The organism is Marinomonas sp. BSi20584 (assembly GCF_002792415.1).
Lineage (GTDB): Bacteria > Pseudomonadota > Gammaproteobacteria > Pseudomonadales > Marinomonadaceae > Marinomonas > Marinomonas polaris.
Genome location: NZ_KZ454879.1, coordinates 57672 through 115342, shown reverse-complemented (window position 1 = coordinate 115342; position 57671 = coordinate 57672). Strand labels below are relative to the sequence as shown.

The window sequence follows — 57671 nt, the reverse complement described above, 5'->3', positions numbered from 1 at the left end:
TACTTATGTTTATGCAAAAGGCACATTTTGACTCAGTCTGATTCCGATGTTTTCAGCCTACCTACCGAAGCGGACGCCCACGATCATGATTACCATCAACTGGTGGTTGTGCTAGATGGCAATACCGATTTCGATATAGAAGGCAAAGGCAAGCAACTGCATACTGGCGAAGGCTGTATTCTTCCGTCTGAAAATAGCCATGCGTTTGCGGGTCTGGGAGAAAATCGCATCATGGTGGTCAATCTGCCTATTCCGCCGCAAAAAGGTATTACCGACGAAGAATACGAAGTCGTATCGCGTTTGTTTGACCAAGCGGCGTATTTTCAGCTTAATCCGCGTTTACAGATATTGGCCTCGGCATTGTCTGGTGAATTACAGCAATATCCGAATGATATGATTCTGGCTCGTGCTTGCGGCAATACTTTGTTGAGCGCCATTCGTCATCAAATCAACAATAAAGATGTTCGTTCTCGTGGCAACCATCTTGATATCGATAAACTAGACCAGTTTATCGAGCTGAATTTATCTCGTCGTGTTCATATCGATCAGTTGGCAAACTTCTGCTTTTTGAGTGTCAGCCAGTTTCACGAACGTTTTAAAGACCGCACCGGCATGACACCGCATCAATATCTAATGCGTAAACGTTTAGAGCGTGCTCAAAGCTTGCTCGCTGAAGGCTTCCCACCAATACAAGTAGCCGAAATGTGTGGTTTCTCTAGCCAAAGTGCCATGACCAATGTGTTTTCTCAAACCCTTGGCATTACGCCATTAAAATACCAAAAGCAATTTGGTAATCGCTAATTCTCTTTCTTCCTAAAACACCATAAAACGCCCTATTTATAAGCATTTCGATAATTTCCTCAAATCTTCTGCACAAGAATGAATATATGTCCCATTTATTCTTATCCAGTCGGACTTTCTTATAAAAAAAAACGATTTTTTCGAAAGACAATTTATCCCTTCTGTCACTAAAGTGTCAGCATTATCCAGACATGCATTTTTTTGATTATGCAGAGTGAAAAGTAGTCAAAAAAGCGCTTAATGCTCTATAACAATATGCGGCCTTAATAAAAAATCATTTGGTTTTTTATGTTAACGCGGGAGAATCCAACCATGTTTAAAGCGATTGAGGTGTTACAACCTAACTTCATTCAGCGCCCACTCAATGAATTGTGGCAGCTAATTTCCCCTCTTTATAATATGGATGAAGAGAAGTGGTTAAATGAATTATTACCTTTGGCAAAACCCACTGAAGGTGAGCTAGAAACCCAAACCAATGCCGCTGCAAATTTGATTGCCGAAGTCCGCAAAGACGACGATAGCATGTCTATGATTGACGCTTTGCTACTAGAATATAGCTTAGACACCAAAGAAGGCATTTTGCTGATGTGTTTGGCAGAAGCGCTAATGCGCGTGCCAGATAAAGAAACTGCCGACGCCTTCATCAAGGACCGCTTGAGCGTTGCCGATTGGGCATCTCACGCTAAAAACTCGGACTCTTTCTTCGTTAACGCTTCTACTTGGGGCTTATTGTTGACGGGTAAAATCGTCACTATGGACGAGAAAAAAGACGGTACGCCAGCTAACTTGGTAAACCGCATGGTAAACCGTGTTTCTGAGCCGGTGATTCGTAAAGCGATGAACCAAGCGATGAAAATAATGGGACATCAGTTTGTTCTAGGCCGCAGCATTGAAGAAGCTTTGTCTCGTGGTAAAGGCTACCGTGACAAAGGTTACACTTACTCTTTTGACATGTTGGGTGAAGCGGCATTGACTGCTGCCGATGCTGACAAATACCTAAAATCTTACATGCAAGCGGTTGAATCTGTAGGCAAAGACACCTACAGCAAGGGTCACCGCCCAACAATCTCTATCAAACTGTCAGCTCTTCACCCACGTTATGAAGTCGGTTGTGAAGACCGCGTAATGACAGAACTTTTCGACAGCGTTAAAGGTTTGATCATCAAAGCACGCTCGTTGAACGTCGGTATCACCATCGATGCTGAAGAAGCAGATCGTTTAGAACTTTCTTTGCATTTGTTTGAAAAACTTTATCGCGACGAATCCACTAAAGGCTGGGGGTTATTTGGCCTTGTGGTTCAGGCTTACTCAAAACGCGCTCTGCCGGTTTTAGTTTGGTTGGCTGCACTATCTAAAGAACAAGGCGATCGCATCCCTGTGCGTCTTGTGAAAGGCGCCTACTGGGATTCTGAAATCAAGATGTGTCAACAACGCGGCATCAGTGGTTACCCAGTTTACACTCGTAAAGAGTCAACAGACGTTTCTTATTTGGCTTGCGCTCACTTCTTATTGAGCGAACACACTCGTGCGAATATCTTCCCGCAGTTTGCGAGCCATAACGCACATACTATCGCAACGATTAGCTGTTTAGCTAAGCAATTAGGCGCGACAACACAAGAATTTGAATTCCAACGTCTACACGGTATGGGCGATGCACTTTACAACCGCTTGATCAAAGACAGCGACATCTGCGTACGTATTTACGCGCCAGTAGGTAGCCATAAAGACTTGCTTCCATACTTGGTTCGTCGTCTGCTAGAAAACGGTGCCAACAGCTCATTCGTTCACCGATTAATCGATGCTAGCTACCCGATTTCTGAGTTGATAGGTCATCCAGTTACTACGCTAGAAAGTCGTAAAACACTGGCAAACCCGCATATCAGCTTGCCTTCTGGTTTATTTGACGACCGAAAGAACTCATTCGGCCCGAACATCGAGATTGACTCTGAATGGACGCCTTTCAAAGCCAAAATCGATGCTTTCATGGGACAAGACACCCAATGGCGTGCCTTCCCTATCGTTGGTGGTGAGAAAGTCGCAACAGGTCAAACACATTCTATTGAAAGCCCTTACGACCACAGCCAAACTGCAGGTCAAATCGACTGGGCAGACACAGCGACCGTTACCAAGGCAATCGACCTTGCCGAAGCCGCTTTCCCTGCATGGTCAGCACGTCCAGCGACTGAACGTGCTGACTGTCTAGATAAAATGGCTGACTTGATGGAAGAAAACTACGCAGAATTGATGGCACTTTGCCACCGTGAAGCAGGTAAAACCATTCAAGACAGCATCGACGAAGTACGTGAAGCCGTTGATTTCTGTCGCTACTATGCTCAACAAGCTCGTAGCCACTTTGCCAATCCAACCAGCTACACAGATTTCTTAGGTCAAGAAAAACAAGCCAAGCTAAACGGCCGCGGTGTGTTCACTTGTATCAGCCCGTGGAACTTCCCATTGGCAATCTTTACAGGCCAAGTGGTTGCCGCTCTTGTAGTTGGTAACACAGTGGTTGCGAAACCGGCTGAGCAAACGAGCTTAATCGCATTCCGCGCCATTGAAATGCTACACCAAGCAGGCGTTCCAACTGACGTACTTCACTTGTTACCTGGTGACGGCGCGACAGTTGGTGCTCCACTTACTAGCGACAAACGTATTGCCGGTCTTGCCTTCACAGGTTCCACTGGTACAGCACAATTGATCAACCGTACCCTTGCAGCTCGTGGCGTTGCGCCAGTGCCAGTGATTGCGGAAACAGGCGGTCAAAACGCTATGTTGGTTGATTCAACTTCTTTGCCTGAGCAAGTAGTTCGCGATGCGGTACGCTCAGCGTTTGCGTCTGCTGGACAACGTTGTTCTGCATTACGTGTATTGTTCGTACAAGCCGATATTGCAGATCGTGTTATTCCGATGATCAAAGGTGCCATGGCTGAACAAAGCGTTGGCTTGCCTTATCTACACAGCACAGATGTGGGTCCGGTTATCGATAAAAAAGCACAGAAAATGCTACTAGATCATATCGAATACATGAAAGCGGAAAGCAAATTGATCGCTCAAACGGAGCTTCCAGATTTCGCTAAAAACGGTACCTTCGTGGCGCCAACAGCGTTTGAAATTGCCAGCATTGATCAGCTAACGGATGAAAAATTTGGTCCTATCCTTCACGTTGTACGCTACAAAGCACGCGACTTAGATAAGATCATCGATACTATCAATAACTCAGGCTTTGGTTTGACTATGGGTGTTCACAGCCGTAACGAAACCACTTGTGCACGCATTGCTAGTCGCGCTCGTGTTGGTAACCTTTACATTAACCGCGACCAAGTCGGTGCGGTAGTTGGTGTTCAGCCTTTCGGCGGACAAGGTTTATCCGGCACAGGGCCAAAAGCTGGCGGTCCACATTACCTTCAACGCTTCGCTATTGAGCAAGACCTTTAAGGGGAGACATTACTATGACAATCGTACAACCTATCCAAATTCAGGTCGCTCAAAAAGTCTTCGAAGCATGGGACAAGCTTGGCGTAAACGGTCGTGCAGAAAAACTGCAGAAAGCCCTTAACGCCTTCCCTAACGAACAGAGAAAAATGGCTGCTTGGCAAATCAATAATGCTAAGCAATCTATTGCAGAAACACGCGTCATGCCTGGGCCAACTGGCGAACGTAATGAGCTATCAAACCAAGGCCGTGGCGTGTTTCTTTGCATGTCTTTTATCGAAGGCGATAAGGCAAAAGTCGGTTTAGTAGGCCAAATATTTGCTGCGCTTATTGCTGGTAACCCAGTGATTACTGTTGGTCCAATAGGCCAAGAAATCATGGATATGATCTCTCCATTCGTGGCTGAAGGTGTCGTACAGAACATTGCAGAATCAGCGCAAGATTCTTTGATCGAAGCCAATCACCTAGCTGGTATCGCAACGCTTTGCGACCCTATGCAAGCGCAGCAGCTTAGCCAACGTCTTGCAGCGAAAGGCGGCCTAATCTGCCAATTGGTTGAAGAAACCGATGCGGAAAATTTAAGTGTCATTGCCAAACCGCATTACGTGCTGCGCTTTGTCACTGAACGTACTGTGTCTAACAACACAACCGCAATCGGCGGCAACGCGACACTGCTTGAATTGGGCAGCATGAACGACTAATACTCGTTCGATATGCAACTCGAAACAGCCCTCCTTGGAAATAAGAAGGGCTGTTTTTGTATTACTCAGAACTTGATGGTAACAACGCATTTTCCCACGCTTTAATAAAACGTCGACGCTTAGAGTCATCAAGATACACCATCAAAGCCGGCCCTAATGGAATGGGATGAAAATTAATCGTCTGATCTTGTACATCTTGATGTGATACCAAATCATCAATATCTGGGAATAAGGCCACCAGCTCGCTTTTTTTCGCAATCACATCCTGCCCAGCTTCTGAAATCAAAAAATTCACGAAACGCTGTGCGTTTGCAGCATGTTTAGCTTGTTTAGGAATAAAGACAGCACGGCTCACCACTAACGCATAATCTTGCGGTATTACCACACCAATGCGGTTATCTCGTTTTTCACGTCCCAAAGAGTAGGAACCCAATAAGTTATACCCAAACAATAATTTTCCTGACGCAATGTCATCCAATAAAATAGCGGTGTGCCCATAAACCTTGGTGCGAGCACGGCCTAAGCTTTCTTGCAGACGCCCGCTAATACTTGATGTTACTTCATCTTGTGTAGCAACTAAGTAGCCAATACCTGAACGACGCGCATCATAAGACCCCACTTTGTGAATAAAAAAATCATGCTCATTACGCATCGCACTGGCTAATGATTCATGGGTCAAAGGCACTGTCTTACCTTGAAAGGCTTTTTTGTTGTAAACAAAGACAATCGGCTCGTAGGTAAAGCCTATCACTTCATTACGCCAATTTGCCCAACTAGGCAGACTTTCAACGGCGCTCCCCAACACTGGTTGCGCATAACCATCATTGATAAGTCTAACTTGCAGGTCCATGGCAGAGCTAATAACCACATCCGGCTGATTTTCTAAAGACTCAGCTCTTATGGTCTGATCCAATTCTTGAGTATCAAACTCATGGTATTCTAGTGCTATCTGAGGATTTTGTATTTTAAAGGCTTCAAGTACAGGTTCGATTGCGTTTAAATCCGTCGCGCTGTATATGATTAATTTGTCGCTTTCCCGCACGGCTTCCAATGCCGCAGGCTCGGCAAAGGCTTTGCTGGCCAGCAGTATAATCAAGATGCTTAATAACTTCATGAGGATGCCTCATTGGGCAAGCGTAGCCGCGCCCGAAGCCCACCTAACGGACTGTCCTCTAAGTAAAATTCACCGCCATGGGCTTCAGCTACGCTGGTCACAATAGACAAACCAAGGCCTGAACCACTGAGTCCATTTTCCAAGCGCTGAAAACGTTCTAATGCTTTTTCTCTCAATTCAATAGGAATACTAGGACCAGCATCGTCAATAATAATGTCGATACCATAGGAGTCCATTTTTAGGCAAATCTCAATCTGGTTCTGCTCAGAACCGTAATAAACCGCGTTATCTAAAAGGTTACGAACCGCTTCCCGTAAGCTAATGGAATCGCCCATAAACAAAGGTAGTTTCTGCTCGCATTGGTAAGAAAAATCTATCATGCGATGCGCATTGTCTCGTACACATTCTGTTAATAACTGCTTCATGACTCTTTCGATATCCATCTTTTCGGTAACCACCGTATCACCTCGATGTACTACCATAGCGTGGGTGAGCAACTGATTGGTTAAACGCGTCAAGCGCTCATGTTCTTTGCGAATTTTACTTAAATGTTCTGGCAAGTCCGCCAAATTTTCGCTTTGGCTGGCAATGTCTAATTGAGCTTGCGTGGCGCTTTGTGCAGTACGAATTTGATGACTGGCATCAGCGATAAAACGCTTCATCACAGCTAAATTGGATAATAATTGCGCTTGATAATCATTGATCGCACTTACTAATGGCGAAACTTCTTGAATGGGCGTGGCTTGAATAGGCTTGGCCGATATCAATGAGTGAGATGTCAGGCTTTTAGAAATAGAACTCAACGGCTCAAGAGCACGATTAATCGCCACCCACAAGACAATCATCACACAAGCCATAATACAAAAAAGTACAGCGAAGCTTCGGTATAGAATGTCATTCATCATCTTATGCCGCGCTCTAAGCGTTTGCGCCAGCACCACAGTGACCCAACCAGACACCGCAGGCTCTGATAGCCTTTTATGGCGAATTACGACACGAACCTCTTCAGATAAATAATGCGCATTATAAAAAACGATAGCCGATTCATCGTTAAATTCATCAGGTAAAGGCATGTCTGGATAACCGGTAATAAGCTCGCCTTGAGTACCTAACGCCTGATAAAACACCTTGTCTTCACCGGCAAGCTGCATCATTTCAAACGCGGCGTAAGGCAAATCAAGATCCACTTGTTTACCATAAACATGCAAGCCTTCCATGATAGACAAGCTAGCGCTGTTGAGAAGTCGATCATAGGAATAATTGGCTGACTGGCGAGCATAGTGCCAAACACCAAGACTCAAAATAAGAAAAATAGACAGTAACAACAAGGCTGAACGGCCTAGCATTCGCGTGCGGATTGAATAGCTTTTCTCAGTCATCGACATGGGCTAAATACCCTAAACCACGGATGGTTTTGATAATCAAAGTCGAGCCGTCTAACTGTTTTCTTAAACGTGTTAGGGTTTGTTCAATGGCATTTGGAGTATAGGCTTCATCGTAGCTGTAGAGCCGATTGGAGATGTCATCTTTAGTGAGCACACGATCCAGATTTTTCAGAAAAAGCTCCAATAATTGCAGCTCCCGTGGTCGCAAATCTAACAATACATCATTCACTTTAGCGGAGTGCGCTGCCAAGTCAAAAACCAAATTACCACACTGTATTTCGTTACTAGCACCACCACGATCACGACGGTAAAGCGCACGACAACGGGCTGCTAATTCACGAAAATCAAAAGGTTTTGCTAAATAATCATCAGCCCCAAAGTCTAATGAACTGACTCTGTCATCAACTTCAGTTCGCGCCGTTAACACCAAAACAGGGATGCGATTGCCTTGATTACGTAAACTCTGTAATAGCTGAAAGCCACTCTTGCCGGGCAAGTTAATATCTAAAATCAACAAATCAAAGTCGTCAAAAGATAAACTGGCTTCAGCTTTTTCAACCGAGCCAATCCAATCGATAGGGTGACCTAAATTCTTAAAATACACACGAATCGAGTCGGCCAAGCTCTCATTGTCTTCAATCAATAACATACGCATGACGAAACCCTATCTCTTCTTCTTGTCAGGTTAGTGTCAGTTTAAAGGAGTAACTTTGCTCACTCCTGTACAACTTTGTACAGCAAAATAAAACAAAAATAAATTTGGAGAATAAAAATGAAATCCAATATTGCCTCTTTATTACTTGTTGGCGGTCTTACTGTTGCGCTAAATGCCAGCGCATTCGAACCATCTAAACCAAGCTGTATTGCCCCTGCAAAACCAGGTGGTGGCTTCGATTTAACTTGCCGTATTTTATCAACAGGCTTCGCTAAAGCAGGTATCACTAAAATTCCAATGGCGGTTACCTTTATGCCTGGTGGTATCGGCGCCGTTGCTTATAACTACATCAATTCCACGACACCAGACGACCCAAACAAACTCGTCGCGTTTAGCTCTGGCTCATTACTCAATATTGCTCAAGGTAAATTCGGTAAAGGATTAGACGAAAATAATGCTCGCTGGGTGGGCACAGCTGGTGTTGATTATGGTGCAATTTTGGTAAAAGCCGATGCTCCATGGAATACATTGGGTGAATTAGTAGACGATATCAAAAAAGACCCAAGTAAATTTGTGCTTGGTGCTGGCGGCGGTGTTGGTAGCCAAGATTGGATGAAAGCGGCAATTCTCATGAAGTCTTCTGGAGTAGATCCTAAGAAAATGCGCTACGTTGCTTATGAAGGTGGCGGTGAAGCTTTAGCAGCACTACTTGGCGGACACATTAAAGTTTTCCCTGGTGATGTAGGCGAAATGGAAGGCTTAGTTGAGTCTGGCAAAGTGAAAGTACTTGGCATCATGTCTCCTGAACGCTTGAAAGGTAAGTTCTCCAAGTATCCAACAGCCATTGAACAGGGCTATGACGCCGAGTGGACCATTCTTCGTGGTTACTATTTAGGGCCTAAGGTTTCAGACGAAGCCTACAACTACTGGGCAGCTCAATTCCAAAAAGCCTATAAAAACCCTGCTTTTGAACAAGTTGTGGTCGACCAAAACCTTGTACCATTTAACATGTCTGGTCAGGTTCTAGATAGCTACATTAAAGAACGAGTCGCTTATATGCGTGGTTTAGCAAAAGAAGCTGGCTTAATTAAGTAGTGAATTGGGGCAATAATATGTTGTATGACCGCATTTTTGCGGGCGCATTATTGGTACTGTCCGGGCTTATTGCTTGGACAGCTTTCCATTTCGATGTCCCGTTTCAATATGAACCATTAGGGCCAAAAGCCTTTCCTATCATCTTATCTATTGTTTTAGCCGCATGTTGTGTTTGGATGATAGTAAAACCCGATAAAAACTCTTGGCATCCGACCAAAGAGATTGTAACCAAGATAGTCATTGGTCTGGTGATAATGGTGTTGTATGCCGTCCTATTTGAAAAAGCAGGCTTCATTATTGCCACAACCATAGTAGGTGCCATTTTTAGCTGGTTATTTGGTGAAAAACCTCTCAAAGCCTTCTTGTATGCCCTCGCCCTAAGCTTAATCAGCTATTTCTTATTAGCCGATTTAATGGAGCTTAATGTCCCAACTGGCCTACTTCTCGGAGACTTATAATGGACGTTTTACATTATTTATCGATTGGCTTCTCTGTTGCACTGACGCCTCTTAACTTGGGGTTAGTTTTAGCAGGATGTTTTATCGGCACACTCATTGGTTCATTACCCGGCATTGGGCCAATCAATGGCGTGGCCATTTTATTGCCATTAGCTTATTCCGTGGGTTTACCTCCAGAGTCTGCCTTGATTCTATTAGCTGGAGTTTATTACGGCGCAGAATATGGCGGCCGAATTTCCAGCATTTTGCTCAACGTCCCAGGAGACGCTGGCGCGATTATGACAACCTTAGATGGTTACCCAATGGCCAAACGCGGAGAAGGCGGTCGAGCATTAGCTTTATCTGCCGTTTCATCTTTCCTTGGTAGCATGGGTGCGTTACTTATGATGGTGATTTTTGCGCCATTACTTAGCAAATTAGCTATTCAATTTGGTCCTTCAGAATACGTTTGGTTAATGCTTTTTGCCTTTACATGTTTAGCAACTATGGTGGGTAAACGTCCAATTAAAACCGTCGTGGGCGTGATCATTGGTCTACTTTTCGCGACAGTTGGCATTGATTCTGGTACCGGTATTTTGCGCTTCACTATGGGTATACCAAACTTATTTGATGGCGTGGATTTTCTGGTAGTTGTGATCGGAATGTTTGCCATTAGCGAAGTGCTCATCCTGCTAGAAAGCTGGGCACGTAATGATTTGAAACTCACGCCAGTAGGAAAAAGCTTTATTAGCTTTTCAGACATCATGGCGGTGAAATGGGTGATTTTGCGCTCAACTCTGTCTGGTTTCTTGATTGGTGTTTTACCGGGAACTGGCGCTTCTATTGCGAGTGCCGTTGCCTACGGCACTGAAAAACGTTTTGCTGAAGGAAAAGATGATCATTTTGGCGATGGCGATATTCGCGGCCTTGCTGCACCAGAAGCCGCAAACAATGCATCAGCAGCAGGCTCGATGGTGCCTATGTTGACATTAGGGATTCCAGGCAGCGGCACGACAGCCATCCTATTGGGTGCACTATTAATGTTTAACATCACACCTGGTCCGCTATTGTTTGAACAACAACCTAATATTGCTTGGGGTCTAATCGCTTCTATGTTCATTGGTAATATTGCCTTGTTAGTAATGAACTTACCGCTGATAGGCTTATTTGTTCGACTACTCTCTATCAAACAGTCTTACCTCGTGCCTATCATTGTGATGCTGACATTCGTCGGAATCTACTCCATTCATGGCGACACGTTTGACCTGTTCTTCATGATTGTATTAGGTGTGTTTGCCTTCATCTTACGCAAATTAGGCTTCTCTCTTGCACCGGTTATTTTGGGCTTGGTATTAGGAGAAGTATTAGAAGAGAACTTGCGTCGAGCATTGTCTATCAGTGGCGGTGATTGGTCTATCTTACTAAATGGCACCATGACTTATGTCTTGGCTTTCGCAACCGTTGCGGCACTAACTGCTCCTAGAATACTAAAAGCACTGAAGAAATGAACGTCATAGACTAACTCGTCTTAACAAAAAGCCTTCATGATCAATCTGGCCATGAAGGCTTTTTAGTTTTATACCACTCAGTTATAAAAGTTTAGTTTACTCAAGTTCACGAGCATTAATAAAAGCCCGCTCAGAGATTTCATGCCATGCTCTGACTTTTCCGTTGAACTCTTTGAACGAGTTGTAGACTTTTGACTCATTGGATCCGCGGCAGCCACTTCATCTAATGTTTCAGCTGCGGCTTTTTTCAATGCTACCAAGACTTCTTTTGGAAATGGTTTCAAAACCACGTGATGCTCATTTACTAAGGTTTCTAACGCGGCGTTGTTACGCGCGGTAAATTCATCCAACATGTCGGCATTCACTTGGCGAGTTGCTGCTCGAACAATCAGCTGAAGATCGTTTGGCAAGGCTTCAAACGCTTCTTTATTGTAGATTGCTTCCATGGTTGAACCCGGCTCATGCCAACCTGGGTAGTAGTAGAATTTGGCAGCTTTGTACAAACCAAATGCTAGGTCATTGTATGGACCAACCCATTCTGTCGCATCAATGGTGCCGGTTTGAAGTGCAGTGAAGATATCACTACCTGGCAAGTTAACCGGTGTACCACCGACCTTTTTCAACACTTCACCACCTAAGCCAGGAAGACGCATTTTCAGGCCTTGGAAGTCAGCAAGAGAATTGATCTCTTTATTGAACCAACCTCCCATCTGTACCCCTGTATTACCTGCTGCCATCGGAATAAGATTAAAAGGTGCGTAAGTCTCTTCCCACAATTTCAGGCCGCCACCATAGTGGAGCCATGAGTTCATTTCCTGTGCGGTAAAGCCAAACGGTACGGCGGAGAAAAACTGTGCCGCTGGAGCTTTGCCTTTCCAGTAGAAAGCACCACCATGACCCACTTGAGCAGTGCCACGTGATACCGCATCAAACACTTCCAACGCGGGTACTAGTTCGCCTGCAGCGTACACTTTTACCACTAAACGCCCATTCGACATTGCGGTAATATTTTCCGCTAGATGTTCTGCCGCTGTGCCTAAACCCGGAAAGTTTTTCGGCCATGTTGTGACCATTTTCCAATGAATGACATCCGCCGCTTTCTCAACCTTTGCCGTTGCTTTCTCTTCTGATTCACCACAAGCCACCAAGCTCGCCGCCGTCAAACCGACTAATGCCAGTTTTCCCCACATTTTTATTGTTCTCATTGTTTATCCCTAAAAGACTGAATGACTTTATTTTTATAAAAGCTTTGCTTGATGCTACAAACCAAGCAAAGGCGAGTCGACAACCAACTCTATAGCCATAGCTTATGCGCTAAGTGTTTTTGATAGTATTAATTGCAATATCAAGGCTCAAGACTTTTTTGGTTTTATTTTTAAGTAGTATTTATCAGTCGAATGAGTAAGTCCTATAAATAAAAAAGCTCCGTTATCAAAAATAACGGAGCTTTTAACTGTGCTAATCGACTATCAAGCAAAAACGCTTAGAAGCTTAATCGTCTGCGCGTGCATTAATATAAGCGCGCTCAGAAATATCATGCCATTCACTCACAGGTGCTAAAAAGCTCTTGAAAGAATCATAGACTTTTTGGCTCTCAGGATCATTCGCAGCCACTTCTTCTAGAGTCTCAGTAGACGCTTTCTTAAGTGCTTCCAACAAGTCTCGAGGGAAAGGCTTAAGAATCACATGATGCTCATTTACCAAAGTTTGCAGCGCAGCATTATTAAGCGCAGTAAACTCGTTGATCATGTCTAAATTAGCTTGTTGAACCGCAGAGCGCACAATGGCTTTTAAATCTTTTGGCAAGGCTTCAAAAGCGTCTTTATTAAAGATAGCTTCAACAGCAGAACCTGGCTCATGCCAGCCTGGGTAATAATAATATTTCGCTGCTTTATACAAGCCAAACGCAAGGTCATTATAAGGCCCAACCCATTCTGTAGCATCGATTGTCCCAGTTTGAAGCGCGGTGAAAACTTCGCTAGCAGGTAAAGTAATAGGCGATGCACCAACTTTTTTCAGTACCTCTCCACCTAACCCTGGCATACGCATTTTCAAGCCTTGGAAATCGGCTAACGAGTTAATCTCTTTATTAAACCAACCGCCCATTTGCACGCCAGCATTACCAGCTACCATAGGAATTAAGTTAAACGGAGCGTAGATTTCTTCCCACAGCTGTAAACCACCGCCATAGGCAATCCAAGCGTTAAATTCTTGCGCGTTAAAACCAAAAGGAACCGTAGAGAAAAACTGCGCTGCTGGCACTTTTCCTTTCCAGTAATACGCAGTGCCGTGGCCCATTTGCGCTGTGCCACGAGATACCGCATCAAATACCTCTAATGCTGGAACAAGTTCACCTGCAGCATAGACTTTAATGTCCAAACGGCCGTTGGACATTTCTTTAATATTATTCGCCAGCGCTTGTGCACCTGTGCCCATTCCAGGCGTATTTTTCGGCCAAGTTGTTACCATTTTCCAATGAATGACATCAACTTTTTGTTCTACCTTTGCGGTTTCTTTTTCTTCAGATCCACCACAGGCAACCAAAGTAGCTGTTATTACACCGACCAGTGCCACTTTTGCCCATATTCTTATTTTGCTCATTCACTTTATCCATTAAGAGACGAATTACATTTATAACTAGCGCTTTGCCCGATACGCTTTATCCAATAAATCGATCAAAACCAACGTGATAAATTAAGCCCTGTTACCAACAGATAGCAGGGCTTAATAGTGGCGCTAGTTCTTTATTCCATTAATAACAAACTAATTAATCTGTAGCGCGAGCATTGATAAATGCGCGCTCAGAAATATCATGCCACTCACTAACAGACGTTAAGAAACCAGTGAAGGAGTCATAGACTTTTTGGCTCATTGGATCGTTAGCAGCCACTTCTTTTAGTGTTTCATCAGACGCTATACGCAAAGCTTCCAAAAGGTCTTTCGGGAACTTTTTCAAAATAACATGATGCTCATCGACCAAAGTCTTCAAGGCAGCGTTGTTACGAGCTGTTAGTTCACTCAACATATTCAAGTTAGCTTGTTGTGCAGCTGAACGAACAATCTCTTGTAGGTCTTCTGGTAATGCATTGAAAGCGTCTTTGTTAATAAGCGCCTCAACTGCAGAACCTGGCTCTTGCCAACCTGGGTAATAGTAGTATTTCGCGGCTTTGTACAAGCCAAACGCTAGGTCATTGTATGGACCTACCCATTCAGTGGCATCGATAGTGCCAGTTTGAAGAGCAGTAAACATTTCACTGCCAGGAAGGTTAACCGTCACCGCACCAACTTTCTTCAGTACTTCGCCACCAAGACCTGGCATACGCATTTTTAAGCCTTGGAAATCAGCTAAAGAGTTAATCTCTTTATTGAACCAACCACCCATTTGCGCGCCTGTGTTACCAGCAGCCATCGGAATGATATTAAACGGTGCGTAAACTTCTTCCCACAGTTGTAAACCACCGCCATAAGTAATCCAAGAGTTAAACTCTTGTGCCGTCATACCAAAAGGCACAGACGAGAAAAATTGTACCGCTGGCGCTTTGCCTTTCCAATAATACGCAGAGCTGTGACCCATTTCTGCAGTGCCACGAGATACAGCATCAAACACTTCCAACGCAGGAACAAGCTCACCTGCGGCATAAACTTTAATATCCAAACGACCGTTAGACATTTTAGTAATATTTTTCGCTAGCTCTTCAGCACTTGTGCCCAAGCCAGGAAAGTTTTTGGGCCAAGTCGTGACCATTTTCCAATGAATTGTTTCTACTTTCTTTTCTACTTTTGCCGTTTCTTCCGCTTTCTCTGATCCGCCACAAGCGACCAAAGACAAAGCAAACAAACCAGCAAACGCCAATTTGCCCAATACCATTAAATTACGCATTATTTTCCCTCAGAGAGCCAGTTACTTGATTACTATGAAACCCATGGTCTCAATAGAATCTATCTGTGATATGAAAATAGGGGCTATTAAAACATCGGTTAAATGCCACCTATTTCTGTATTTTTATAATAAATCAGACAGAAAATTGCCCTTAAAATGCATAAAACATTAAAAGGGCAAAAGATGATAAGAATTGTAGGAATCTTGCTCAACTCTTTTTTACAATTTCTCGCGACTAATTCACTTAACAGAGAAATTAGGCGTATAACTCCATGACATACGCTGACCACTTTCAGCAGACTGCTCCGCCAAACAGATCAAGTAAATCAACTGACAAGCCTGCTCCATCGCAACCGGAGCCTCACCTTTACCCAGAATCGCATCGCGTAATTGCGCATAGAAAGCTGCATAATCGCCTTGTGTTGCAGCCTCTTGAATGCTTTCAATATCATCTTGAGAATGAGCGACAAAACGAGTGATTTTTTGCTGGGCGGCTTTCGAAGGAAACTCATCCTGCCATGGCATTTGCCCAGCTCGCAGCGCTTCTTCTTGAGGATCTAAACCCACACATTGCCAGCTGCCTTTAGTAAATCTTGCATTAAAGCGGCGCATGTCACCTGCTTCAAATGGCGTCGACGCTAAACGCACGCGTTTGTCATCATAGCCCAACTCCACTTCAAACCAATCATGCGTTTGGCTACCGTCGCGTAACTTATCGATACTTGCATGCAACCACTTCGGCGGCCCAAATAAACTCAATGCCTGATCTAGAATATGCGGTCCTAAATCCCAAAAAATCCCCGTACCAACACCCGGCTCTTCACGCCAGCGCGCTTGCGTTGTTGGACGAAAACGGTCAAAACGAGAATCTAAGTGCTTCAACTCACCCAACTCAGCGCTTTCAATTAACGCTTTGAGACGCAAAAAGTCGCCATCAAAACGACGATTCTGATAAACACAAAACACCAAGCCTTTTTGCTGCGCCAAGGCACACAACGCCTCTATCTGAGATAAACGAGTGACAGAGGGCTTTTCCAACAAAACATGCTTACCCTTTTCCAACGCCAGCTTTGCCTGATCAAAATGCAACGCGTTCGGCGTCGTGATCACCACCAAATCCACATCCGGCGCCGCAAACACAGATTCAGCAGACGACACCACCGACACATCAGGCAGAACCGCCCTCACCTCATCCGCCTTCGAACTGCAAACATACGCCATCGTCATGTCAGGATCATTCATCACAAAAGGCGCATGAAACACCCGCCCAGACAAACCAAAACCAATCAAACCAACACGAATCGCCATGTCCCACTCCTTTTCAACTAAATCATTACAACTCTAAACAGTTTACAGCCAATTTAAAAAAATTGCCGCAATTAAAAACATTCACTAGATTACAATTGGACAAACGAGAGAAATGGGAAAAAGCAGAACAATGGAATCTACTAAGAAAAACACTAAAGAATGGCAGCAAACACTCGATGCTTTAGAGTCAGTCGCCAAAGGCAAGGTTCTCGACGCGAACGAAGTACACAAATGGCTAAACAGCTGGGGAACAGACAATGAACTTAAAGCCCCAACATTCAAAAAAGACGATGTTAGGACAACTATACAAAGGTAAGCTGAGTCTTATTCCTGCTGACGCACTAACCCGCTTTGCTACAGGCTAAGCAGTTTAATTTAAAGGACGCTGGTATTATTCCTGCTGACGCGCTGAGCTTGCGAAGCAGGCGCAAAGGAATAAGACTCAGCGTCCTTATTAGCAAATATCTACACCAAAGCTACAAAACTTCCAATTTAGCAAACGACAACACCAGCCATTTGGTGCCTTCATCGTCAAAGTTAACCTGTACCCGAGCTTGTGGGCCTTGGCCTTCGTAGTTGATCACTAAGCCTTCACCAAACACGGGATGATTAACTCGATCACCCATGTTCACGGTAACTTCTGGCGCTTTGTAATTGTTCAACACGCTACTGTTTTGCAGTTTATTCTTTTCAAAGTTGTAATCAGGACGCTGCAAAGACACAGGACGGCTTACTTGTGAGCGAAGACGCACTTCTTCCAAGCATTCCGGTGGCAACTCTTTAATAAAGCGTGATGGGCTGTTAAATGACTCGCTACCAAACAAACGACGAGACTCCGCGTATGTGATGTAAAGCTTTTCCATTGCTCGAGTAATGCCCACGTAGCAAAGACGACGTTCTTCAGCGAGTCGACCCGGTTCTTCGAAAGACATCTTGCTGGGGAAAATATTCTCTTCCACGCCCGTTAGAAACACCAATGGAAACTCTAGACCTTTCGCCGAGTGCAATGTCATCAACTGCACGGCGTCTTGGTACTCGTCGGCTTGAGCATCGCCAGCGTCCAATACAGCTTTATCCAAGAATGCCATCAGTGGAGAGCTAAACTCTTCGTCTTCGTCGCTCCAGCTGAATCCGCCTGCCGCACCAACCAACTCTTTTAAGTTTTCGATACGTGCTTCGCCTTTCTCACCTTTCTCTTTTTCATGGAAAGGAATCAAACCAGCTTCTTCAATGATCTGCTCGAAAATATCATTCAGGTTCAAATCTGGTTGCTGCACAGTGGTACTCAAACCTTCAATAAGGTGCAAAAACGACTTGATGGCATTAGTCGCGCGGCCTGTCATCAAAGACTGACGCACGACTTCTTGCGCGGCTTGCCACATAGAACAGCCATTATCTCGCGCGATTTCACGTAATGTACCGATACTACGTTCGCCAATACCACGAGGTGGTACATTGATGACTCGTTCCATGGCACCGTCGTCATTTGGATCCAACGCCAAACGTGCGTAAGCCAAGGCATTTTTGATTTCAAGACGGTCGTAGAATCTGTGCCCACCATAAATTCGATAAGCAATCTGTTCCCTAACAAGGCATTCCTCTATGACGCGTGACTGAGCATTGGAACGATAGAGAATCGCCATATCAGTCAGAGAGGTTCCCTTGTCGCGCCATTGTTTGATGATGCCAATGATAAAACGCGCTTCGTCTTGTTCGTTAAAGCCAGCGTACAGCGAGATTGGATCGCCTTCACCGCTGTCCGTCCAAAGCTCTTTCCCCAAACGATCATCATTATGTTTGATCAGGCCATTCGCCGCATTCAGGATATGGCCAGTTGAGCGATAATTTTGCTCCAAGCGAATGGTGCCAACATCTTTAAAATCTTTGGTGAAGTTTTGGATGTTTTCAATTTTTGCGCCACGCCAACCGTAAATCGATTGGTCATCATCGCCCACGGCGGTAATCGTACCTTGGCTACCCACCATAATACGTAACCAAGCGTATTGGATAGTGTTGGTATCTTGGAACTCGTCCACCAGCACATGGCGGAAACGATCTTGGTAATGACGTAACAAGGCAGGCGTACTGAGCATCAGCTCATGAGCGCGCAATAGCAATTCGCCGAAGTCCAATAATCCACCACGTTCACAGGCTTCTTCGTAATGGTAGTACAGCTCACGCATGCCTTTGGAGAAAGGATCATGACTGTCTGGCACATGAGCCGCACGGCGGCCTTCGTCTTTTTGCGCGTTAATAAACCAAGACACTTGCTTTGGCGGCCAGCGAGTATCATCAATACTCAGCTCGCGCATAATACGTTTGATTAATCGCAGTTGATCATCGCTGTCCATTATCTGGAAGTTTTCTTTTAGTCCCGCATCACGCCAATGGGCACGCAAGAGTCGATGCGCCAAACCGTGGAAGGTGCCAACCCACATGCCTTGCGGCGGAACACCCACCAACTGTTCGATACGGCCTTGCATCTCGCGAGCAGCTTTATTGGTAAAGGTTACCGCCATCAGGCTGTAAGGCGACAACTCGTAAGCGTGCATCAGCCATGCGATCCGGTGCACTAGGACTCGGGTTTTTCCTGACCCAGCGCCAGCCAAAACAAGGCTATTCTGCAAAGGCGCTGCGACGGCTTCTCGCTGCTTGTCATTCAGTGAGTCGAGGATAAAAGAAACGTCCATTACATTCCGCCATAATAATTAATAAATTTGTAACAAAAAACGCGTAAAAATAAGTTGATTTTCATTCTATTTGGGTTTTTTATTAGCTTGAAATAAGTGATCTGTCTATTTTGACTTTTTTTAACTGTCGATGACAGCGATCTATGCACTTCAATGTCGTCGAACGTCCAAAAGGGTATAACGATGAGCGATTTTGCTGAAACACTAACTGAAGTAAAAACCGACATAATGCACGCTTCCATTAGCTTGGATAATGAAACAAAAGAACGGAATCAAAAGGAAGACGCGGTACGTATGTTAAAAGCCAGACGTGCAATTGAACAGCATTTAGAAGAAAAACGTTTGCACCATGATATCTCTAACGGTTGGGACGATTAATTTCCCTGCTCATTAGTTGATACTTAAAGTGAACTAAATACGACCTAGCTATCTTGCTAGGTCAACGTTTTTTTCACTCAAAAACATCCCTCTCAGCAACCAACGTGTTGTGATCTTACTCTATCGGCCTCAAAAAGCGGCTTTATTTAGAATAAGCCGCAACATTTCTACACAGTTAATTCTTGCCCTTTTCCGCCAACTTATAGCGGTTACTCACATGTTGGAGTACCATACGGTCTGATTTTTATATCTTCTAATCCATAATAAAAAAAGAAAATAACCCTCTTGGGGGAGTTACCATGTTTGAACATATCCAAGCTGCTCCGGCAGACCCAATTCTTGGCCTGAATGACGCTTACAGAAATGATCCAAATCCCAATAAAATTAACTTGGGCGTTGGTGTTTATAAAGATGAACAAGGCAATACACCTATTTTAAAATCAGTCAAACAAGCAGAAGAACGTTTGTTGGCTCAAGAAAAAACCAAAAGCTATTTAAGTATCGAAGGCGCACCCGCTTATCGATCTGCCGTGCAAACGCTTTTATTTGGTAAAGAACACAATATTATTACCAAACAGCTTGCTCAAACAGCCCATACCCCTGGCGGCACAGGCGCATTACGCGTCGCAGCAGAATTCATTAAAAAACATTTACCAGAAGCGACAATTTGGGTCAGTAATCCAACTTGGGCGAACCATCAGGCGGTCTTTCAATCCGTTGGTTTAGAAGTTGGCAGCTATGCTTACTACAATGCTGATAACAAATCTTTAGACTTTGAAGCCATGCTTGCGAGCTTGTCTCAAGTTCCTGAAGGCGATGTAGTGTTGTTTCATGGCTGCTGCCACAACCCAACTGGTATAGATCCAACACCAGAACAGTGGTATCAATTGGCTAAGCTATGTAGCAAACAAGGCTTCTTGCCATTGTTTGACTTTGCTTATCAAGGCTTTGGCCAAGGCTTAAAGGAAGATGCTCAAGGCTTACGTACTTTCTTAGAGCACGTCCCTGAAATGCTGATTGCTAGTTCGTTCTCCAAGAACTTTGGTCTGTACAACGAACGTGTTGGCGCACTGACTATTTTGTGTGAAACCGCTGAACAAGCGGAAACAGCGTTCACACAAATCAAACGCTGCATTCGCACCAACTACTCAAATCCGCCATCTCATGGCTCAGCAGTTGTCGCCGAAATCCTTAATGATGCCGAGCTGTTCGCATTATGGGAAAGCGAAGTAAAAGCCATGCGTACTCGTATTCATGAAATGCGTAGCTTGTTTGTGAATACACTACGAATCAAAGGCGTTAGCCAAGATTTTTCGTTTATTTCGCATCAGCAAGGCATGTTCTCTTTTTCTGGTCTGACACCAGATCAAGTTGCTCAGTTGCGTAAAGAGTACGGCATTTATATTGTTGGCTCAGGACGTATCAGTGTTGCAGGTATGACTCATGAAAACATGGGTCCACTTTGTGATGCTATTGCCGCGATTTTAAAGGGCTAGGCTAACATTTAGTCGCTACTGCGAAATTCTAAAAAACGGCTTCAAACTTTCATGTTGAAGCCGTTTTTTTATGTCGATTGTTTTTGTTTGTTGTTTTATCGCTAAAGAGGCTGTTACCTTATGGACTCGCTTTTTTCTATCTTCACAGGAGCCATCAATGACCGCCACACTGATTTACTGCTACGACCCTATGTGCAGCTGGTGTTGGGGATTCCGCCCTACTTGGACCAAGCTACAAAAATCCCTACAAGACTTAGTCGATGCAGATCAATTAACCATTCAACCCATGCTTGGAGGTCTTGCCATCGATTCTGATGTCGCTATGCCAGATGAAATGAAAAGCAAACTAGAAAGCACTTGGAAAAACATTCAAGCGTCATTAGGAACCAAGTTTAATTTTGATTTCTGGAAAACAGCTGCACCACGACGCTCGACTTACCCTGCATGCAGAGCCTGTTATGTCGCAAGAGACACAGGATTGGAAGAAGAAATGTATCACGCCATCCAAGAGGCGTATTACCTGAATGCTAAAAACCCATCAGACTTAGACATTCTCATTGAATGCGCTGAGCAAATAGGCATGAATGCAGACGGTTTTCAGAAAACCATGCAGCACGTTAAAAATGAACGTTTATTGGAAGAAGAAATAGAGCAAGCTCGACATCTTGGCTTAAATTCATTCCCTTCTTTAGCCTTACTTATAGGCGATAAGCTCACGCCTATTCCACTAGACTACAAAGACCATTCAAGCATGTTAAATGCCATAAAAAAGGCGCTGTCTTAGCGCCTTAGTCACTTAAATCACATCAGTTCTATAAATATAAATCAACGAACTAAAATATAACTCTTCACTGTCCGAGCTATCGCAGCTGCTGAAACAACATATAGCAAAGGTAAAGCGAGCTTATAATCGTTGCCATCTACAAACACCATAATGCACGCAATAACTAGCAGACTCAGCGTAAATAGGTGCACATAGGCACACAAACCAAACTTCCATTTTGCTGTGATTATCACACCACCAACACCTAAAACCACACCCAATGCGCCACCAACTAAAACATCCATTGGCCAATGCACACCAATCAACACTCGACTCAAGGCAACCAATACCGCCAACAGGATAAACGTCGCTTTAGCATAAGCATTTTGAACGTAGCAAAAACACACACTTGCTAATAAGAATGCCGTTAAACTATGGCCAGAAGGAAAGCTACGTGCTTTATAGGCTCTGCCCAAAAGATTAAAGGTTTCAGGATCAAGCACTGCCGGTGGACGCGGCATCGCAAAATAATCCTTAAGTAAGTTAACTACGATGGCACCAAGTAATGTGGTGAATAGAACAGTCCAATGAAAACGAATATTGCGGCAAGAAAATAACAGCACTAGGGCCAACAAAAATACGCCATCTCCAAATACCGTCATATTTTCCAATAAGAAAGAAGGTATGTAGGTGCTAAAGCTATTTATTTCCATAAAGCCAAAGTGATAACCACCAAGAACATTACCAATCATGGCAGTACTTGCTAATACAACGGCAACCAGAAGCAAAATTTGAATACTAGATTGAGGAACTGTCATGCTGCTTGCTCTAGCTTGATCTAGCAGCGATTTATAATTGGTCGACATTTTAGTTAAGTGACAACGCATATAATCCCTATTCCTTTTGGCAAAACATAAATAAATATAAAACTTCAATGTTCACATTTTATGCATATTGGATGAAAAATAAGTGAAATATGAATTAAAGATATGTAGCGAAAGGAATGTTTATCTTTTTTTTTGTGATTTTGTGTAAGGTTAGCAAACAAAAGGTAAAAGAAAGATTGATGATCATGATGAAATCCCCGTTAATAGGCGAATAATCACGAGCAATTTTTTCCATCTAGATTTTTCTTATTTAGCCTTCTCTTAATCTAGGCTTTTTATCGAAGTAGCAAACAAGGTCAACAGGAATACATATCCCAAATGAAGCGTAACCACACTATTTTGTCCCGATTCACTTCGGGGCTATGTTCTTTCTTCAGACAGGGTTTTAGAACAAAACCTAGTACTTCAAGCTTTGTTATTTTGCTAACGCTACTAAATACAGCGCTATATAACTGGCCTTTGTTTTCTTTTTCGATAAAAAATCTAGATGGCTTTACGCTGAATAGCTTGCAAACTCTTATGACTGTTTTTGCCGCTATTTATCTAGTCACTACTCTTGTGCTTTATGTTTTGTTTATTTTATCTAGACGCTTAGGTAAAGCTGTGTGTGTGGTGTTTGCACTTGCAAACTCATTGGCAGTGTATTTCGTGGTGACCTATAACGTCATCTTAGACAGAACCATGATAGGCAATATTTTTAACACCCAATATTCAGAATCTGGACAATTTTTAAGCCCAAAGCTGGCCATTTATTTTATTCTGCTTGGCGTCTTACCAGCTTGGTTAATCCTTCGTACATCGGTTCAAAAAACCTCAAGAATACGATTATTCGCGCATCTCATTATCACCGTCATAGTCACGTCTACTTGGATTTGGCAGTCACAAAGTCATTGGCTATGGATTGATGATCATGCCAAACAATTAGGTGGCCGAATCATGCCATGGTCTTACGTAGGGAATACGATTCGCTATCAAAACCAGTTAGCGAAAGAAAATGTGGTACAAACGCTATTATCAGATGCCACCTTTGGTTCAAATGAAAAAACCGTTGTAGTGTTAGTTATTGGCGAATCAGCGCGAGCGGAGAATTTTTCCCTATACGGCTATGACAAACCAACCAATCCTTTGCTAACCGCTTCTGAAAATGTCGTTGCCTTAAAAAATGCGACCTCTTGTGCCACTTACACTACCGAATCTGTGAAATGTATTCTTTCACACAATAACCCAAGTGGTAGTTTCTCCGAGCAATTTGAACCTTTGCCAAGTTACCTGCAAAGACAAGGAGTTGACGTTTTTTGGCGCACAAAAAACTGGGGAGAGCCACCAATTAAAGTAGCTAGCTATTTAAGTTCAGGGGATTTGAAAAAGAACTGTGAAGGCAGTGAATGCGACTATGATGGCGTGTTATTAAGCTATCTGGCTGAGCAAATTCAAGAATCGGATAAACAAAAAGTCTTTGTGGTTCTGCATCAAACAGGCAGTCATGGACCATCTTATTACAGTAAATATCCGAAGGAGTTTGAGTTTTTTAAACCTATTTGTCGTTCGGTCGAGCTTAGTAACTGCACGCAAGAGGAGCTAATTAACGCCTACGATAATACCATCTTATATAACGATCATTTCTTAGATCAGTTACGCAAAACTTTAGAAGGATTGAAAGACACCTCCAGCGCTTATCTTTATGTATCTGACCATGGCGAGTCACTTGGCGAAGGTGGTATTTATTTACATGGAACACCTTACTCCATTGCACCTGAGCAACAATTCAAAGTGCCGTTCTTTGTGTGGATGTCGCCGTCTTTTATTGATCAGAAGCATATCTCTATCGATAAACTAAGAGCACGAGAACAAAGCACCCAAGCGAATATTTTCCATAGCGTCATGGGTGCCTTTGATATGAACAGCGAAATCTATAATAAAGACCTAGATATGTTCAGGGCTGCGCGCCAACAATAGCCATAGACTAACGAACAAACAATAAAGGCCAGTAAATCTGGCCTTTATTGTTTTTGTCATTTTCTAGAAAACATGACTCTTTTTGGGCTCTAACCAAAGTCGTGATTAATTAAATCCAACATCGGGTTATAAAGTGGTTCTGTTGTGGCATTACGAGACTTTTTAGCTTCCTTCTCAGGCTGCGCTAAATCGCTTTCTATCGCTTCGACAAGCTCTTCTGTCTGCTCGTTTGCTTCAACTAAGTACGTAGCCTCAAGAGGCTCTAAAACCTCTTCTTCAGTCTCTTCAATGATTAGTTCTACAGGATCAGTAATCAGCTCAACCTCATCAACGACTAAATGCTCAGCCAAGGCTTTTGCCAATGGTTCCACATCGTCCAAGGTGACATTCACCGCCAACCAATGATTAGCGTCGGCTTCATGGCTAACCAAGGCTCCGGGCACAATCGCGTGGCGGAAACTGGCTAGCAAGGCAGTCATACTGGCAACATCTAATGGTTTTGATAAACGCATCCAAAGAGACATGCCACCTTTGCTGGCAGCAAAACTAACATGCTCGCCGAGACGCGTTTCCAGATGCGCTTTAACGCGCTCAGAATTCGCCCAAACCTCTCTCGCGCGTTTCATTAATGAGCGCTTACTATTTGGCTGTAACGCATCACTCAAGGCCATTTGTTGCGCATCGCTTAACGCCATATCAGCGCCTAAGAAAGCGCCCTCCAACAAGGCTTGATGTTTACCAGGCAAACACCAGCTAGCAGAGCGATCTACGCCTTTTGATTCCACGCCGCCGATATAAACAATATGATCAGACGAATCCAGTGACTTGTAGGTCATCATAGATCCAGCGCGATACGCCAAATGTGAGCACAAATCCCACTCAATCACTGGCAGCTTGGTTTCTTCAATAATTGCTAACCAGCGACGCAGACTTAAATTACTCACCAACTGGCCAGCAGGAAACGAGAACTGTCCCGGCAATACAATCAGACGAATGGATTTATCTCGTAAGCAACGAATCGCTAAATCTAAATCGACACCGCGTTCGCCAGCCGTCAAAGCAATCACTTGTCGTCCTAAGCTTTGCAATGTAGTAGTAATCCGCGGATCACAAGGCGTTAACACCAACACGCTATCGCCACGTTGAGTCAGTGTTTGTACGGTTTGAGTGAAGATTGCTAAAGGGGAACGCCCTAACCAAAGATGTGATGCATGAGCTTTGATACCAAGCCCTTTTAAATGCTCACTAACGGCTTCACGGGCCGCCAAATGACCTTTGCCCAATACAGGCAGATGGATTTCTTCCTGACGCACTGCAGGGCTTAAAAAAGTGTCGCTTTGATCAACCAAGGCCGCTCGATGCGCAAGACATGACCAAGCTGGCTTAGTACCGTCTTTGGCGAGTTCACGTAATTCTTCGCCAGCCAATAACAATGCCGGTTTTGTCTCGCTACGGTGACAAACAAAGTAACCAGATTTAGGCCGAGACTCGATCCAACCGTCTTCACTCAATAACTCATAACCATGTATGACCGTATTTAAGCTCAGACCCAGTTGTTTCGATAAAGCTCGTAAGGACGGCATTTTATCACCGGGCACAATGGCCTCTTGTGACATCTGATCCAAGAACCAATCCACCACACCTTTATATAAAAAATCCGCCACCGTTTTGTACCTTTTCTAGTTTGTCATCTAGTATCTGTTATCAATCATTATAGTTGTCTTAAAAAAACGCAAGTAAAAGCCCAATAATTCACGATTTTGATGGGAGTTAAGGTACAATTTCACCAATTTAGCGCAGATTTCATGACTTTTGGTTCAGACTTTTAAGCCACTAGCATCACCAATTAAAATCCGCCCATTGTTAAAAACCAAAGTAGACAACCCTAAAGTAGAGTATTCATGGCTTTTGACCCCTCCTCGCTTCGTCACCTATTCCCAATTTTGGCGCAGTCAGCCTATGATCATCCGCTAACCTATTTAGATAATGCAGCGACGACGCAAAAGCCGTTGCCAGTATTGGATGCAATTCAGGACTATTACCGAAGCTTTAACGCCAATGTTCATCGTGGTGCGCACTTCCTTAGCGACCGAGCAACCAACCGTTTTGAGCAAGCCCGAGACACGATCGCAAGCTTTATTAATGCGCCAGAACAAAGCCATGTGATTTGGACAAAAGGCGCGACAGAAGCCATCAATACAGTCGCTTTTGGTTTAGAGCATCTGCTCGAAAAAGGCGATGAGATACTCATCACTAGTTTAGAACATCACGCCAACTTGGTGCCTTGGCAGCAATTGGCCTTTCGCACTGGCGCTCGATTACGCATTCTGCCATTAACATCCAATGGCGAATGGGAGCCGGAATTCAGCCACTACTTCACGGATCGCACGCGTATTTTTGCGGCGACGCAGATTTCCAATGCCATCGGCGTAAGCACACCGCTGCAAACAATGCTCGATCATGCCAAGCAACAAGGCGCTTTTACCCTTGTCGATGGCGCTCAAGCCGTGGCGCACTATCCTATTGATGTGCAAATATTAGACTGTGACTTTTATGTCTTCTCTGGCCACAAGATGTATGGTCCAACAGGTATTGGCGTGTTATATGGTAAAAGCCACGCTTTGGAAGTTCTGCTGCCCTACCAAACCGGTGGAGAAATGGTGCGTCATGTTTCGTATCAAGCCACAGAGTTCAATGTTTTACCTTATCGCTTGGAAGCAGGAACACCTCACATCGAAGGCGTTATTGGCTTGGCGGCGGCCTGTGATTTTCTTAATGCTCAGGATCGTCTTTCATTATTAGCTTGGGAACAATCCCTCGCTACACATGTGTATTCTCGTCTTCATAAAGAGGGTGGCATCGAAATTTATTCGCCCGAGAAAAACACTACTTTGGTTTCACTAAGTGTACCCAATATTCATATCTTGGATTTGAACGCTTACCTAGATAGCCAAGGTGTAGCGGTTCGAGCTGGCAGCCACTGTGCCCATCCGTTAATGGCACAACTTGGTGTTGCCGGAACCTTGCGTGCCTCTTTCGCCTGTTACAACACCATGGAAGAAGCCAATCGCTTCTGCGATGTTCTTCTAGAAGCCATAGACCTATTAAATGACGAGTAACAAGCAATGACAGACTCTTTAGGACAACAAAAGCCAGTAAACATAAAAGCCCTGCTGCAAGCTTGCCGTAGCAAAGAAGAAACCTTTAAGGCTTTGGTGACGTTAAGCAAAACCTTACCGAGACTGTCCGCTGAAGAAAAAACCGAAGACAACAAGGTAAAAGGCTGCGAAAGCGCTGTTTGGCTCATCATGGAAGGAAACGATGGACTACGTCACTTCAAAGCCGACAGCGACGCCAAACTTATGCGCGGTGTATTAGTCGCTATATTGAGCTTAGTAGAAGGAAAAATGCTAGCGGATATTCAACAAATGGACCTCAAATCAGAGCTAGCCGAGCTTAACTTATCAAGTTACCTAACCAGCTCTAGAACCAATGGTGTGTTAGCGATTTTGAATAGGATAGCATCGAACTAAAATCGTTCGTTACCATCTTGCTTTAGGTTATTGATCTTAGTTTTACTTAAGAGTTTCAATAACACATTACGGCAAGATCTTAACACTGGGTACAAAATAGCTGCGACTTTTTTGGAGCTAAACAGCCAATAATTCAAGCGGTTAAACACGCCAGATCGGCCGCTAAGCAAGGCTAAAAGATGAATGGCATCTGCGCCGTAGTAAAGTTGCCCATCCATTTTCAATACCATACCTTGATCGATGTCCAAACCCTGAGCAGTAACTTCTTTCAATACTTCAGGATTCTCTCTCGCATCAATAAGCACTAATTCACCGACACTTTGGCGGATGCGAACTATTTGGCAATAAAAATGGCAGGCGGGACATTCTTTGTCATAGATGAGCAGAATCTGCTTGTTTGTCATGCATCAACCAGCTGATAAGAGATCAAATACAACTCTTGAATCCCTGGGTAAATGTCTTGAATCACTTCCCTCAATTCATCCAACGTCATATTTTCTTGCTCGGCATGATAATCCGATAATGCATCAAACAAGACCGGCTCGACAGACAATATTTTTAATCGACAAAATTCACGACCGACTTCGAAGGTAGACACAGTCACAACTGAGTCAGGGACATAGTGCTTTTCAGCTTCATCACGCAAGGTAATGGTCTTCTTGCCAGATAGAATATCGGCCTCAAAGCGTTCAAAGAAAGTCATGGTTGTCGGTGTCATTGCTTAATTCGCCTTCTGTGCCAGTTTTTCCAATACTCTCGACACCGCCACAAACGCGAAGGAAGCCGTAACTGCTGTACTAGCACCAAAACCAGTGTCGCAATTCATTTTGGTTTCCGTATCGCCTTTTAAACGTTGATGAGAAACCGTGCCGTCGCCTTGCGGATAACTTAATTGCTCGGTGGAATACACGCATTCAATGTCAAAGCGGCGTTTCGGATTGCGGGTAAAGTTGTAATAACGTCGCAGGAAGTTGCGTAGTTTGGCAGCAAGTGGATCTTTTTCGGTTTTAGAGAGATCGCCGATGAGTATTTTGGTTGGGTCCATTTGACCGCCCGCACCACCGACTGTGATGACTTTACGCTTGTTACTCTTACTCCACGCCATCAGAGCGGCTTTTGGCTTGATGCTATCAATGCAATCAATAATGTAATCAAACGGCGTAGAGAGCAGCTCAGAGATGTTTTCAGGGGTAATAAAGTCTTCTATGCAGGTTACTTGGCAATTCGGATTAATCAACTTGATACGTTCTGCCATGACATCAACTTTCGATTGACCAATGTTGCCATCTAATGCGTGAATTTGGCGGTTGGTATTAGTGATGCAAACATCGTCCATATCGATCAACGTAATTTTACCAATACCTGAACGTGCCAAGGCTTCAGCCGCCCAAGAGCCAACGCCACCAATACCGATGACACAAACGTGTGCTTGAGTAAAAAACTCATACGCTGCATCGCCATATAAACGGCGAATGCCACCAAATCGTTTATCGTTTGTCACTTTTATCTCCTCGCAAAAGGTTCTACCCTGCGCTTTTTATGCCAATAAGTGTATTCTTTGAACCTAGCAAAGACGAATTACTTTCTATCAAAAACCTTTGCATGCAAAGATTTATATAAATAATCACCAGGTACTGTGAGCCCTATGATTCAGCAAGCTTTTGAAATGCTTGGTTTGACACCAAGAGAAACTCAACTTTATCAAACTCTATTAAAGTTAGGCCCTTCTTCCATTCGAGATATTGCCGAACACAGCGGCATCAATCGCGGCACGGCATATGAGTCGCTAAAACAGTTACAAAGCAAAGGCATCGTTAGCTACTTTCCAAAAGGAAAACGCCGATTATTTACCGCTGAAAACCCAGATATTCTTCTAAATTTAGCGGAAGAAAAACGCAACCGCCTAGACAAAACTATTGAAAACCTGAAAAACACTATCATTCCTAATTTGCATCAGCAGCAGCCAGATTATCATCAAACCAATGTACGTTATTACGAAGGTGATGATGGCATAGAGTGGGTTTTGCGCGATATTTTAAACGTGGTATCGCAACAAGACCACAAAGAATATTGTGTGTTTTCTTCTAAACCTATTCGCCCTTTCTTGTATCGCCCTTTTCCCAACTACACAAAGCAACGCGTGAAGCTTGGTATTAATGTAAAAGTGATCGCGCTTGGAGATGGTGGTGAAGAAGCACAGTTGTCTGAACGTAAGTGGATTAAAACGGAAGGTTCGGTCGACGCCAGCTATATTGCTATCTATCCGCCCAAATGTGCGATTATTTCTTTAGCGAGTAACAACTTCCCTTCTGCCGTGGTATTGGAATCTAAAGACATCGCCAAAGCACAGCAGATCATCTTCGATACCTTATGGAAGATGCTCTAAAAAGCAACGTTCCACTCAAATAGCAGGCAATAAAAAAGCAGCCCTTAGGCTGCTTTTTTGACTTCAAACTCAACATTACCGCTTATTTGTGATCGCGGAACTGCTGAATAGTACGCAAGCGGGCCATAGCTTCTGCTAGTTCCACTGTCGCACGAGTGTAGTCGACGTCAGGTTTTTGGTTAGCCAAAAGCTCTTTAGCATGTTCCTGAGCTTTTAGTGCCGCCTCTTCGTCCAGATCTCTTGCACGAGTGGCTGTGTTAGCCAAGACGGTGACGCGGTGCGGTTGAACTTCTAGGAAGCCACCGGACACGAAGATTATCTCTTCGTCACCATTTTCTTTAACCACACGAACAGGACCTGGTTGCAGAGTAGTCAACAATGGCGCGTGACCAGGCATAATGCCCAAATCGCCATAGCTGCCTGCAGCCACAAGAGATTGTACCGTACCGGAAAAAATCTCTTGTTCAGCGCTTACGATATCGCAGTGTACTGTGATAGCCATAAGTTGCCTCTCTTAGTCATACTTAGCAAAAGCGTTTTACAACGCTTTTGCTACGCGTGATGGTTAAAGTTTCTTAGCTTTCTCGACAGCTTCGTCGATGCTACCAATCATGTAGAACGCTTGCTCTGGAAGATCATCGAACTCACCATCCAAGATGCCTTTAAAGCCACGAATCGTGTCTTTCAAAGAAACATACTTACCTGGAGAGCCAGTGAATACTTCTGCTACGAAGAAAGGCTGAGACAAGAAACGCTGGATTTTACGAGAACGGTTAACCGTTTGTTTATCTTCTTCAGATAACTCGTCCATACCCAAGATTGCGATAATGTCTTTCAATTCTTTGTAACGCTGCAATACCATTTGAACGCCACGTGCTACGTCGTAATGCTCTTGACCGATAACTAGTGGATCAAGCTGACGTGAAGTAGAGTCAAGAGGATCGATCGCTGGGTAGATACCCAAAGATGCGATGTCACGAGACAATACAACGGTTGCGTCCAAATGAGAGAACGTTGTTGCTGGAGACGGGTCAGTCAAGTCATCCGCAGGTACGTATACCGCTTGAACAGACGTGATAGAACCAGTCTTAGTAGAGGTGATGCGTTCTTGAAGAACACCCATCTCTTCAGCAAGTGTAGGCTGGTAACCTACCGCAGATGGCATACGACCTAGCAATGCAGATACTTCTGTACCCGCAAGCGTGTAACGGTAGATGTTATCTACGAAGAAAAGTACGTCACGACCTTCGTCACGGAACTTCTCAGCCATAGTCAAACCAGTCAAAGCAACACGTAGACGGTTACCTGGTGGCTCGTTCATTTGGCCATATACTAGAGATACTTTATCGATTACGTTCGAGTCAGTCATCTCGTGGTAGAAGTCGTTACCTTCACGAGTACGCTCACCAACACCAGCAAATACAGAGTAACCGCTGTGCTCGATTGCGATGTTACGGATAAGTTCCATCATGTTTACGGTTTTACCTACACCGGCACCACCAAACAGACCAACTTTACCACCTTTCGCGAAAGGACAAACAAGGTCGATAACCTTGATACCCGTTTCTAGCAATTCGTTGCTAGAAGACTGCTCAGCATAAGAAGGAGCTGCGCGGTGAATTGACCAACGCTCTTCTTCGCCAATTGGGCCTTTTTCGTCAATCGGATTACCTAGAACGTCCATAATACGTCCTAGTGTTTTAGTACCAACTGGCACAGAAACTGGTTTGTTTGTATTTTCTACAACCAAGCCACGTTTAATACCGTCAGTGGAACCCATTGCGATGGTACGAACAATACCGTCGCCTAGTTGTTGTTGAACTTCCAACACCAACTGTTTACCCTCAATGGTCAGGGCATCATATACTTTTGGCACGCTATCACGTGGGAATTCCACGTCCATTACCGCGCCAATAACCTGTACGATGTGTCCGCTACTCATGTTCGGATCCTCTTAAATACCTAAATACCTTAAACCGCTGCCGCGCCGCTGACTATCTCAGAAATTTCCTGAGTAATCGCTGCTTGACGAGCCTTGTTGTACACCAACTGCAATTCATCAATGATATCGCCGGCGTTGTCTGTTGCGTTTTTCATCGCAAGCATACGAGCTGCTTGTTCACACGCAATATTCTCAACCACTGACTGATATACTTGAGATTCAATATAGCGAACCAATAATTCGTTCAAAATTTCAACGGCTTCCGGTTCATAAATGTAATCCCAGTGGTGCTTTAACTCTGTATTCTCTTCCGCTTTTAATGGCAAAAGTTGTTCAACCGTCGGGTTTTGAGTCATGGTATTCACGAACTCATTTGAAACCACATAAAGACGATCAATACGACCTTCATCAAATGCGTCTAGCATCACCTTTACGCTACCGACTAAGTCGTCAGCTTTTGGTGCATCACCTAAACCGGTGAAGGCTGCTGTTACATTTCCGCCGTAGTTACGAAAGAATGAAACGGCTTTGCCACCAATCGCACAGATGTCTATTTCAACACCAGTATCAGCAAACTGTTTCATATCTCTAATGGCTTTTTTGAACACGTTAACGTTCAAACCACCACATAAACCACGATCAGAAGAGATTACGATATAACCAACACGCTTCGCCTCACGTTCGGTAAGGTAACGGTGTTTATACTCAGGATTCGCGTTGGCCAAATGACCAACTACTTGGCGAATTCGTTCCGCATACGGACGAGAAGCGGCCATACGATCCTGAGCTTTACGCGTTTTACTTGCAGCTACTTTTTCCATAGCACGAGTAATTTTACGCGTATTGTTAATGCTCGAAATCTGAGTACGTATCTCTTTTCCGACTGCCATAATAGAACTGCCCTTGTGAGAATGTTATTTCACAAACTGCAAGAAAGTGGTGACAAGCTTTAATCGCTTGCCACCAAACTCATTACCAAGTTTGCGTCGCTTTAAACTTCTCGATTGCCGCTTTAAAGGTCGCTTCAATCTCGCCGTTAAAATTACCAGTTTTGTTAATGTCAGCCATAAGATCAGTGTGTTCACTGTTCATGTAGCTCAACAAAGCAGTTTCAAAACTACCAATTTTGCTTGTTTCAACATCTTCAAGGAAGCCATCATTAGCAGCGTAAAGAACTACGCCCATATCAGCTACAGACATAGGAGAGAACTGCTTTTGTTTCATCAGTTCAGTAACCTGTTTACCGTGCTCTAACTGCTTACGAGTCGCTTCGTCTAGGTCAGATGCGAACTGAGCGAAAGCCGCCAATTCACGGTACTGAGCCAATGCAAGACGAATACCACCGCCAAGTTTCTTGACGATCTTAGTTTGTGCTGCACCACCTACACGAGATACCGAAATACCTGCGTTCATCGCTGGACGAATACCGGCGTTAAACGAGCTCGTTTCCAAGAATATCTGACCATCTGTGATGGAGATAACGTTGGTTGGTACGAATGCAGATACGTCACCACCTTGAGTCTCGATGATTGGCAATGCGGTCAAAGAACCCGTTTTGCCTTTCACTTCACCATTGGTGAATTTCTCTACGTAATCAACGTTTACACGTGATGCACGCTCAAGAAGACGAGAGTGAAGATAGAATACGTCACCTGGGTAGGCTTCACGACCTGGCGGACGACGTAGAAGCAAAGAGATCTGACGGTAAGCCCAAGCTTGCTTGGTCAAATCATCATAAATGATCAATGCGTCTTCACCGCGGTCACGGAAATATTCACCCATAGTACAGCCAGTGTATGGCGCTATGTAAAGCATTGCTGCTGGATCAGATGCGCCAGCTGCTACTACTGTGGTGTATTCCATTGCGCCAGCTTCTTCAAGCTTACGCACGACGTTAGCAATTGTAGATTGTTTCTGACCGATCGCTACGTACACACACTTAATGCCAGAATCTTTCTGAGCAATAATGGTGTCGATTGCTAATGCAGTCTTACCAATCTGACGGTCACCGATGATCAACTCACGTTGACCACGACCAATTGGTACCATAGCGTCAATTGCTTTGTAACCTGTTTGAATCGGTTGATCAACTGACTGACGTTCGATAACGCCTGGCGCCACTTTTTCAACTTTATCAGTTAGTTTTGCATTGATAGCGCCTTTGCCGTCGATTGGGTTACCCAATGCGTCAACAACACGACCAAGCAATTCAGGACCGATTGGAACTTCCAATATACGACCTGTACATTTAACTTTTTGACCTTCTACAAGGTCTTGGTATTTACCAAGTACTACTGCACCGACAGAGTCACGCTCTAGGTTCAAAGCAATACCGTAAATACCACCAGGGAATTCAATCATTTCCCCGTACATAACATCTGCCAAACCGTGGATCAGAACGATACCGTCTGCCACGCTGACAATTGTGCCCTCATTTTGGGCATCAGAAGATACATCGAGGTTCTCGATGCGCTTCTTGATAATCTCGCTGATCTCAGATGGATTCAGTTGCTGCATGCTAAATTCCTCAACCCTGGTTTCGATTTAACGAAACGCTAGGAGTTTATCGCCTCGGCCAGTTTCGCTAATTTACCGCGTACTGAACCGTCGATGATTAAGTCACCTGTACGAATAACCACGCCACCAATTAGGCTTGCGTCTGTTTCACTGGTTAAGTTGACTGTACGGTCCAACTTTTTAGCCAGTGAAGCGGCTAATGCTTGTGTTTGTTCTGCTGTTAATTCAAATGCAGACGTAAATTGAACATTTACGGCTTTTTCGAAATTCAGTTTGAACTGTAAAAATAACTCAGAAATAGCAGGAAGAAGCGATAATCGCTTATTCACAGCAAGAGCTAGCAAAAATGCTTTACCTTGTTCTGTTGTTACTTCTGCACAAACGTCCGCTAGAGCGTTTGCCTTCTCTTCCGCACTAAAAGCTGGATTCCCAAGTGCTTTTTTAAGCTTAGGTTCAACAGTCACAGCAGCTAATATGTTTAACATATCTGCCCACTCTGAAATATGACCTTGCTCTCTAGCAACTTCGAAAACCGCTTTAGCGTACGGTCGCGCGACTGTTTTTAATTCAGCCATTAGACCCTCGCTTAAAGCTCTTTGGCGAGCTGTTCAACGATCTCGCTATGTGCTTTTTCGTCAATGGTGGCTCCCAAAATCTTCTCGGCACCAGCAAATGCAAGAACGGAAACTTGAGCACGCAATGCTTCTTTAGCACGCATAACGTCTTGTTCGATCTCTGCTTGAGCTGCTTCGCGCAGACGCTTGCCATCGGCAATCACCTGCTCTTTTGCCTCGTCGACCATTTGGTTCGCACGTTTGTTGGCTTGTTCAATAATCTCGGCCGCGTTCTCTTTGCTTTCACGTAATATTTGAGAGGCTTGTTCTTGTGCCAACTCAAGGTCACGTGAAGCACGGTTCGCTGCTTCCAAACCGTCTGCAATTTTTTTGCTACGCTCTTCGAGCGCAGCAATAACTGGTGGCCACACATATTTCATGCAGAACCAGACAAAAATAGCAAACGAGATAGCTTGGCCTAGAAGTGTGAGATTTAAGTTCACGCTAATACCCTCGCTTTTAGTCGTTTAAAAATCATTCCCGCAAAGTTTTGCAGAATATTAACCAGCGACCAAAGCAACAAAAGGATTCGCAAAAGTGAAGAACAATGCGATACCTACACCGATCATAGTTACGGCATCTAGAAGACCCGCTACGATGAACATTTTAACTTGCAGCATTGGAACCATTTCTGGTTGACGCGCAGCGCCTTCCAAGAATTTCCCACCCAAAATACCAAAACCAATCGCAGTACCTAGGGCACCTAGACCGATTAGAAGGGCTACAGCGATCGCAGTAAGACCAACTACAGTTTCCATTTTAACTCCTACATTTTCACAGTTTTAGATAAGGTTTAAAAAATTATTACTTTAAAGAACACACTATTAATGATCTTCGTGCGCCATACTTAAGTAGACGATAGTCAACATCATAAAGATGAAGGCTTGAAGCACGATGATCAAAATATGGAAGATCGCCCATGGCACAGACAGAGCCCATTGTAGGCCCCAAGGCAATATAGCAATCAAAATAAAGATCAATTCACCAGCATACAAGTTACCGAACAATCGCAATGCTAATGAAACAGGTTTCGCAAGTAGACCAACACCTTCAAGTAATAAGTTGAAAGGGATCATCCATTTGCCAAATGGCTGTAACGTCAGTTCACCAACAAATCCACTTATGCCTTTCACTTTGATGCTGTAGAAAACAATCAAAGCAAAAACAGAAAGTGACATACCTAATGTGGCATTAATGTCTGTTGTTGGAACAAATTTGAAATACACATGATTAGGATCAGCGCCAAACACTGAAGTACCAATCATTTGAGCTACAGCAGGCAAGAAATCAACAGGAATTAAATCCATGAAGTTCATCAAGAAAACCCAAACAAAGATAGTAAGTGCTAAAGGCGCAATGACCTTACTCTTACCATGAAAGGTTTCTTTAACACTGCCATCAACAAACTCCACCATAAGTTCTACAAAGTTTTGTAGTCCAGTCGGTGTATCTGTCGAAATTTTCTTTGCGGCCTTACGGAACAACCATAAAAACAAGAAACCCAAAGCAATCGAAATTGCCATAGTGTCTACATGAATTGCCCAGAATCCCATATCTGCTGCTTCTTTAGCATCATGGGCAAGACCCCATGTTCCATCAGGATGTTGACCATAGGTCAAATTCTGAAGGTGATGCTTTATATATGAAGAAGCTGTTGGACTTTCAATACCCATACTTATATCCACGCTCTCTCAATGATTAAAATCCTATCGCCTACCATGCTAGGTATTTCTTAGCACGATAGGACTGAGCCAATGGCTCAAAATTGCACCGCCAAAACCTGCAAAGAAAGCCCCTGCAGCTAATGGTTTTATCAGAAGAAAAACCAGCGACAATAAAACCACTGTCATAGCCAACTTACCGGCTTCTCCTCGATAGAATGATCTGACGACATCTTTTGCTGGGCGAGTCCCTTTGTAACCAAAGATTCGCCAAGCCATATAAACACTCGGTAATATGCTGGTTAAAGCGCCCAATATAAACGAGTACCCATACAGACCACCAGCAATGTAAAAAATTCCCAAAGAAACTAAAAAAGTAAGTAAAAATTGCAATAAAAGGAAACGAAATATAGCCTTCTTTTTAGCGCTAATAATTGCACTTGCGCTTAGTGGCTTTTTTGTCTCCATTACCCAACTCTCTTTTCGCACTATAAAAGTGCAATCAATGTGATGATTTACAAAATTCGAGGCATTATATGGGTAATAGCTGCCGTGTTCAACTTAAACTGATTCTCACGATCACTTTCTAGCCATCTTGTCTAGATAGAAAAAAGCACTTGTCACGAATTGCTTCATTTCCCTGCAAGCAGTTCACTAATCAAGAGTTCTAGGTGTTCTGGGTTACGGTACTCAATAACCAACTTACCTTTTCCTTTGGCTGAAGGTTGTATTTTCACCGCCGCATTAATTTTTTGACTAATGCGTTCTGCTTCTGCACTTAAATCTGGCAGGATAGGTTTGCTATCTTCATTTTTTTCAATAACTTGGAAGTTTTTCACCAATCTTTCTGTCTCACGGACAGACAAGGATTTAGTGACAACTTGTGACGCCGCTTGAATTTGTTTGTCATGCTCTAAAGGTAATAAAGCTCGCGCATGGCCCATTTCAATATCACCATGTTCTAACAAACGACGAACTTCAGGCGTCAATCCTAACAAACGTAATAAATTCGCTACAGTTGAACGAGATTTACCAACCGTATCTGCAACTTCTTGTTGGGTAAGGTGAAAATCTTCAACTAGACGTTGTAGAGCTAATGCTTCTTCTACTGGGTTTAGGTCTTCACGTTGAATATTTTCAATCAAAGCAAGAACCACGGCATCAGCATCTTCAACATGACGAACGATGACAGGAACCTGCTTTAAATCGGCCAATTTGGCAGCTCGCCAGCGGCGTTCACCCGCGATAATTTCATATTGATTGTGACCACTTGGTCGTACAACAATAGGCTGCATAATACCTTGATTACGAATTGAAGCCGCGAGATCTTCTAATTGCGCAGGGTTCATATCACGACGAGGTTGAAATTTACCTTTAGAAAGCCAATCCACAGGTAAATAAGTTAGGCCTTTTATTTGCTCACTATTATAGCCACTATCAGCCTCATTGGTTGGCGTTGATTGTGGTGCTAGTAATGCATCTAAGCCACGACCTAGACCTCTTTTTTTCATCGTCATTTCATTAACCCTAATTGGTATTAAAGTACGCTTATAAAACAGTAATTATGCGACAGATTTTCGAATAAACTCACCCGCTAATGCGAGGTAAGCGATAGCTCCACGAGACTGTTTCTCATAATGCAAGACAGGTAAACCGTAACTTGGTGATTCTGCTAAACGAATATTTCGAGGGATCACGGTATCATAAACCTTGCTGCCAAAATGCTTATGAAGTTGACTAGATACATCATGCGTTAAGCTGGGGCGAGGATCATACATGGTTCGTAAAATACCTTCGACCTCTAGAGACGGATTTAACGCTTGAGTAATACGATTGATCGTTTGCAATAACGCTGTTAACCCTTCTAACGCGTAATATTCACATTGCACCGGAATCAATACACCTTGAGAAGCGGCTAAAGCATTTACCGTCAGCATATTCAAAGCAGGTGGACAGTCTAGTAAGATGTAATCGAAGTCACTGTCGACTTCGTACAGGCCAGCACGCAGACGGGTTTCTTTACTCGGTAAATCAAGTAAAACCACTTCTGCACCAGTTAAATCACCGTTTGCAGGCAATACCCAGTAATCTCCAGGCATGCTTTTTTTCATGACTTCTTTTACGCCATGAGAACCAATCAATACGTCGTAAACGCTAGTGTCTAACTCTTCTTTAGTAAAGCCACTTCCAGTAGTCGCATTACCTTGCGGATCTAAATCGATTAATAATACTCGGCGCTTCATTGCCGCCAGTGATGCCGCTAAATTGACACAGGTGGTGGTTTTGCCCACACCACCTTTTTGGTTGGTAACTGCGATGATTCTTGCCATGATTTATCCTTTACGCGTCATCACTACCATGTGACGCTCCGCTTGAACATTTGGCACATTAAGAGGCTCTACAGATACTAAACCAACCTCTTTTGGTAGCGCCGCTATTTCTTCACTGGGGTAAACCCCTTTCATGGCTAGAAAATTACCTGTCTCTTTTGGAAGAGGTAAAGTCCAATTAATCATATCTTGTAATGAAGCAAAAGCTCGAGAAATAACGTGATCGTATTCCCCTTGGTGACTGTGTTTTTCAACCCGTTCATTTGCCACCGTGGCGTTATGAATGCCCAATTCCATCTTAACTTGCGTCAAGAAACGTGTTTTTTTGCCGTTACTGTCGAGTAAGGTGAAACGTTTTTCAGGGTAACATATAGCAAGCACCATACCAGGTAAGCCAGGTCCAGTACCAACATCTATAATATTGTCCCCTGTTATAAAAGGTAAAGTCGCCAAACTGTCTAATAAGTGCAAAGAGATCATTTGCTCAACATCACGAATAGCAGTCAGGTTATAAGCCTTGTTCCACTTTTCTAGCATGGCTAGGTATTTTACAAGAGTCTGAATCGTTTCATCAGATAAAGCAGCGCCCATTTGTTGGGCGCCTTTTTGAATAGTGTCAAAGTGTGTCACAGTCGATCCATTTCTATAAAGATAGCAATTAGGGATTATCGGCTGATGATTCTAGGCACTTTTGCGCGCAATCGCACGTTTTTTCAAGTGAATTAATAGTAAGGATACCGCAGCAGGCGTTACACCTTGGATTCGAGAAGCCGCAGCAAGCGTGGCTGGACGCAACTGAGTTAACTTTTGTTTGATCTCATTTGATAAGCCTTCCATCTTGGAATAATCCAAATCATCAGGCAATGCCGTATTTTCCTGACGACGTAAACGCTCAATATCTTCTGCTTGGCGAGTGATATAACCCGCGTATTTTACCGCAATTTGAACTTGCTCAGAAACTTGCTCATCTACCGGCTCATCAAGACTGTTTTTCAAATTCGCAATATCGGAATAAACAATATTCGGACGTTTAAGCAAATCTAATAAACTGTACTCATGAGTAATCGGTGTTTCCAGTTTTGGATTAATGCTATCCGCTTCAGGCGTATTTGGAACAATCCAGCTAGATTTAAGCCGCTGTGTTTCTAACTCAATCGCTTCGCGTTTTTTGCAGAAGGCAGCCCAACGTTCATCAGATACCAAGCCAAGTTCACGGCCCTTCTCTGTTAAACGCATGTCGGCGTTATCTTCACGTAAAATCAAACGATATTCCGCACGACTAGTGAACATACGGTATGGTTCTTTTGTACCCATACTGATCAGATCATCGACTAGTACACCTAGATACGCTTCATCACGTCGAGGTGTCCAAGCATCTTTATCTTGTGCAAGCAAGGCCGCGTTTAAACCAGCAAGTAAGCCTTGGGCACCCGCTTCTTCGTAGCCTGTTGTACCATTGATTTGTCCAGCAAAAAACAAACCAGGCATATGTTTGGTTTCTAAGGAATATTTCAAATCTTGCGGATTAAAATAATCGTATTCAATAGCATATCCTGGACGAATGATATGAGCATTTTCCATGCCTTTCATCGAACGAACTAGCTCAATTTGTACATCAAATGGCAAAGAAGTCGAAATACCATTTGGATAAAGTTCGTGTGTCGTTAAACCTTCTGGCTCAATAAAAATTTGATGTGAGTTTTTATCGGCGAAACGTACGATTTTATCTTCAATAGAAGGGCAATAACGTGGACCAACACCTTCAATCACACCAGTGTACATAGGAGATCTATCCATTCCCGCACGAATAATATCGTGTGTACGTTCGTTGGTATGAGTAATAAAACACTCAATTTGACGAGGGTGCATTGCGCGATTGCCCATGTAAGACATGACCGGATCAATATCATCACCAGGCTGAGCTTGCATTTTTGAGAAATCAACCGTTCGAGCATCAATTCGAGGTGGCGTACCTGTTTTTAAGCGATCAACACGAAATGGCAAAGCACGTAGTTTTTGTGCCAAGCCAATGGATGGTGGATCTCCAGCTCGACCACCTGAATGGTTTTGCAAGCCAATGTGAATAACACCACCTAAAAAAGTACCGGCTGTTAAAACAACGGTTTTACTATTAAAACGTATACCCGTCTGAGTAATGACACCACGAGCAGCACCATCTTCAACAATAAGATCTTCAGCTGATTGTTGAAAAAGCCATAGATTTTCTTGGTTTTCTAATTTATGACGAATAGCCGCTTTATATAATATACGGTCTGCTTGAGCACGAGTGGCTCGAACAGCAGGACCTTTGCGTGAATTCAAAGTACGAAATTGAATACCAGCTTGATCCGTTGCTAATGCCATAGCGCCGTCTAAAGCATCTATTTCTTTTACAAGATGGGACTTCCCAATGCCACCAATGGCAGGGTTACAGGACATTTGTCCTAAAGTTTCAATGTTGTGAGAAAGTAACAAAGTTTTAACGCCCATACGTGCTGCAGCTAAAGCAGCTTCTGTACCGGCATGTCCGCCACCAACCACAATCACATCAAAGCGACTTGGGAAATCCACAGGAACCTCGGTATTACTAATAAATAGAAAAATGAATAAAAAACGATCAACCATCGATTGAGGCCGCTTAGTATATAGGCAAATTTCCAAAAAGAAAGAGATCGAAACCCACTTATCCCGGTCATCAATATTAATATATTTAAGTAAGTATATAAGTTCTTTTATGTTTGTTATGTTTATATAGCAAGCAAATATCTGTGCATAAGAATAAAAAAACTATATTTATTAAATATTTACACAGATAACATCTTGTTAAGACAGGGCTGGTTATCTTGTGGTGTGGATAACCTGAACCTGTGTATAAAACAGCCACTTATACAGAGTCGATTTTTAAGGCCAAAGTTGTTAAAAACTGTGCAAAACTTCTTATCAACCTATCACCATACTTATCAACAGGCGTTTTTTTGTATTGTTAATACATTAAAGTGTTGTTTAAAAAGGATTTATCAGTTTTTTAACACAAAATTCACCATTTTTTTTAAAAATTTAATCCACAAGCAAATAAATAAAAAAAATCCATTTAGGCGTATTTTTTCTATATCACTAATGTGAATAATTACGCTAGACCCTGCTTTTTGCTGGTGTGTGAGTCATTGTGGAGAAAGAAAGACAATTCATAAAATATCCACCTGTGAGTAACTATTTTGCTTTTGTAGTAATCTTTAGCAGATCAAACGACAAAGATGAGGATTACTATGATTGGGCGAGCGACTTGGATTCAATCACCTAAAGCGATATTGGCATCCAATGCGGAAGGTGGTGTGGTGATTCGTGATGGAAAAATTTGTGAGTTGGTTGTAGCTGGGAAAACACCCACCAGCCACTATGATGTTATTTTTGATGCTTCTAATTATGTTGTCTTACCTGGTTTAATCAATACGCATCATCATTTTTATCAGACGCTTACTCGGGCTTTTCCAGATGCTCTTAATAAAGCGTTATTTCCTTGGTTACAGACTCTTTATCCGCTTTGGGCTGAATTAGAGCCGGAGATGCTTGCTAGCGCGACCAAGCTTGCCATGGTGGAATTAATGGAATCCGGTTGTACGCTTGCTGCAGATCATCATTACTTATTCCCCGCCGGTATGGAAAATGCCATCGATGTGCAAGTTGATGTTGCTAAGTCTCTTGGTATGCGCGCAATGTTTACTCGTGGTTCCATGAGTTTGGGAGAAAAAGATGGCGGCTTGCCACCTCAATCTACTGTTCAGGATGAAAAAACCATTATTGATGACAGTGCGCGATTGATTAAAGCTCATCATCAACGAGGTGAAAGCGCGATGATTCAAATCGCCTTAGCACCTTGTTCGCCTTTTTCCGTCACCACAGACATTATGAAAAGCAGCGCGGAATTAGCAAAAACCGAAAATGTACGATTACACACTCATCTTGCCGAAACCCTAGATGAAGAAGATTTTTGTCTAAAGCGCTTTGGTATGCGTACGGTCGATTATTTAGAAAGTGTCGGTTGGTTACATGATAGGACCTGGTTAGCACATGGTATTCACTTTGATGAGGATGAAATTAGCCGATTAGGCAAAGCCAAAGTGGGGATTTGCCATTGTCCAACCTCAAACATGATGCTGGGTTCGGGTATTGCACGAAATAATGAACTAGAAGCAGCTGGCGCCTTGGTTGGACTCGGTGTTGATGGTTCCGCGTCAAATGACGGCTCAAATATGATTATGGAAGTTCGCCAAGCTTTATATATTCAACGATTACGCTATGGTTCCGCCAATGTTTCTCACTTCGATGCTTATCGTTGGGCGACCAAAGGTTCCGCAGCGGTACTTGGACGTGAAGACATTGGCGAAATCGCCGTTGGAAAGCAAGCTGATCTGGCGCTTTTTAAACTTGATGAACTGCGTTTTTCAGGCAGTCATGATCCTTTAGCGGCGCTTCTATTATGTGGCGCACAAAAAGCCGATCGAGTGATGATCGCGGGAAAATGGACGGTAGAAAATGGTCATGCGATTGGGATTGATAGACAACAATTGATGGCTGAGCATTCTGCTCATGCGCTGCGTTTAGCGAATAAGTTATTAGCTAAAAAGTAACGTAATTGCTCTCTAACTCTCTAACTCTCTAACTCTCTAACTCTCTAACTCTCTAACTCTCTAAATAGAGAAGAATAGAAATAGAGCAAAAAAAGCGCCTATCAAAGGCGCTTTTTAACTATCAACCTATTTTAAGATAACAAAAAATAGCTATAAAGCTCGATTAAGCTTCTTCTTTCAAGCTTTTCATATCAATGATGAAGCGGTATTTCACATCGCCTTTTTTCATACGCTGATAAGCTTGGTTAATATCTTGGATATTGATCATCTCAGCATCACACTCGATATTGTGTTCCGCACAGAATTCCAACATTTCTTGTGTTTCTGCGATACCACCGATCAAAGAACCAGTAAGAACACGACGTTTCATCACCAAATTCGCCGCATGAACCGCTGGTTCCATTGGTTCGATAAGACCGACTAAAATGTGCGTGCCATCGACTTTTAAGCAACCAAGGTACGGGTTCAAATCGTGTTGAACAGGAATGGTGTCTAACAAATAATCAAACGTCATCGCTGCCGCTTTCATTTGTTCTTCATCAGTCGACACAATAACGTGATCCGCGCCTTGTTTTTTCGCTTCCGCAATTTTGCTTTCAGAACGAGTGAAAATAGTCACTTCCGCACCAAAGGCTTTGGCGAATTTCACGCCCATATGGCCTAAGCCGCCCATGCCTAAAATACCAACTTTATCACCAGCTTTAATACCGTGATGACGAAGTGGAGAATACGTCGTGATACCAGCACACAATAAAGGTGCTGCTTTACTCAATTCCAAGGCTTCAGGAATGGATAAGACGAATTTTTCACGCACAACGATATGATCAGAATAACCGCCGTAAGTTAAGGTACCGTCGATTAAATCGTGAGCACCGTAAGTTCCAACTGGGCCATTATCACAATATTGCTCTAAGTCAGCTGCACAATGGGAACAATGCTGACAAGAGTCGACCATACAACCGACGCCGACAATATCGCCAACTTTGTATTTAGATACTTTACTGCCAACTTCTGTCACTTTACCGACAATTTCATGGCCTGGAACGATTGGGTAATTACTTGGGCCCCAATCACTTTCCGCTGTATGAATATCAGAATGACAAACACCACAATAAAGAATATCGATGTTTACATCGTCTTCACGAAGAGCGCGGCGTTCAAATGAAAATGGTGCTAAAGGGGTTGTTGCAGATAGTGCAGCATAGGATTTTGCTTGGCTCATAAATTTTTACTCCAGTGTTTGAACATGAAATACGTGACACCTAGTGTAGAGTAAAATCCTTTATTTTGTGTTGTGCATTCTTGCTATTGTTTTGCCTATTTCTCCAAATTAGTGAAACTTAACTTTTCCTACACAATCTTGTATGCATAATAACCTCATTGATTTTTATAGATGGGTGGATCAAAGATGAGCGATATAAATTTAGTAGATTTGATCAAACCTCTAGTGAACGAGGATGGCTTCTGCGATACATTGATTGCTAATGTCCGTCTAATGAAGTGCGCAAAATCATTACCTCGAATGCCTCTTATTTACCGGCCAGGACTCACTATTATTGTTCAGGGCCAAAAAATAGGCTACTTAGGCGACCGTGAAATTCACTACAATTCTGGTCACTACTTGGTTCAAACGCTGCCTCTGCCTTTCGAATGCGAAACCTTTGCAAGCCAACAAGAACCGCTTTTAGGCGTCTCTATCGATATAGACCCTGTTTTATTATCCGAGTTAGTTTCTGTTTCTTCTGAAGAGACATTAAAACCATCTGTATCTCATTTTCCTATGTCATCCGTCCCAATGAGTGATGACATGATTGAATCTGTTTCTCGCTTAATCAAAGCGTTACATGATCCGCATACTGCAAAAATAATGGGACAAAGTCGAGTTAGGGAGGTCGTTTTTGAAGCCTTACAAAGCCCACAAGGTGATGCTTTACGTGCCTTAGTGTTAAACCAAGGTCGCTTTTCGTTGATAGTGAACTCTCTTAAGCAATTACATCAGCAGTTGGATCAAGAAGTTCGTATTGAACAACTCGCTGAAGATGCCAACATGAGTGTTTCTAGTTTTCACCATCACTTTAAAAATATAGCAGGATCTTCTCCTCTGCAGTATTTGAAGCGTTTGCGTCTTTTAAAAGCACAAATGCTGTTAAACCAAGGTCATTTTAATGTTAGTCAGATTTCTTTAGAAGTTGGCTATAAAAGCGTGCATCAATTTAGTCGAGACTATAAACGCTACTTCGGCGCGCCACCGACAAAAGACAAGCTAAGAGAAGATACCGTGATATAAGACTTTACGTTCTTAAATTAACTTACATGAATTAACGTCATTGAATTTAATAGACGAGTGGTCTAAATTAATGCCTATCGTATTTTATTGCCTAGGTATAAACATTTGCTTTCTATCCTTGATAAACCAGATATCGCCGTCAATCAGCCCAATAAACCTCGTCGCGGGCGGCCAAAAAAGCCGTCAATAGATGCTTTGGATACTCGAGAAGCTTTGTTACGCGCTGGTATGCTGATATTGACAGAATCTGGTTTTACCCGCAGTGGCATTGATCCGATTTTAAAATCGATTGGTGTGCCAAAAGGGTCTTTCTATCATTACTTTTCCAGTAAAGAAGCCTTTGGTTTGGCCGTTTTAGAGCGCTATCGCCGTTATTTCGAAGCTAAGTTAGATGGTTTTTTGCTCGATGAGGCATTTTCTCCCTTAGAGCGATTAAAGCGTTTTGCCCAAGACGCTCAAGACGGCATTGTCCATCATGAGTTTAAGCGTGGCTGTTTAGTCGGCAACTTGGAGCAAGAATCTACCTTGTTATCAGAAGCATTTCGAGATCAATTACAAGCGACCTACCAAAGTTGGCAGTCACGCGTTGCGACCTGTTTATTAGAAAGCCAAAAACAAGGTGAAATTGATATACAAGGCAGTATTGAAGAGGCTTCTCAGGCATTTTGGATTGGCTGGGAAGGCGCGGTTCATCGAGCTAGATTAGTAAAAAGCACTCAGCCATTAAGCTTGTTTATGACATTTTTTACCCAAGCGATTCAAAGCAAAACCCATTAACAATAAACCAGGCAGCAAAGCCTGGGTTTTTAGCTATTTAACTAGACGAACGGTCTAAAGTGGAGGATTTATGTTTAAAGGTTTATTGATCACCCAAGAAGATAAAAAAAGTACAGCATCTGTGGTTGAACTGCAGGAAGATCTGCTGCCAGAAGGTGATGTGTTGATTGAAGTGCATTACAGCACCTTAAATTACAAAGACGGCTTAGCCATCACTGGTAAGTCTCCTGTTGTGCGTTCTTTTCCTATGGTGCCGGGAATCGATTTAGTTGGTAAAGTTTTACAAAGCGACTCTGATCGCTTCTCTGAAGGCGATTTCGTCATACTGAATGGTTTTGGTGTGGGTGAAATGCATTGGGGTGGGCTTGCACAAAAAGCTCGACTCAAAAGCGATTGGCTCATTTCACTGCCAAAAGGTATAGACGCTAAACAATCTATGGCAATAGGTACAGCGGGATATACCGCTATGCTGTCAGTACTTGCCCTTGAAAAACAAGGTGTTACACCTGATTCTGGTGAAATTCTAGTCACTGGCGCCAATGGTGGTGTTGGTAGTTTTGCCATTCGTCTACTGAATCGTCTTGGTTATCACGTGGTTGCCTCAACTGGACGAATGGAAGAAAGCGACTATTTGAAAAGTCTTGGCGCGAGCGACATCATTGATCGAAATACGCTTTCCGAGCCAGGTAAACCTTTGCAGAAAGAGCGTTGGGCTGGGGTCATCGATTGTGTCGGTAGTCACACTTTAGCCAATGCTTGTGCGAGTACAAAATACGGTGGCGTAGTGACCGCCTGTGGCTTAGCACAAGGTATGGACTTCCCTGCTTCTGTCGCACCCTTCATTTTGCGCGGCGTCAAACTTATCGGCATTGACAGCGTCATGCGACCCTTAGCAGACCGTATTGAAGCGTGGCAACGCTTAAGCGAACTGTTGCAACCAGAAGACTTTGACAGCATCTGTGAAGAAATTGGCTTGGAAGACGTAGTAGAAACGGCCTATAAATTGCTTGATGGAAAGGTACGTGGTCGAGTATTGGTGAATGTAAAAGCTCAATAACCCGCTTTTCCTGTTTTATCGACGAGACTGTTTTTACCAGCAGCAAGGATTGACTATGAAGATTGTGATTGCACCGGATTCCTTTAAAGAAAGTTTAACCGCGCTGGAAGTAGCGAATGCGATTGAAGCGGGCTTTCGTCAGGTATTTGCTGAGGCGGAATATATCAAAGTCCCGATGGCGGATGGCGGTGAAGGCACGGTGCAGTCTATGGTTGATGCGACTCAAGGTCATTTAGTTGACCTTGAAGTGACCGGTCCGTTGGGTAATAGAGTCATGGCGCAATACGGTATTTTAGGGGCTGTAGATGGTCAAACATCGTCCACCGCGGTGATCGAAATGGCCTCTGCTTCAGGGTTACATTTGGTGCCACGAGATCAGCGTGATCCACTTTACACCACAAGCTTCGGAACCGGTGAATTGATCAAAGATGCTTTAGATCGAGGCATTAAACACATTGTTTTGGGATTAGGTGGCAGTGCAACCAATGACGCGGGCGTCGGTTTGGCACAAGCATTGGGCATTCAATTTCAAGGCGATAACCATCAAGAACTGCCCTTTGGCGGCATGGCACTCGCACAATTGAGTCAGGTTGATGTGAGCCAAGCGCACCCTCTTCTAGCGGAATGCCGCTTCGATGTTGCCTGTGATGTTGATAATCCTTTATGTGGCGAACGTGGTGCTTCCGCTATTTTCGGTCCACAAAAAGGTGCAACGCCAGAAATGGTGACCTTGTTAGATAAAACACTCGAGCACTTTGCGGATCTCTTAGTGCAGAATGGTTTTGCTGACCATCGACTCGATCCTGGCGCTGGTGCGGCTGGTGGCATGGGCTTGGGGGCGAAAGTGTTTCTTAATGCGACTTTAAAGCCCGGCATCGAGATTGTCATGGAAACGGTTGGTCTGGCTGACAAGCTGAAAAATGCCGATTTAGTCATTACTGGTGAAGGCCGAATAGATGGCCAAACTGTCTTTGGCAAAACACCCATGGGCGTGTTGAAACAAGCCAACGCAAACGGGGTTCCAACCATTGGTATTGCTGGTAGCTTGGGTAAAGATGCCGAGGCTATTTTGGTGCACGGCATGTTGGCGATATTCCCCATTATTCCGGCGCTCGATAGTTTGGATAATGTTTTGGCTCAAGCCCAAAGCAATCTAATCAACTCATCACGAAACATCGCCGCCGCAATTCAATTAGGTCGTTTGATCAGCTAATTAATGTGGCGGTCCAATTAATGCGATGGCCAATAAAAACGTTACGTTTTTTTTACGCGCCAATCTCTGCGCCCTTTGCTACAGTCTTGCTTGTGCTCTTCCTTACTTAAAAGGCGTTGACAAGCGACACCATGAAAATGAAAACACCAACAATCCCCTCTCACTATTTAGCGGTACTGGCTGTTAGCACGGCTTTGCTGATCAGCTATGGATTGGATATTTGGCTAGGATCAAATATTGCCGTTTTGTTGATTTTGCAACTGGCCGTGGTGGTAGTCGCTTTATCCTGTCGTTCTCGTTGGGTGTATGGCGTGGCGCTGTTTGAAGCGCTTTGCTTCAACTTCCTGTTTACCGTTCCGCGTTATTCGTTCGAGATGTTTAATGGCGATGACATAGTGAATTTACTGGTATTTCTGCTGGTGGCGGTAATCACCAGTAAGCTGGCAGAGTTATATCAACATCAGCAAAACCAATTAAAACAAGAGCAGCTTCGTAACAGTATTTTATTGTCGGTTTCTCATGATTTACGTACGCCGCTGGCGACCATTATTGGTACTTTGAGCACCTTAAAAGAATACATGGATAAGCTCTCGGAGCAGGAAAAGCAAGAGTTGCTAGACAGCGCCACCATCGAAAGTCATCGTCTTCATCAATACATAGAGAACCTACTGCAAGCGACAAAACTGCACCATGGCGTGGTGGTTCCAAGAGTGTCTGAGCAATCTGCCGTTGCCATTATTCATCTTGTATTGGATCGTTTTAGTCAGCAAAAATCTCGTTTAATTCTGCAAATAGATGACAAGCTGCCACTGATTTCGGTGAGTGCTTCACTTATTCAGCAGGCAATTTTTAACGTTATCGATAATGCCTTGCGATACTCACCAATAGATAAACCTGTCACCATTTCTATAAAATTATTGGATACAGATAATAAGCATCCTCAGGTGGTTATTGATGTGCGAGATCAAGGGGTTGGTATCAGCTCTGCCCAGTCTGAAACCATCTTTGAGCTGTTTTATTCGGTCGACTCTTTCAAACGTAATGACAGCGGCACAGGTTTAGGTTTGGCGGTATCAAAAGGCATTATTGCTGCTCACCATGGTTCTATTCAATCTGTTCCCGTCGAGCAAGGCTGCCTAATTCGTATCTGTTTACCTGCATGCGTTGAACCGTCCATTAATGAAAAAGGTAATGCATCATGACCCCTTATAAAATCTTGGTGGTCGACGACGAGCCTCAAATCCATACCTTCATTCGAATTTCATTAGCAGCAGAAGGTTTTGAGTATCTTGGTGCGGAATCCATCGCCGCTGCAAAACAGGTGATTGAACAAGATTCACCGCATTTGTTGATCTTGGATTTAGGCTTGCCAGACGGTGATGGCATGGATTTGGTCAACTATGTGCGAGCTACCAGCAACACACCTATTTTGATTCTGACTGCTCGGGATGAAGAAGATGAAAAGATTCGCCTGCTTGAAGCTGGCGCTAATGATTACCTGAGCAAACCCTTCGGCATTCGCGAATTAATTGCCCGAGTGAAAGTTTTACTACGGGATTTAGTGAATACCCACTCATCGGCAGATGTCCTAGAAATCCAAGATATTAAGCTAGAAATCAGCACCAATCAGGCTTGGTTACAAGGTTCCCCCTTGGCGTTAACCAAGAAGGAATTTGCCTTTTTACGCATGCTGATGACCACGCCAGACAAACTGGTGATGCAAGAAGAGTTGCTGGCTAAAATTTGGGGCGTGACCCATACCCGAGACTCGCATTACTTGCGAATTTTAGTTAGCCAGCTGCGAAAAAAACTCAACGATAATGCCAATGATCAGCGCGTTATCAAAACGGAACCTGGTCTGGGTTATCGATTGTTATCTGATCGTTAAATTATCGAAAGACTCTTCAAAAATACGAACAAAAGGTAATCAATATGGCGCATTTTACAGTGATTGGTTTAGGGCGTTTTGGGGTTTCGGCAAGCATGGAGCTAATTTATTTAGGTCATACGGTAACGGGTGTAGATCGAGACGCAAAAATTGCGGAAAAGTACGTTGATGACTTCACTCAAGTGATGATTTGCGATTCCACAGATGAAAACGCGTTAAAAGAGCTCGACCTAATTAACAGCGATGCTGTGCTGGTGGCCATTGGTGAAGACATGGAATCCAGCCTGTTGTGCATCTTGGCACTGAAAAAGCTCGGCGTAAAAGAAATCTGGGTCAAAGCCAGTAGCCGCGCACATCATACCATTGTTTCTAAACTAGGCGTGGCACGTATCATTCATCCAGAAGAAGAAATGGGTGTGCGAGTAGCGCAAGCACTGAATTACCCGATGGTGAACGATTATTTGTCTATAGGTCATGGTTTGTACGTGGTGGAGATTCACATCAAACCACAGCTAGACGGACGTCCTCTTGGTGATGTTTTAGACCCCGCAAAGGGAAAAGTCGATGCGGTGATGGTTAAACGTGAGCAAGAGACGTTTTTGCAGTTAGACAAAACCTTTGTTCTAAAAGAGAAAGATATCTTGTTGCTGTGTGGCCCTCGCAGTGAACTTAAACATATTGCACCAAGGCTGGCTTGAGATGGTGAATTGGGATCCTGCGGTTACCGCCATAGAGCGTCATCCAAAAGCGGCGAAAAAAATCATGGCGGCGCCACCTTTGATTTTATGTGGTGGTTTCTTATTGTTGATTATTATCGGTACCTTGCTGCTTAAATTACCGATTGCCACCACACAACCGATTTCTTGGTTACACAGTGTTTTTACCGCAACGTCTGCCGTCACTGTGACGGGCTTAGTGGTAGAAGACACAGGCACTGCTTTTACCACGTTTGGGCAAGTTGTGATTGCGATTTTGATTCAATGTGGCGGTCTTGGCTTAATGACCTTCGCTATCGTTACTCTCGTCGCGTTGGGCGGCCGTATTGGCTTTTTACAGCGTACGGTAGCCATTGAAGCATTCAATCAAACTGATGCCTCTAGCATCGTTTCTACCGCAAAGTCAGTATTGCTGTTTTCCTTGATTGTAGAAGTCATCGGTATATTAATTCTCGCGATACATTGGAGTGAAACCTTGGGTTGGAAAACCAGTTTGTTTCATGGTTTTTTCTACACCATCAGCGCCTTTAATAACGCCGGTTTTGCGCTCTCCTCAGCGAGCTTAATGCCCTACGTGGCCGATCCTATTGTGAACTTTACTATTAGCGGTTTGTTCATCATTGGTGGTTTGGGTTTTTCTGTATGGATCGATCTAATGAAAAATCGCCGTTGGGCGCGACTTTCTCCTTACAGCAAAATGATGATTACCGGCACCATTGTCATCAATTTGGTGGCTTTGCTTGCGATTTATTTCATTGAATACAGCAATCCAAACACGCTTGGTCCACTGAACGAAACAGGCAAATGGCTGGCGTCTTGGTTTCAAGCAGTTACCCCACGTACTGCGGGTTTTAATACTCTTGCCATTGAAGAACTAAGAGACGCCACGACCGCGCTGATGTTGGTGCTGATGTTTATTGGTGGTGGGTCCTTGAGTACCGCCAGCGGAATCAAGGTCGTGACTTTTATGTTGTTGGTCTTAGCTACTTACGCTTATCTGCGCCGCGATGAAGAAGTAAACGTTTTTAAGCGCGAGATTCCTAAGGAAGTGATCAGCAAAGCGCTGGCCTTGAGTATGATTTCCATCGGTGTCACTTGGTTAGCAATATTCGTATTATTGGTGAGTGAAAAACACGCGCAAATGATCGATGTGGTGTTCGAAGCTGTATCGGCATTGGGCACCGTTGGCCTTTCTCGTGGCTTAACCGGATCATTGAGTAACACAGGGGAAGGCATCATCATCTTCTTGATGTTTATCGGCCGCCTTGGGCCACTGACGCTCGCCTACTTCCTCGCCAGCCCAAGAAGCAAAAAAGTCCGCTACCCGAAAGTCAAAATGACCGTGGGTTAAGAGGCTTTTTCGAGCTCTAAACCTTATGGTTTAGAGCTCGAATGCTTTTTTACTTGTTTATCACTTCCCAATACAAAACGAGCTAAAAGTACTGTGTATTTTTCAGTTAATGGCGTCTATTAGCTCAATTTTAAGTGTTTCTGGATAATCATCATCCATGATTAGAGATGTAATTAATTTCAGCAGTAGTTCTTTTGAGACTTTTCCTTCTGCCAGCCATACCACGATATTTTCCATCTCTAGTACAAATTTTTTCACGCAATAGTCATAGCCATTTAGTTCTAGAAAATATGCACCTAAGACCAAACTTGAACGTTTATTACCATCATTGAATGCGTGAAACTTATTGATAGCAAATACTAGATGATTGAGTTTTTCTTCGAAAGTTGGATAGAATAAGTCATTCTGTATATGCTCTAGTACACTTGAAATCTGTCCAGCATCTTTGATTCCTGAAAGTCCTCCTGAATTTTCAATAATCCAGTCGTGTTGGCTTATTGCATGTTCTGGATCGAAATAAAGGATAGTGAAATCCATATTATCGATCCTTTAACCTTTTTAAGACATTGAGAGTTTCAGTGTCGATAAGTTGTTGTTCTAAAGAGCGGCTTTTCTCCCCTAGAAATCGATCAAAGTCACCTTCTGGTACTGATTGAATATAGTGCTCAAGCTTCTCATGTAGGGCGTCCCGAAATCCTAGATCACGGCTTGCCATACGGATACGAGCGTCTTCTATAGCAGGCTTTAGAAAAGGATTAGATTCTGCCGCAGTGATCATATTGTCCAATTCTATTGGTTTGAGCATTCGACCTAATTTTTCTGATTCTTGTCTTAATTGCACAGCAAGTCCATGTTCAAAACTAGCAATGGCTTTTAGAACTTCTGTGTACATTGTTTCACGTGTTTTATCTTTATCTGCTAAACGTAGTACTTTCTTATATTCAGTGGCATTTTCACAGAATACAGCTTGGTAAATTTTATCTGTGTAAATGGCATATTTAAAATGCCCCATATCTAGACAGTCTTTCAAGGCATCAGTAAATTGTTTGCGGTAGCTTTCTTCCATGTATGCTGTAGGTAAATAGTCTTTGTCACGCTGATTTATATATTTTGTATGACCTCCAGCCTTTTCAGCAATTATATCAATCACAAGATCTAACATACGACTACGAATAGCTTTTGCTCGATCGCTCTCTGTGACCAGCATTGCTAGATTGAGCAAAGCTCGAAAGGAAAATATGCCAAGTGACGGTGCTTTAGGGCTTATGTCGACGACATTTGTGTCGTTAACATACATTAAACGTAAGGATTTCAATTGTTTACCTTTTAAAACCCGATAGCCATTTGATTTAAGCTCATCAGAGTAACCACTTAAATAGCGATCAATAGTACGTTCATCAATAGTAAGAATGTCTGCAGCCTGTTGTTTGGTAAAAACAGTTTCCCCATCGAAAGCTAATCCACCAAGTTGAAAATTAGATTCCAATTGGCTGAGTGCGTAGGGGTTGTTAAGTACATTTTTTCGTGCGACTAATGAGTTTGTAAGATCTTTATTCATTTAGTTACCTGCATCAGTTATTCCTTACTAATCAATAAACTGAAAAATATTCAGTCAATCGAATTTGCTGATTTTTTGTCTTCACTTCCCAATACAAAACGAGCCGAAGATACGTCCTAGCAGGTCATCGCTGGTGAAAGCGCCGGTGATTTCGCTAAGAGCTTGTTGGGCTTCTTTGAGATCTTCAGCCAGCAATTCCCCTGCGCCGTAGCCGTGGAGTTGTTCGTTGCCTGCGTCTAAGAAGCGGTTGGCTTTGTTAAGTGCTTCGATATGGCGACGACGAGCGATAAAACCACCTTCAGTCGTGCTGTCGAAGCCCATGACGGCTTTTAGGTGTTCAGTTAAATCAGTAACGCCCTCGCCTGTTTTTGCCGATAGAGAGACAACAGGGACGCCTGAAATCATTTCAATACCCGTGCCTTCTTTGGTTAAGTCGACTTTGTTACGCACCAAAGTTAGGTGTTTGGTATCGCCGAGTTTTTCCATGAATTCTGGCCAGATTTCGCTTGGGTCTTTTGAATCTATCGATTGGCTGTCAACCATCATTAGAATGCGATCGGCTTTGCTGATTTCGTCCCATGCGCGCTGAATACCAATGCGCTCTACTTCGTCTGGGCTATCGCGTAAACCGGCTGTGTCGATAATGTGCAGCGGCATGCCATCTAAGTGAATGTGTTCGCGCAACACGTCACGAGTAGTTCCTTCGATATTGGTGACAATAGCGGATTCTTTGCCAGACAAAGCGTTTAACAAGCTGGATTTACCAGCATTTGGGCGCCCTGCAATAACCACGTTCATACCTTCGCGAATCAAGGCGCCTTGGTTGGCTTCTTTGAGTACTTCTGCCAGTTTAATTTGAATGCCAGCCAGTTCCGCGGCGACTTTGCCGTCACCGATGAAGTCGATTTCTTCTTCTGGGAAGTCAATCGCGGCTTCCACGTAAATACGTAGGTGAATCAAGGCTTCAACCAGCTCGTCAACACGTTTCGAGAAAGCGCCTTGTAAGGAGCGTAACGCGCATTTAGCTGCTTGCTCTGACGTACTGTCGATCAAGTCAGCAATGGCTTCTGCTTGGGTTAAGTCCATTTTGTCGTTCATGAAAGCACGTTCGGAGAATTCCCCCGGACGAGCTAAACGTGCGCCAAGTGCCACACAATGGCTAAGCAGCATGTCCATAATCACTGGGCCGCCATGGCCTTGTAGTTCGAAGACGTCTTCGCCAGTGAAGGAATTCGGGCCTGGAAAATATAAGGCGATGCCTTCATCAAGCTGTTCTTGATCCGTCGTTTTGAAAGGCACGTAATGGGCATAACGTGGTTTAGGTTCGAAGCCGACAATTTGCTTGGCGATGGCAAGGCTTTTTGGGCCGGATAAACGAATGATCCCCACGCCACCTCGGCCAGGAGCGGTGGCTTGTGCGGCAATCGTGTCTTGGTCTGTGGCGTATTGGAAATCGGTCATAATCAAACTCTGTGCGATAAAAGAAAATAAATAGCGGTTGCTGTCATTGTCCGTTAGCAAGACAAGCATGGCAATCTAAACGTAAAAAAGGCCTCCCAATGGGAAGCCTTTTTAATCGAAACCTAAGCCTGTTTAGTATCAGACTTCTCTTTCGATGCGTTTTGTAATCACATACTGCTGCAATATCGATAAGGTGTTGTTCGTTACCCAATATAGAACCAAACCAGCTGGGAACCACAAGAAGAAGATGGAGAATGCCACTGGCATAATCTTCATGATTCGAGCTTGCATAGGATCTGGAGGCGTTGGGTTAAGTGATTGTTGAACAAACATACTAATACCCATCAAAATTGGTAGGATAAAGAATGGGTCCATCACTGATAAATCGTGAATCCATAGGAAGAATGGCGCATGACGCAATTCAACGGATTCCATCAATACCCAGTACAACGAAAGGAAAACCGGCATCTGAACCAAGATAGGCAAACAACCACCCAAGGGGTTAATTTTCTCTTTCTTGTAAAGCGCCATCATTTCTTGCGACATTTTCTGACGGTCGTCACCATGCTTTTCTTTCAGCTTGGCAATTTCAGGCCCGAATTTACGCATTTTCGCCATTGAACGGTAGCTTGCCGCTGATAACTTGAAGAAAACAGCTTTTACACAAACCACGATCAAGATAATCGCAATACCCCAGTTGATAACGAAAGACTGGATCAGTGTTAGCAACCAGAAAAGCGGTTTAGCCAACCACCATAACCAGCCGTAATCAACGGTTAGATCAAGGTTTTCTGCTGTGCTTTCTAGGTGATCTTGTAATTTTGGACCAACATAGAAAGTTGAGCTCAACGTACCTTGTTTACCCGGTGCTATTTCAACTGGCGTGCCAGTAAAACCGATGATGTTAAAGTCACCATTAGTACGAGCTTGCAAGGTTACTTTTTGGCCCTGTTCTGGAATCCAAGCAGAAACGAAGTAATGCTGAAGCACCGCAACCCAACCTTTGGTAGTGGTTGTTTTGATAGGATCTTCTTTCATGTCAGAGAAAGAAACCTTGGTGTATTTCGTTTGCTCATCAGAAATCGCGCCACCTAGGTAAGGCTGTAAGCCCATGCTAGTCGCTTTGCTTGGATCTGGTGTGTTGTCACGTTTGATCTGCGCAAATAAGTTACCGCGCCAAGTGCTTGATGACGTATTGTCTACCGTGATCAATTGGCGAATACGGTACTTGCCTTTCATAAAGCGGAAGGTTTTCGTGTATTTCAC

53 protein-coding genes and 1 pseudogene (1 of these 54 only partly in view) are annotated in these 57671 nt (G+C 43.6%); 23 read left to right on the top strand and 31 right to left on the bottom strand.

Going from position 1 to position 57671, the window contains the following annotated elements; genetic code table 11:
• Positions 1–27 precede the first annotated feature (27 nt).
• The 3 genes from TY87_RS12020 to TY87_RS12010 all read left to right on the top strand — a co-directional run bounded on the left by TY87_RS12020 (position 28) and on the right by TY87_RS12010 (position 4934).
• Entirely contained in the window at positions 28–801 is a 774-nt protein-coding gene (locus TY87_RS12020; RefSeq protein WP_100187258.1) for a helix-turn-helix domain-containing protein, read from the top strand.
• A gap of 312 nt (positions 802–1113) precedes the next feature.
• Positions 1114–4236, top strand: a complete 3123-nt coding sequence (gene putA / locus TY87_RS12015) for a bifunctional proline dehydrogenase/L-glutamate gamma-semialdehyde dehydrogenase PutA (protein WP_100187257.1) — start codon at positions 1114–1116, stop codon at positions 4234–4236.
• Between the two features lie 14 nt (positions 4237–4250).
• Positions 4251–4934, top strand: coding sequence for a 1-pyrroline-5-carboxylate dehydrogenase (locus TY87_RS12010; RefSeq protein WP_072839356.1), 684 nt, complete (start codon positions 4251–4253; stop codon positions 4932–4934).
• Between the two features lie 61 nt (positions 4935–4995).
• Here TY87_RS12010 and TY87_RS12005 read toward each other — a convergent pair whose 3' ends face one another.
• Genes TY87_RS12005 through TY87_RS11995 form a run of 3 tightly spaced genes read right to left on the bottom strand, consistent with a single transcriptional unit; the run spans position 4996 to position 8088 of the window.
• Positions 4996–6048, bottom strand: a complete 1053-nt coding sequence (locus TY87_RS12005) for an ABC transporter substrate-binding protein (RefSeq protein WP_100187256.1) — start codon at positions 6046–6048, stop codon at positions 4996–4998.
• On the bottom strand, positions 6045–7433 hold the full coding sequence (locus tag TY87_RS12000) for a sensor histidine kinase (RefSeq protein WP_100187255.1): 1389 nt from the start codon (positions 7431–7433) through the stop codon (positions 6045–6047). The genes TY87_RS12005 and TY87_RS12000 overlap by 4 nt, the downstream gene beginning before the upstream one ends.
• The gene (locus TY87_RS11995) at positions 7420–8088 is read right to left on the bottom strand and encodes a response regulator transcription factor (protein ID WP_100187254.1); all 669 of its coding nucleotides are present in this window, start codon (positions 8086–8088) and stop codon (positions 7420–7422) included. The genes TY87_RS12000 and TY87_RS11995 overlap by 14 nt, the downstream gene beginning before the upstream one ends.
• 117 nt (positions 8089–8205) lie before the next feature.
• Here TY87_RS11995 and TY87_RS11990 point away from each other — a divergent pair, with 117 nt between their 5' ends.
• From TY87_RS11990 to TY87_RS11980, 3 genes are read left to right on the top strand one after another with little or no spacing between them, the layout of a single operon-like run.
• Positions 8206–9183, top strand: coding sequence for a Bug family tripartite tricarboxylate transporter substrate binding protein (locus tag TY87_RS11990; protein WP_100187253.1), 978 nt, complete (start codon positions 8206–8208; stop codon positions 9181–9183).
• Positions 9184–9200: 17 nt separating this feature from the next.
• Positions 9201–9641, top strand: a complete 441-nt coding sequence (locus tag TY87_RS11985) for a tripartite tricarboxylate transporter TctB family protein (RefSeq protein ID WP_100187252.1) — start codon at positions 9201–9203, stop codon at positions 9639–9641.
• Entirely contained in the window at positions 9641–11128 is a 1488-nt protein-coding gene (locus TY87_RS11980) for a tripartite tricarboxylate transporter permease (protein ID WP_100187251.1), read from the top strand. Before TY87_RS11985 ends, TY87_RS11980 begins: the two co-directional genes overlap by 1 nt.
• 96 nt (positions 11129–11224) lie before the next feature.
• Here the strand turns inward: TY87_RS11980 and TY87_RS11975 are convergent.
• From TY87_RS11975 to TY87_RS11960, 4 genes and pseudogenes are all read right to left on the bottom strand, one after another.
• Positions 11225–12333, bottom strand: a pseudogene (locus TY87_RS11975) (TRAP transporter substrate-binding protein).
• Between the two features lie 286 nt (positions 12334–12619).
• Positions 12620–13729 carry a TRAP transporter substrate-binding protein gene (locus TY87_RS11970; RefSeq protein WP_100187250.1) on the bottom strand — a complete coding sequence of 370 codons (1110 nt, stop codon included), beginning with the start codon at positions 13727–13729 and terminating at the stop codon, positions 12620–12622.
• A 166-nt stretch (positions 13730–13895) separates the two neighbouring features.
• Positions 13896–15008, bottom strand: a complete 1113-nt coding sequence (locus TY87_RS11965) for a TRAP transporter substrate-binding protein (protein ID WP_012072101.1) — start codon at positions 15006–15008, stop codon at positions 13896–13898.
• Between the two features lie 240 nt (positions 15009–15248).
• Positions 15249–16316, bottom strand: a complete 1068-nt coding sequence (locus TY87_RS11960) for an oxidoreductase (RefSeq protein WP_100187249.1) — start codon at positions 16314–16316, stop codon at positions 15249–15251.
• A 112-nt stretch (positions 16317–16428) separates the two neighbouring features.
• On the opposite strand from TY87_RS11960, the gene TY87_RS11955 reads away from it, so the two are divergent.
• Positions 16429–16632 (top strand): hypothetical protein, encoded by a 204-nt coding sequence (locus tag TY87_RS11955; RefSeq protein ID WP_100187248.1) that lies wholly within the window; start codon positions 16429–16431, stop codon positions 16630–16632.
• Positions 16633–16792: 160 nt separating this feature from the next.
• On the opposite strand, the gene uvrD is transcribed toward TY87_RS11955, so the two are convergent.
• The gene (uvrD, locus tag TY87_RS11950) at positions 16793–19006 is read right to left on the bottom strand and encodes a DNA helicase II (protein ID WP_100187247.1); all 2214 of its coding nucleotides are present in this window, start codon (positions 19004–19006) and stop codon (positions 16793–16795) included.
• Between the two features lie 183 nt (positions 19007–19189).
• On the opposite strand from uvrD, the gene TY87_RS11945 reads away from it, so the two are divergent.
• From TY87_RS11945 to TY87_RS11935, 3 genes are all read left to right on the top strand, one after another.
• Positions 19190–19384 carry a PA3496 family putative envelope integrity protein gene (locus tag TY87_RS11945; protein WP_072839348.1) on the top strand — a complete coding sequence of 65 codons (195 nt, stop codon included), beginning with the start codon at positions 19190–19192 and terminating at the stop codon, positions 19382–19384.
• A 299-nt stretch (positions 19385–19683) separates the two neighbouring features.
• Positions 19684–20880 carry an amino acid aminotransferase gene (locus tag TY87_RS11940; protein WP_072839347.1) on the top strand — a complete coding sequence of 399 codons (1197 nt, stop codon included), beginning with the start codon at positions 19684–19686 and terminating at the stop codon, positions 20878–20880.
• A gap of 157 nt (positions 20881–21037) precedes the next feature.
• A complete protein-coding gene (locus TY87_RS11935; RefSeq protein ID WP_100187246.1) occupies positions 21038–21664 on the top strand; it encodes a DsbA family protein in 627 nt (208 codons plus the stop codon).
• Between the two features lie 41 nt (positions 21665–21705).
• Here the strand turns inward: TY87_RS11935 and TY87_RS11930 are convergent, their stop codons facing one another.
• Positions 21706–22530: a phosphatase PAP2 family protein gene (locus TY87_RS11930; protein WP_100187245.1), complete on the bottom strand. Its 825-nt coding sequence runs from the start codon at positions 22528–22530 to the stop codon at positions 21706–21708.
• Between the two features lie 318 nt (positions 22531–22848).
• Between TY87_RS11930 and eptA the strand changes: the two genes are divergently transcribed.
• The gene (eptA, locus tag TY87_RS11925) at positions 22849–24486 is read left to right on the top strand and encodes a phosphoethanolamine--lipid A transferase EptA (RefSeq protein WP_100187244.1); all 1638 of its coding nucleotides are present in this window, start codon (positions 22849–22851) and stop codon (positions 24484–24486) included.
• Positions 24487–24575: 89 nt separating this feature from the next.
• Here the strand turns inward: eptA and TY87_RS11920 are convergent, their stop codons facing one another.
• Positions 24576–26150 carry a GntR family transcriptional regulator gene (locus TY87_RS11920; protein WP_100187243.1) on the bottom strand — a complete coding sequence of 525 codons (1575 nt, stop codon included), beginning with the start codon at positions 26148–26150 and terminating at the stop codon, positions 24576–24578.
• Positions 26151–26387: 237 nt separating this feature from the next.
• Here TY87_RS11920 and TY87_RS11915 point away from each other — a divergent pair, with 237 nt between their 5' ends.
• Entirely contained in the window at positions 26388–27605 is a 1218-nt protein-coding gene (locus tag TY87_RS11915) for an aminotransferase class V-fold PLP-dependent enzyme (RefSeq protein ID WP_100187242.1), read from the top strand.
• A gap of 6 nt (positions 27606–27611) precedes the next feature.
• Positions 27612–28019 carry a SufE family protein gene (locus TY87_RS11910; protein ID WP_100187241.1) on the top strand — a complete coding sequence of 136 codons (408 nt, stop codon included), beginning with the start codon at positions 27612–27614 and terminating at the stop codon, positions 28017–28019.
• On the opposite strand, the gene TY87_RS11905 is transcribed toward TY87_RS11910, so the two are convergent.
• Genes TY87_RS11905 through tcdA form a run of 3 tightly spaced genes read right to left on the bottom strand, consistent with a single transcriptional unit; the run spans position 28016 to position 29520 of the window.
• On the bottom strand, positions 28016–28423 hold the full coding sequence (locus TY87_RS11905) for a DCC1-like thiol-disulfide oxidoreductase family protein (protein ID WP_100187240.1): 408 nt from the start codon (positions 28421–28423) through the stop codon (positions 28016–28018). The genes TY87_RS11910 and TY87_RS11905 overlap by 4 nt on opposite strands.
• The gene (gene yqfB / locus TY87_RS11900; RefSeq protein WP_100187239.1) at positions 28420–28737 is read right to left on the bottom strand and encodes a N(4)-acetylcytidine aminohydrolase; all 318 of its coding nucleotides are present in this window, start codon (positions 28735–28737) and stop codon (positions 28420–28422) included. Before yqfB ends, TY87_RS11905 begins: the two co-directional genes overlap by 4 nt.
• A gap of 3 nt (positions 28738–28740) precedes the next feature.
• A complete protein-coding gene (tcdA, locus tag TY87_RS11895) occupies positions 28741–29520 on the bottom strand; it encodes a tRNA cyclic N6-threonylcarbamoyladenosine(37) synthase TcdA (protein WP_100187238.1) in 780 nt (259 codons plus the stop codon).
• 144 nt (positions 29521–29664) lie between these two features.
• Between tcdA and TY87_RS11890 the strand changes: the two genes are divergently transcribed.
• Positions 29665–30405: a TrmB family transcriptional regulator gene (locus TY87_RS11890; RefSeq protein ID WP_072839336.1), complete on the top strand. Its 741-nt coding sequence runs from the start codon at positions 29665–29667 to the stop codon at positions 30403–30405.
• An 82-nt stretch (positions 30406–30487) separates the two neighbouring features.
• Here TY87_RS11890 and TY87_RS11885 read toward each other — a convergent pair whose 3' ends face one another.
• The 13 genes from TY87_RS11885 to mnmG form a co-directional block, all read right to left on the bottom strand.
• Positions 30488–30907: a F0F1 ATP synthase subunit epsilon gene (locus TY87_RS11885; RefSeq protein ID WP_072839335.1), complete on the bottom strand. Its 420-nt coding sequence runs from the start codon at positions 30905–30907 to the stop codon at positions 30488–30490.
• 63 nt (positions 30908–30970) lie between these two features.
• Positions 30971–32347 (bottom strand): F0F1 ATP synthase subunit beta, encoded by a 1377-nt coding sequence (gene atpD, locus TY87_RS11880; RefSeq protein ID WP_072839334.1) that lies wholly within the window; start codon positions 32345–32347, stop codon positions 30971–30973.
• A gap of 29 nt (positions 32348–32376) precedes the next feature.
• Positions 32377–33237 carry a F0F1 ATP synthase subunit gamma gene (atpG, locus tag TY87_RS11875; protein ID WP_072839333.1) on the bottom strand — a complete coding sequence of 287 codons (861 nt, stop codon included), beginning with the start codon at positions 33235–33237 and terminating at the stop codon, positions 32377–32379.
• Between the two features lie 82 nt (positions 33238–33319).
• The gene (gene atpA / locus TY87_RS11870) at positions 33320–34864 is read right to left on the bottom strand and encodes a F0F1 ATP synthase subunit alpha (protein ID WP_072839332.1); all 1545 of its coding nucleotides are present in this window, start codon (positions 34862–34864) and stop codon (positions 33320–33322) included.
• Between the two features lie 38 nt (positions 34865–34902).
• A complete protein-coding gene (locus TY87_RS11865) occupies positions 34903–35439 on the bottom strand; it encodes a F0F1 ATP synthase subunit delta (protein ID WP_100187237.1) in 537 nt (178 codons plus the stop codon).
• 11 nt (positions 35440–35450) lie between these two features.
• The gene (locus TY87_RS11860; RefSeq protein ID WP_012072126.1) at positions 35451–35921 is read right to left on the bottom strand and encodes a F0F1 ATP synthase subunit B; all 471 of its coding nucleotides are present in this window, start codon (positions 35919–35921) and stop codon (positions 35451–35453) included.
• A 57-nt stretch (positions 35922–35978) separates the two neighbouring features.
• Complete coding sequence (atpE, locus tag TY87_RS11855) at positions 35979–36236, bottom strand: F0F1 ATP synthase subunit C (RefSeq protein ID WP_012072127.1); 258 nt, start codon at positions 36234–36236, stop codon at positions 35979–35981.
• Positions 36237–36302: 66 nt separating this feature from the next.
• Positions 36303–37151: a F0F1 ATP synthase subunit A gene (gene atpB, locus TY87_RS11850; protein WP_072839330.1), complete on the bottom strand. Its 849-nt coding sequence runs from the start codon at positions 37149–37151 to the stop codon at positions 36303–36305.
• Between the two features lie 48 nt (positions 37152–37199).
• On the bottom strand, positions 37200–37607 hold the full coding sequence (locus tag TY87_RS11845; RefSeq protein ID WP_198432079.1) for an ATP synthase subunit I: 408 nt from the start codon (positions 37605–37607) through the stop codon (positions 37200–37202).
• 164 nt (positions 37608–37771) lie between these two features.
• Positions 37772–38656, bottom strand: a complete 885-nt coding sequence (locus TY87_RS11840) for a ParB/RepB/Spo0J family partition protein (RefSeq protein WP_100187235.1) — start codon at positions 38654–38656, stop codon at positions 37772–37774.
• A 45-nt stretch (positions 38657–38701) separates the two neighbouring features.
• Complete coding sequence (locus tag TY87_RS11835) at positions 38702–39469, bottom strand: ParA family protein (RefSeq protein WP_012072131.1); 768 nt, start codon at positions 39467–39469, stop codon at positions 38702–38704.
• Positions 39470–39472: 3 nt separating this feature from the next.
• The gene (gene rsmG / locus TY87_RS11830; RefSeq protein ID WP_100187234.1) at positions 39473–40099 is read right to left on the bottom strand and encodes a 16S rRNA (guanine(527)-N(7))-methyltransferase RsmG; all 627 of its coding nucleotides are present in this window, start codon (positions 40097–40099) and stop codon (positions 39473–39475) included.
• A 51-nt stretch (positions 40100–40150) separates the two neighbouring features.
• Positions 40151–42040, bottom strand: coding sequence for a tRNA uridine-5-carboxymethylaminomethyl(34) synthesis enzyme MnmG (mnmG, locus tag TY87_RS11825; RefSeq protein ID WP_100187296.1), 1890 nt, complete (start codon positions 42038–42040; stop codon positions 40151–40153).
• Between the two features lie 695 nt (positions 42041–42735).
• Here mnmG and TY87_RS11820 point away from each other — a divergent pair.
• Entirely contained in the window at positions 42736–44097 is a 1362-nt protein-coding gene (locus tag TY87_RS11820) for an 8-oxoguanine deaminase (protein ID WP_100187233.1), read from the top strand.
• 163 nt (positions 44098–44260) lie between these two features.
• On the opposite strand, the gene TY87_RS11815 is transcribed toward TY87_RS11820, so the two are convergent.
• Positions 44261–45319 carry an NAD(P)-dependent alcohol dehydrogenase gene (locus TY87_RS11815; RefSeq protein ID WP_100187232.1) on the bottom strand — a complete coding sequence of 353 codons (1059 nt, stop codon included), beginning with the start codon at positions 45317–45319 and terminating at the stop codon, positions 44261–44263.
• A 186-nt stretch (positions 45320–45505) separates the two neighbouring features.
• Between TY87_RS11815 and TY87_RS11810 the strand changes: the two genes are divergently transcribed.
• From TY87_RS11810 to TY87_RS11775, 8 genes are all read left to right on the top strand, one after another.
• Positions 45506–46384, top strand: coding sequence for an AraC family transcriptional regulator (locus TY87_RS11810; protein WP_232617123.1), 879 nt, complete (start codon positions 45506–45508; stop codon positions 46382–46384).
• Positions 46385–46489: 105 nt separating this feature from the next.
• Positions 46490–47161, top strand: a complete 672-nt coding sequence (gene acuR, locus TY87_RS11805; protein ID WP_232617122.1) for an acrylate utilization transcriptional regulator AcuR — start codon at positions 46490–46492, stop codon at positions 47159–47161.
• A gap of 70 nt (positions 47162–47231) precedes the next feature.
• Positions 47232–48218, top strand: coding sequence for an acrylyl-CoA reductase (NADPH) (gene acuI, locus TY87_RS11800; RefSeq protein WP_100187230.1), 987 nt, complete (start codon positions 47232–47234; stop codon positions 48216–48218).
• Between the two features lie 55 nt (positions 48219–48273).
• Entirely contained in the window at positions 48274–49431 is a 1158-nt protein-coding gene (locus tag TY87_RS11795) for a glycerate kinase (protein ID WP_100187229.1), read from the top strand.
• A gap of 131 nt (positions 49432–49562) precedes the next feature.
• Entirely contained in the window at positions 49563–50633 is a 1071-nt protein-coding gene (locus TY87_RS11790; RefSeq protein ID WP_100187228.1) for a sensor histidine kinase, read from the top strand.
• Positions 50630–51319 carry a response regulator transcription factor gene (locus tag TY87_RS11785; protein WP_100187227.1) on the top strand — a complete coding sequence of 230 codons (690 nt, stop codon included), beginning with the start codon at positions 50630–50632 and terminating at the stop codon, positions 51317–51319. Before TY87_RS11790 ends, TY87_RS11785 begins: the two co-directional genes overlap by 4 nt.
• Positions 51320–51363: 44 nt before the next feature.
• Positions 51364–52017 carry a potassium channel family protein gene (locus tag TY87_RS11780; protein WP_100187226.1) on the top strand — a complete coding sequence of 218 codons (654 nt, stop codon included), beginning with the start codon at positions 51364–51366 and terminating at the stop codon, positions 52015–52017.
• Positions 51983–53386 (top strand): TrkH family potassium uptake protein, encoded by a 1404-nt coding sequence (locus tag TY87_RS11775; protein WP_232617121.1) that lies wholly within the window; start codon positions 51983–51985, stop codon positions 53384–53386. The genes TY87_RS11780 and TY87_RS11775 overlap by 35 nt, the downstream gene beginning before the upstream one ends.
• A 102-nt stretch (positions 53387–53488) precedes the next feature.
• On the opposite strand, the gene TY87_RS11770 is transcribed toward TY87_RS11775, so the two are convergent.
• The 4 genes from TY87_RS11770 to yidC form a co-directional block, all read right to left on the bottom strand.
• Entirely contained in the window at positions 53489–53923 is a 435-nt protein-coding gene (locus tag TY87_RS11770; protein WP_100187224.1) for a type II toxin-antitoxin system death-on-curing family toxin, read from the bottom strand.
• A gap of 1 nt (position 53924) precedes the next feature.
• Positions 53925–54944, bottom strand: coding sequence for a DNA-binding protein (locus TY87_RS11765; RefSeq protein ID WP_100187223.1), 1020 nt, complete (start codon positions 54942–54944; stop codon positions 53925–53927).
• A gap of 81 nt (positions 54945–55025) precedes the next feature.
• Positions 55026–56405, bottom strand: a complete 1380-nt coding sequence (mnmE, locus tag TY87_RS11760) for a tRNA uridine-5-carboxymethylaminomethyl(34) synthesis GTPase MnmE (protein ID WP_100187294.1) — start codon at positions 56403–56405, stop codon at positions 55026–55028.
• Positions 56406–56543: 138 nt separating this feature from the next.
• Positions 56544–57671, bottom strand: the 3' portion of a protein-coding gene (yidC, locus tag TY87_RS11755) for a membrane protein insertase YidC (RefSeq protein ID WP_100187222.1). It continues 528 nt past the right edge of the window; 1128 of the gene's 1656 nt are visible here — the last part of the coding sequence; its start codon lies beyond the right edge, outside the window; it ends in the stop codon at positions 56544–56546.

Coding starts and splice junctions, on each gene's coding strand:
- TY87_RS11890 (WP_072839336.1), top strand. CDS start 29,665: ATGATTCAGCAAGCTTTTGAAATGCTTGGTTTGACACCAAGAGAAACT.
- atpB (WP_072839330.1), bottom strand. CDS start 37,151: ATGGGTATTGAAAGTCCAACAGCTTCTTCATATATAAAGCATCACCTT.
- TY87_RS12010 (WP_072839356.1), top strand. CDS start 4,251: ATGACAATCGTACAACCTATCCAAATTCAGGTCGCTCAAAAAGTCTTC.
- TY87_RS11865 (WP_100187237.1), bottom strand. CDS start 35,439: ATGGCTGAATTAAAAACAGTCGCGCGACCGTACGCTAAAGCGGTTTTC.
- atpE (WP_012072127.1), bottom strand. CDS start 36,236: ATGGAAACTGTAGTTGGTCTTACTGCGATCGCTGTAGCCCTTCTAATC.
- TY87_RS11955 (WP_100187248.1), top strand. CDS start 16,429: ATGGGAAAAAGCAGAACAATGGAATCTACTAAGAAAAACACTAAAGAA.
- TY87_RS11940 (WP_072839347.1), top strand. CDS start 19,684: ATGTTTGAACATATCCAAGCTGCTCCGGCAGACCCAATTCTTGGCCTG.
- yqfB (WP_100187239.1), bottom strand. CDS start 28,737: ATGACACCGACAACCATGACTTTCTTTGAACGCTTTGAGGCCGATATT.
- TY87_RS11885 (WP_072839335.1), bottom strand. CDS start 30,907: ATGGCTATCACAGTACACTGCGATATCGTAAGCGCTGAACAAGAGATT.
- uvrD (WP_100187247.1), bottom strand. CDS start 19,006: ATGGACGTTTCTTTTATCCTCGACTCACTGAATGACAAGCAGCGAGAA.
- TY87_RS11790 (WP_100187228.1), top strand. CDS start 49,563: ATGAAAATGAAAACACCAACAATCCCCTCTCACTATTTAGCGGTACTG.
- TY87_RS11985 (WP_100187252.1), top strand. CDS start 9,201: ATGTTGTATGACCGCATTTTTGCGGGCGCATTATTGGTACTGTCCGGG.
- TY87_RS11835 (WP_012072131.1), bottom strand. CDS start 39,469: ATGGCAAGAATCATCGCAGTTACCAACCAAAAAGGTGGTGTGGGCAAA.
- TY87_RS11770 (WP_100187224.1), bottom strand. CDS start 53,923: ATGGATTTCACTATCCTTTATTTCGATCCAGAACATGCAATAAGCCAA.
- TY87_RS11960 (WP_100187249.1), bottom strand. CDS start 16,316: ATGGCGATTCGTGTTGGTTTGATTGGTTTTGGTTTGTCTGGGCGGGTG.
- mnmE (WP_100187294.1), bottom strand. CDS start 56,405: ATGACCGATTTCCAATACGCCACAGACCAAGACACGATTGCCGCACAA.
- TY87_RS11995 (WP_100187254.1), bottom strand. CDS start 8,088: ATGCGTATGTTATTGATTGAAGACAATGAGAGCTTGGCCGACTCGATT.
- acuI (WP_100187230.1), top strand. CDS start 47,232: ATGTTTAAAGGTTTATTGATCACCCAAGAAGATAAAAAAAGTACAGCA.
- TY87_RS11970 (WP_100187250.1), bottom strand. CDS start 13,729: ATGAGCAAAATAAGAATATGGGCAAAAGTGGCACTGGTCGGTGTAATA.
- TY87_RS11980 (WP_100187251.1), top strand. CDS start 9,641: ATGGACGTTTTACATTATTTATCGATTGGCTTCTCTGTTGCACTGACG.
- atpG (WP_072839333.1), bottom strand. CDS start 33,237: ATGGCAGTCGGAAAAGAGATACGTACTCAGATTTCGAGCATTAACAAT.
- TY87_RS11915 (WP_100187242.1), top strand. CDS start 26,388: ATGGCTTTTGACCCCTCCTCGCTTCGTCACCTATTCCCAATTTTGGCG.
- TY87_RS11820 (WP_100187233.1), top strand. CDS start 42,736: ATGATTGGGCGAGCGACTTGGATTCAATCACCTAAAGCGATATTGGCA.
- TY87_RS11795 (WP_100187229.1), top strand. CDS start 48,274: ATGAAGATTGTGATTGCACCGGATTCCTTTAAAGAAAGTTTAACCGCG.
- TY87_RS11845 (WP_198432079.1), bottom strand. CDS start 37,607: ATGGAGACAAAAAAGCCACTAAGCGCAAGTGCAATTATTAGCGCTAAA.
- putA (WP_100187257.1), top strand. CDS start 1,114: ATGTTTAAAGCGATTGAGGTGTTACAACCTAACTTCATTCAGCGCCCA.
- TY87_RS11990 (WP_100187253.1), top strand. CDS start 8,206: ATGAAATCCAATATTGCCTCTTTATTACTTGTTGGCGGTCTTACTGTT.
- TY87_RS11810 (WP_232617123.1), top strand. CDS start 45,506: ATGAGCGATATAAATTTAGTAGATTTGATCAAACCTCTAGTGAACGAG.
- atpD (WP_072839334.1), bottom strand. CDS start 32,347: ATGAGTAGCGGACACATCGTACAGGTTATTGGCGCGGTAATGGACGTG.
- TY87_RS12005 (WP_100187256.1), bottom strand. CDS start 6,048: ATGAAGTTATTAAGCATCTTGATTATACTGCTGGCCAGCAAAGCCTTT.
- TY87_RS11930 (WP_100187245.1), bottom strand. CDS start 22,530: ATGCGTTGTCACTTAACTAAAATGTCGACCAATTATAAATCGCTGCTA.
- TY87_RS11945 (WP_072839348.1), top strand. CDS start 19,190: ATGAGCGATTTTGCTGAAACACTAACTGAAGTAAAAACCGACATAATG.
- TY87_RS11785 (WP_100187227.1), top strand. CDS start 50,630: ATGACCCCTTATAAAATCTTGGTGGTCGACGACGAGCCTCAAATCCAT.
- atpA (WP_072839332.1), bottom strand. CDS start 34,864: ATGCAGCAACTGAATCCATCTGAGATCAGCGAGATTATCAAGAAGCGC.
- TY87_RS11840 (WP_100187235.1), bottom strand. CDS start 38,656: ATGACGATGAAAAAAAGAGGTCTAGGTCGTGGCTTAGATGCATTACTA.
- TY87_RS11905 (WP_100187240.1), bottom strand. CDS start 28,423: ATGACAAACAAGCAGATTCTGCTCATCTATGACAAAGAATGTCCCGCC.
- TY87_RS11935 (WP_100187246.1), top strand. CDS start 21,038: ATGACCGCCACACTGATTTACTGCTACGACCCTATGTGCAGCTGGTGT.
- TY87_RS11780 (WP_100187226.1), top strand. CDS start 51,364: ATGGCGCATTTTACAGTGATTGGTTTAGGGCGTTTTGGGGTTTCGGCA.
- TY87_RS11765 (WP_100187223.1), bottom strand. CDS start 54,944: ATGAATAAAGATCTTACAAACTCATTAGTCGCACGAAAAAATGTACTT.
- TY87_RS11815 (WP_100187232.1), bottom strand. CDS start 45,319: ATGAGCCAAGCAAAATCCTATGCTGCACTATCTGCAACAACCCCTTTA.
- TY87_RS12000 (WP_100187255.1), bottom strand. CDS start 7,433: ATGTCGATGACTGAGAAAAGCTATTCAATCCGCACGCGAATGCTAGGC.
- TY87_RS11910 (WP_100187241.1), top strand. CDS start 27,612: ATGACAGACTCTTTAGGACAACAAAAGCCAGTAAACATAAAAGCCCTG.
- TY87_RS11965 (WP_012072101.1), bottom strand. CDS start 15,008: ATGCGTAATTTAATGGTATTGGGCAAATTGGCGTTTGCTGGTTTGTTT.
- eptA (WP_100187244.1), top strand. CDS start 22,849: ATGAAGCGTAACCACACTATTTTGTCCCGATTCACTTCGGGGCTATGT.